This window comes from Arthrobacter sp. AB6, from assembly GCF_031844545.1.
In the GTDB taxonomy this organism is placed as follows: Bacteria; Actinomycetota; Actinomycetes; order Actinomycetales; family Micrococcaceae; genus Arthrobacter.
On sequence record NZ_JAUZVL010000001.1, the window covers coordinates 227,423 to 284,696 of the forward strand.

General features: G+C 66.4%; 48 protein-coding genes (2 of these 48 cut by a window edge). 19 read left to right on the plus strand and 29 right to left on the minus strand.

The features are described from left to right. From Q9R30_RS01055 to Q9R30_RS01065, 3 genes are all read left to right on the plus strand, one after another. A protein-coding gene (locus Q9R30_RS01055; RefSeq protein WP_311216507.1) for a spore photoproduct lyase family protein crosses the window boundary here: on the plus strand, positions 1-680 show its 3' portion. 385 nt of this gene lie to the left of the window's left edge; only the last 680 of its 1,065 coding nucleotides appear in the window; its start codon lies beyond the left edge, outside the window; it ends in the stop codon at positions 678-680. 83 nt (positions 681-763) lie between these two features. After that, positions 764-1,561 carry a hypothetical protein gene (locus Q9R30_RS01060; protein WP_311216508.1) on the plus strand — a complete coding sequence of 266 codons (798 nt, stop codon included), beginning with the start codon at positions 764-766 and terminating at the stop codon, positions 1,559-1,561. Positions 1,562-1,724: 163 nt separating this feature from the next. Then, positions 1,725-2,747, plus strand: coding sequence for a DUF808 domain-containing protein (locus Q9R30_RS01065; protein ID WP_104998975.1), 1,023 nt, complete (start codon positions 1,725-1,727; stop codon positions 2,745-2,747). Here Q9R30_RS01065 and Q9R30_RS01070 read toward each other — a convergent pair whose 3' ends face one another. From Q9R30_RS01070 to Q9R30_RS01095, 6 genes are all read right to left on the minus strand, one after another. Then, a complete protein-coding gene (locus tag Q9R30_RS01070) occupies positions 2,748-3,392 on the minus strand; it encodes a DUF1961 family protein (protein WP_311216509.1) in 645 nt (214 codons plus the stop codon). A gap of 42 nt (positions 3,393-3,434) precedes the next feature. Then, positions 3,435-4,136 (minus strand): rhamnogalacturonan acetylesterase, encoded by a 702-nt coding sequence (locus tag Q9R30_RS01075; protein ID WP_311216510.1) that lies wholly within the window; start codon positions 4,134-4,136, stop codon positions 3,435-3,437. Positions 4,137-4,166: 30 nt separating this feature from the next. Then, positions 4,167-5,039 (minus strand): carbohydrate ABC transporter permease, encoded by an 873-nt coding sequence (locus Q9R30_RS01080; RefSeq protein WP_104998978.1) that lies wholly within the window; start codon positions 5,037-5,039, stop codon positions 4,167-4,169. Then, positions 5,039-6,010, minus strand: a complete 972-nt coding sequence (locus Q9R30_RS01085) for a sugar ABC transporter permease (protein ID WP_104998979.1) — start codon at positions 6,008-6,010, stop codon at positions 5,039-5,041. Before Q9R30_RS01085 ends, Q9R30_RS01080 begins: the two co-directional genes overlap by 1 nt. Then, on the minus strand, positions 6,011-7,540 hold the full coding sequence (locus tag Q9R30_RS01090) for an extracellular solute-binding protein (protein ID WP_104998980.1): 1,530 nt from the start codon (positions 7,538-7,540) through the stop codon (positions 6,011-6,013). A gap of 143 nt (positions 7,541-7,683) precedes the next feature. After that, positions 7,684-8,400, minus strand: coding sequence for a YesL family protein (locus Q9R30_RS01095; RefSeq protein WP_104999847.1), 717 nt, complete (start codon positions 8,398-8,400; stop codon positions 7,684-7,686). Positions 8,401-8,736: 336 nt separating this feature from the next. On the opposite strand from Q9R30_RS01095, the gene Q9R30_RS01100 reads away from it, so the two are divergent. Together Q9R30_RS01100 and Q9R30_RS01105 are read left to right on the plus strand one after the other, a co-directional pair. Then, positions 8,737-9,996, plus strand: a complete 1,260-nt coding sequence (locus Q9R30_RS01100) for a Gfo/Idh/MocA family protein (RefSeq protein WP_104998981.1) — start codon at positions 8,737-8,739, stop codon at positions 9,994-9,996. Next, complete coding sequence (locus Q9R30_RS01105; RefSeq protein ID WP_311216511.1) at positions 9,996-13,427, plus strand: family 78 glycoside hydrolase catalytic domain; 3,432 nt, start codon at positions 9,996-9,998, stop codon at positions 13,425-13,427. Before Q9R30_RS01100 ends, Q9R30_RS01105 begins: the two co-directional genes overlap by 1 nt. A 271-nt stretch (positions 13,428-13,698) precedes the next feature. Here the strand turns inward: Q9R30_RS01105 and Q9R30_RS01110 are convergent, their stop codons facing one another. Genes Q9R30_RS01110 through Q9R30_RS01130 form a run of 5 tightly spaced genes read right to left on the minus strand, consistent with a single transcriptional unit; the run spans position 13,699 to position 18,873 of the window. Further along, the gene (locus Q9R30_RS01110) at positions 13,699-14,982 is read right to left on the minus strand and encodes an MFS transporter (RefSeq protein ID WP_311216512.1); all 1,284 of its coding nucleotides are present in this window, start codon (positions 14,980-14,982) and stop codon (positions 13,699-13,701) included. A gap of 44 nt (positions 14,983-15,026) precedes the next feature. Next, positions 15,027-15,653: a Poxvirus protein I5 gene (locus tag Q9R30_RS01115; RefSeq protein WP_311216513.1), complete on the minus strand. Its 627-nt coding sequence runs from the start codon at positions 15,651-15,653 to the stop codon at positions 15,027-15,029. Positions 15,654-15,676: 23 nt separating this feature from the next. Then, positions 15,677-16,585 (minus strand): carbohydrate ABC transporter permease, encoded by a 909-nt coding sequence (locus Q9R30_RS01120; RefSeq protein WP_311216514.1) that lies wholly within the window; start codon positions 16,583-16,585, stop codon positions 15,677-15,679. Continuing rightward, complete coding sequence (locus Q9R30_RS01125; protein ID WP_104998986.1) at positions 16,582-17,535, minus strand: carbohydrate ABC transporter permease; 954 nt, start codon at positions 17,533-17,535, stop codon at positions 16,582-16,584. The genes Q9R30_RS01120 and Q9R30_RS01125 overlap by 4 nt, the downstream gene beginning before the upstream one ends. 48 nt (positions 17,536-17,583) lie before the next feature. Further along, a complete protein-coding gene (locus Q9R30_RS01130) occupies positions 17,584-18,873 on the minus strand; it encodes an ABC transporter substrate-binding protein (RefSeq protein WP_104998987.1) in 1,290 nt (429 codons plus the stop codon). A gap of 197 nt (positions 18,874-19,070) precedes the next feature. Between Q9R30_RS01130 and Q9R30_RS01135 the strand changes: the two genes are divergently transcribed. Together Q9R30_RS01135 and Q9R30_RS01140 are read left to right on the plus strand one after the other, a co-directional pair. Beyond that, positions 19,071-21,083, plus strand: coding sequence for a beta-galactosidase (locus Q9R30_RS01135; RefSeq protein ID WP_311216515.1), 2,013 nt, complete (start codon positions 19,071-19,073; stop codon positions 21,081-21,083). A gap of 288 nt (positions 21,084-21,371) precedes the next feature. Beyond that, positions 21,372-23,090: an HNH endonuclease gene (locus Q9R30_RS01140; RefSeq protein ID WP_396136681.1), complete on the plus strand. Its 1,719-nt coding sequence runs from the start codon at positions 21,372-21,374 to the stop codon at positions 23,088-23,090. Between the two features lie 123 nt (positions 23,091-23,213). Here the strand turns inward: Q9R30_RS01140 and Q9R30_RS01145 are convergent, their stop codons facing one another. From Q9R30_RS01145 to Q9R30_RS01155, 3 genes are all read right to left on the minus strand, one after another. Next, positions 23,214-24,581, minus strand: a complete 1,368-nt coding sequence (locus Q9R30_RS01145; RefSeq protein ID WP_104998989.1) for an ABC transporter substrate-binding protein — start codon at positions 24,579-24,581, stop codon at positions 23,214-23,216. Between the two features lie 240 nt (positions 24,582-24,821). After that, positions 24,822-25,763 carry a carbohydrate ABC transporter permease gene (locus Q9R30_RS01150; RefSeq protein WP_311216516.1) on the minus strand — a complete coding sequence of 314 codons (942 nt, stop codon included), beginning with the start codon at positions 25,761-25,763 and terminating at the stop codon, positions 24,822-24,824. Beyond that, on the minus strand, positions 25,753-26,697 hold the full coding sequence (locus tag Q9R30_RS01155) for a carbohydrate ABC transporter permease (RefSeq protein WP_104998991.1): 945 nt from the start codon (positions 26,695-26,697) through the stop codon (positions 25,753-25,755). The genes Q9R30_RS01150 and Q9R30_RS01155 overlap by 11 nt, the downstream gene beginning before the upstream one ends. A 509-nt stretch (positions 26,698-27,206) precedes the next feature. Between Q9R30_RS01155 and Q9R30_RS01160 the strand changes: the two genes are divergently transcribed. Genes Q9R30_RS01160 through Q9R30_RS01170 form a run of 3 tightly spaced genes read left to right on the plus strand, consistent with a single transcriptional unit; the run spans position 27,207 to position 31,647 of the window. Continuing rightward, positions 27,207-28,382, plus strand: a complete 1,176-nt coding sequence (locus Q9R30_RS01160) for an acetylxylan esterase (RefSeq protein WP_311216517.1) — start codon at positions 27,207-27,209, stop codon at positions 28,380-28,382. Further along, positions 28,379-30,496, plus strand: coding sequence for a DUF6807 family protein (locus Q9R30_RS01165; protein WP_311216518.1), 2,118 nt, complete (start codon positions 28,379-28,381; stop codon positions 30,494-30,496). Before Q9R30_RS01160 ends, Q9R30_RS01165 begins: the two co-directional genes overlap by 4 nt. Next, positions 30,493-31,647 carry a M24 family metallopeptidase gene (locus tag Q9R30_RS01170; RefSeq protein ID WP_311216519.1) on the plus strand — a complete coding sequence of 385 codons (1,155 nt, stop codon included), beginning with the start codon at positions 30,493-30,495 and terminating at the stop codon, positions 31,645-31,647. Before Q9R30_RS01165 ends, Q9R30_RS01170 begins: the two co-directional genes overlap by 4 nt. Positions 31,648-31,798: 151 nt before the next feature. Here the strand turns inward: Q9R30_RS01170 and Q9R30_RS01175 are convergent, their stop codons facing one another. From Q9R30_RS01175 to Q9R30_RS01195, 5 genes are read right to left on the minus strand one after another with little or no spacing between them, the layout of a single operon-like run. After that, complete coding sequence (locus Q9R30_RS01175) at positions 31,799-33,250, minus strand: aldehyde dehydrogenase (NADP(+)) (RefSeq protein ID WP_311216520.1); 1,452 nt, start codon at positions 33,248-33,250, stop codon at positions 31,799-31,801. Between the two features lie 21 nt (positions 33,251-33,271). Beyond that, positions 33,272-34,381: a mandelate racemase/muconate lactonizing enzyme family protein gene (locus Q9R30_RS01180; RefSeq protein WP_311216521.1), complete on the minus strand. Its 1,110-nt coding sequence runs from the start codon at positions 34,379-34,381 to the stop codon at positions 33,272-33,274. Beyond that, entirely contained in the window at positions 34,381-35,286 is a 906-nt protein-coding gene (locus Q9R30_RS01185) for a 5-dehydro-4-deoxyglucarate dehydratase (RefSeq protein WP_311216522.1), read from the minus strand. The genes Q9R30_RS01180 and Q9R30_RS01185 overlap by 1 nt, the downstream gene beginning before the upstream one ends. Beyond that, positions 35,283-36,248 carry an NAD(P)-dependent oxidoreductase gene (locus Q9R30_RS01190; protein ID WP_311216523.1) on the minus strand — a complete coding sequence of 322 codons (966 nt, stop codon included), beginning with the start codon at positions 36,246-36,248 and terminating at the stop codon, positions 35,283-35,285. Before Q9R30_RS01190 ends, Q9R30_RS01185 begins: the two co-directional genes overlap by 4 nt. 27 nt (positions 36,249-36,275) lie before the next feature. Further along, positions 36,276-37,748 carry a Gfo/Idh/MocA family oxidoreductase gene (locus Q9R30_RS01195; RefSeq protein WP_311216524.1) on the minus strand — a complete coding sequence of 491 codons (1,473 nt, stop codon included), beginning with the start codon at positions 37,746-37,748 and terminating at the stop codon, positions 36,276-36,278. A gap of 376 nt (positions 37,749-38,124) precedes the next feature. Here Q9R30_RS01195 and Q9R30_RS01200 point away from each other — a divergent pair, with 376 nt between their 5' ends. Continuing rightward, entirely contained in the window at positions 38,125-39,159 is a 1,035-nt protein-coding gene (locus Q9R30_RS01200) for a LacI family DNA-binding transcriptional regulator (RefSeq protein WP_311216525.1), read from the plus strand. Between the two features lie 7 nt (positions 39,160-39,166). Here the strand turns inward: Q9R30_RS01200 and Q9R30_RS01205 are convergent, their stop codons facing one another. Continuing rightward, positions 39,167-39,874: a FadR/GntR family transcriptional regulator gene (locus tag Q9R30_RS01205; RefSeq protein ID WP_104999001.1), complete on the minus strand. Its 708-nt coding sequence runs from the start codon at positions 39,872-39,874 to the stop codon at positions 39,167-39,169. A gap of 99 nt (positions 39,875-39,973) precedes the next feature. Between Q9R30_RS01205 and Q9R30_RS01210 the strand changes: the two genes are divergently transcribed. After that, positions 39,974-41,335 carry an alpha-hydroxy acid oxidase gene (locus Q9R30_RS01210; RefSeq protein WP_104999848.1) on the plus strand — a complete coding sequence of 454 codons (1,362 nt, stop codon included), beginning with the start codon at positions 39,974-39,976 and terminating at the stop codon, positions 41,333-41,335. 81 nt (positions 41,336-41,416) lie between these two features. On the opposite strand, the gene Q9R30_RS01215 is transcribed toward Q9R30_RS01210, so the two are convergent. Together Q9R30_RS01215 and Q9R30_RS01220 are read right to left on the minus strand one after the other, a co-directional pair. Then, a complete protein-coding gene (locus tag Q9R30_RS01215) occupies positions 41,417-41,992 on the minus strand; it encodes a helix-turn-helix transcriptional regulator (RefSeq protein WP_104999002.1) in 576 nt (191 codons plus the stop codon). 35 nt (positions 41,993-42,027) lie between these two features. Next, complete coding sequence (locus tag Q9R30_RS01220; protein ID WP_234005438.1) at positions 42,028-42,348, minus strand: hypothetical protein; 321 nt, start codon at positions 42,346-42,348, stop codon at positions 42,028-42,030. Here Q9R30_RS01220 and Q9R30_RS01225 point away from each other — a divergent pair. Beyond that, positions 42,347-42,514 (plus strand): hypothetical protein, encoded by a 168-nt coding sequence (locus Q9R30_RS01225; protein WP_234005439.1) that lies wholly within the window; start codon positions 42,347-42,349, stop codon positions 42,512-42,514. The two genes, Q9R30_RS01220 and Q9R30_RS01225, sit on opposite strands and share 2 nt — an antisense overlap. A gap of 12 nt (positions 42,515-42,526) precedes the next feature. Here the strand turns inward: Q9R30_RS01225 and Q9R30_RS01230 are convergent, their stop codons facing one another. Next, the gene (locus Q9R30_RS01230; protein WP_104999003.1) at positions 42,527-43,738 is read right to left on the minus strand and encodes an acetoin utilization protein AcuC; all 1,212 of its coding nucleotides are present in this window, start codon (positions 43,736-43,738) and stop codon (positions 42,527-42,529) included. A 104-nt stretch (positions 43,739-43,842) separates the two neighbouring features. On the opposite strand from Q9R30_RS01230, the gene Q9R30_RS01235 reads away from it, so the two are divergent. Beyond that, positions 43,843-45,276: a potassium transporter TrkG gene (locus Q9R30_RS01235; RefSeq protein WP_311216526.1), complete on the plus strand. Its 1,434-nt coding sequence runs from the start codon at positions 43,843-43,845 to the stop codon at positions 45,274-45,276. A 40-nt stretch (positions 45,277-45,316) separates the two neighbouring features. Continuing rightward, on the plus strand, positions 45,317-45,955 hold the full coding sequence (locus Q9R30_RS01240) for a TrkA family potassium uptake protein (RefSeq protein WP_171059109.1): 639 nt from the start codon (positions 45,317-45,319) through the stop codon (positions 45,953-45,955). A gap of 64 nt (positions 45,956-46,019) precedes the next feature. Here the strand turns inward: Q9R30_RS01240 and proC are convergent, their stop codons facing one another. From proC to Q9R30_RS01265, 5 genes are all read right to left on the minus strand, one after another. Further along, positions 46,020-46,853, minus strand: a complete 834-nt coding sequence (proC, locus tag Q9R30_RS01245) for a pyrroline-5-carboxylate reductase (RefSeq protein WP_311216527.1) — start codon at positions 46,851-46,853, stop codon at positions 46,020-46,022. Positions 46,854-47,154: 301 nt separating this feature from the next. After that, positions 47,155-48,144 (minus strand): Ppx/GppA phosphatase family protein, encoded by a 990-nt coding sequence (locus Q9R30_RS01250; protein WP_104999007.1) that lies wholly within the window; start codon positions 48,142-48,144, stop codon positions 47,155-47,157. Positions 48,145-48,151: 7 nt separating this feature from the next. Beyond that, a complete protein-coding gene (locus tag Q9R30_RS01255; RefSeq protein ID WP_104999008.1) occupies positions 48,152-48,571 on the minus strand; it encodes an SseB family protein in 420 nt (139 codons plus the stop codon). A gap of 43 nt (positions 48,572-48,614) precedes the next feature. Beyond that, positions 48,615-51,341 (minus strand): type I DNA topoisomerase, encoded by a 2,727-nt coding sequence (gene topA / locus Q9R30_RS01260; RefSeq protein WP_104999009.1) that lies wholly within the window; start codon positions 51,339-51,341, stop codon positions 48,615-48,617. A gap of 124 nt (positions 51,342-51,465) precedes the next feature. Further along, entirely contained in the window at positions 51,466-53,121 is a 1,656-nt protein-coding gene (locus Q9R30_RS01265; protein ID WP_311216528.1) for a methyltransferase, read from the minus strand. A 65-nt stretch (positions 53,122-53,186) separates the two neighbouring features. Here Q9R30_RS01265 and Q9R30_RS01270 point away from each other — a divergent pair, with 65 nt between their 5' ends. Together Q9R30_RS01270 and Q9R30_RS01275 are read left to right on the plus strand one after the other, a co-directional pair. Next, entirely contained in the window at positions 53,187-53,663 is a 477-nt protein-coding gene (locus Q9R30_RS01270; protein ID WP_311216529.1) for a hypothetical protein, read from the plus strand. Between the two features lie 101 nt (positions 53,664-53,764). After that, the gene (locus Q9R30_RS01275) at positions 53,765-54,301 is read left to right on the plus strand and encodes a hypothetical protein (RefSeq protein ID WP_234005440.1); all 537 of its coding nucleotides are present in this window, start codon (positions 53,765-53,767) and stop codon (positions 54,299-54,301) included. 8 nt (positions 54,302-54,309) lie between these two features. On the opposite strand, the gene Q9R30_RS01280 is transcribed toward Q9R30_RS01275, so the two are convergent. Further along, a complete protein-coding gene (locus Q9R30_RS01280) occupies positions 54,310-55,203 on the minus strand; it encodes a rhodanese-related sulfurtransferase (protein ID WP_104999013.1) in 894 nt (297 codons plus the stop codon). 153 nt (positions 55,204-55,356) lie between these two features. Here Q9R30_RS01280 and Q9R30_RS01285 point away from each other — a divergent pair, with 153 nt between their 5' ends. Then, a complete protein-coding gene (locus Q9R30_RS01285) occupies positions 55,357-56,049 on the plus strand; it encodes a GNAT family N-acetyltransferase (RefSeq protein WP_311216530.1) in 693 nt (230 codons plus the stop codon). Positions 56,050-56,130: 81 nt separating this feature from the next. Further along, positions 56,131-57,274 carry the start of a DEAD/DEAH box helicase gene (locus Q9R30_RS01290; protein WP_104999015.1) on the plus strand. It continues 1,232 nt past the right edge of the window, so the window shows 1,144 of its 2,376 coding nt (coding positions 1-1,144); its start codon is at positions 56,131-56,133; its stop codon lies beyond the right edge, outside the window.

A 57,274-nucleotide genomic window follows, 5' to 3' on the forward strand; every position in this document is an offset into this window, starting at 1 on the left:
ACGTTACGCGCCAGGGCATCAAGCTCGAGCCCAACCAGTGCGATCCGGAGCTCTGGGTCTACGACATCGGTGAGAACAGTGACTGCTCCGTGGACGCCCTTGTCAGCGACAACGTGGAGGATCTGGTCACACTCTTCCGCGACCTGCCTACCGCCAAGCTGTCCTTTGCCACCAAGTACGTCAACCCGGCGATGCTGGGCTGGAACCACGGCGGCCACACCCGGATCCGCTTCTCCCTTATGCCCGCGGCTTTGGCGAAATCGATCGACGTCCGCACCTCGCCGGTGGCTGAACGCATGGCAGCCATCAACGACTTCGTCGACGCCGGCTATGAGGTGCACGTGAACTTCTCCCCCGTCATTATCACGGACACCTGGCTCAGCGACTGGGAGGAGCTGCTGCGCCAACTCGACGCGACGCTGAATGACGCTGCGAAGTCCCAGCTGGCTGCGGAAATCATCTTCCTGACGCACAATGAGCGGCTCCATGAGGTTAACCTCGGCTGGCATCCGCAGGCTGAGAGCGTGCTGTGGCGCCCGGACCTCCAGGAGGCGAAGGTCTCATCCAACGGCTTCACCAACGTCCGCTACCGCTCCGGAACCAAGGCCGGCTACGTAAGGCAACTGACCGCCCTGATTGGGAAAATCGCTCCTTACTGCCGCATCCGGTACGCCTTTTGAGGACACGGATTCCCGGGCCGGCGTCGGGCACGAAACCGGCCTCGCGCCAGGGCCTGCCGCGCCGCGCGGCGCTAGACTGAAGCATGGCCGGCGCCCGTCTCCGTCTCTTGGCCTGGCTCCTCGTCCTGGCCGCCTTCCTCGGGGCCTGCACGCCCGCCGTCGGCATTAACGACGCCGTAACCGGGCAAGCGGCCCCGGCTTCCCCGCCGCCGGCAACAGCGGCTCCGACCGCCCCGCCCCCGGCATCAGCCGCTCCGCCCGCCCCGCCGCCGGCACCCCAGCCGTTCGCCCTCAACCTTTACCAGGAGGGCGACTTCGTGCCGCAGTACACCTTTGACTGGTGTGTGGCAGCGAGCATCCAAATGGCCCACAACCTCGTGGACGACACGGGCGGCGGCACGTGGACAGGCTCTACCCAGCAGGGCGAACTGTGGGAGATGGCCCGGGCCAGGTCGTCCAACTCATTCAACGGCGCCAACCCCCTCGGGTGGGCGCAGGTGCTGACGGAAGTTGGCATGGGGCCATACACGGTAGTCAGCATCGCCGACTACGGGACAGCGCTCCAGACGGCGGCACGCGCCATCGCCGCCACGGGCCGGCCAGTGGGGCTGGTCATGTGGCGCGGCCGCCACGCGTGGGTGATGAGCGGCTTCGAGTCGACCGGCGACCCCGCACGGTTCCAGGAGTTCTCCGTCACCGGCGTCCGCGTCCAGGATCCGCTCTACCCGCACGGCAGCGCGCAGTGGGGCCCGTCACCCGCGCCCAACAGCCTGCTCACTCCGGAGGAGCTGGCCACGCAATTCGTGGTCCGCGAGCCGCGGCGCTGGAGCAGCGAACTGCCGGCCGGTTACCTGATGGTGCTCCCGGTCGCCGGGGCCTGACCGGCTGCGGTAGGGGCGAAGTTCGAAGGAATACTGGCCGCCCGGCTGCGGCGCAGCCCGGGCCCGGCTGCCCGCCACCGTATAATCTCAGCATGCCGATCACGCGCCTGCATCCAGGCAGCCACGCCCAGCCGACGGAATGCCAACTCTGCGGGAGCGGTCTGTGAGCGGCGGCCTCGTCGCCCTGCTGGACGACGTCGCAGCCCTGGCCCGCATCGCGGCCGCCTCTGTGGACGACGTCGCAGCCGGAGCCGCCAAGGCAGGAGCCAAGGCCGCCGGCGTGGTCATCGACGACGCCGCTGTCACCCCGCAGTACGTCTCCGGGGCGGACCCGTCCCGCGAACTGCCCATGATCAAGCGGATCTTCTGGGGCTCGCTCCGGAACAAGCTGCTGATCATCCTGCCGGCCCTGCTGCTCATCAGCGCCTTCCTCCCGTGGGCCATCCCGTTCATTCTCATGCTGGGCGGCACGTACCTGTGCTTCGAAGGTGCCGAGAAGGTCTGGCACAAGCTCCGCCGGGACCACGCGGACGAAAAAGCACCGGCCGTCCAGCGGGGTCCGGAGGCGGAGGCGAAGGTGGTCAAGGGCGCCATCACCACAGACTTCATCCTGTCCTGCGAGATCATGGTCATCTCGATGAACGAGGTGGCCGCCGAATCCATCTGGGCCCGGGCTGTCATTCTCGTGGTCGTGGCCCTCGCCATCACGGTGCTTGTGTATGGTGCGGTGGCACTGATCGTCAAGATGGATGACATTGGCCTGCACCTGGCCGCCAAGGAATCTGCGGGCTCGCAGCGCTTCGGCGAGCTGCTCGTCAAGGGGATGCCTGCCGTGCTGTCCGCAATCACCCTGATCGGGACAGTCGCCATGCTGTGGGTTGGCGGCCACATCATGCTGCAGGGGGCCTACGACCTCGGCTGGCATCTGCCGTACGATCTGGTGCATGCACTCGAGGCCCCGGTGGCCGGAATCGCGGGCATTGGCGGCCTCCTGGCCTGGCTCGTGAACACCCTGTGCTCAGCCGTCCTGGGACTCGTGTGGGGCCTCGCCGTGATGGCCGTCCTGCACCCGCTGCTGAAGGCCCTGCCGTTCGGCAAGGAGAAGGGCCAGCATGAGGAGGGTGACGTCCGCGCCGAACTCGCGGGCTACCGGCCGACGAAACACAAGGCGGATCCCGCTCCCTAGCTAGAGTTCCTCCACCACCAGGTGCCGGTAGGCCGCCCGGAGCGGCGCCATGTGCCGGAAACCCAGGTAGCCGGCGCCAAGCACTTTGCCGGACGGATCCTGCCACTCAAGCAGCGGCAACCCGTTGATGGAAAAGGCCACGCGCGGCCCGTCCTTCACCACCTCCAGGCGGTAGAAGTCCACCGCGTCCCCGGCCGCCGGCAACGGATCGGCACCCTGTGCCACGAGCTCAAAGCCCGCGCTCTTGCGCAGGTTGCAGGTCCGAAAGGCCCGCTCTGACTCGTACTTGTGCCGGAAGTAGGAGATGTGCAGGGCATCGATGTCCCCGGAATGGTATTGCGGGTAGTACCCCGTCCGCGGTGCGAGCCCGGGTGAGAACAGGTCCCGCCCGCCGTGCCCCCGGGCAGCGAAGAAGAGCATGGCCAGGCCCGGCTCCTCCAGCGGAAGGAACTCCCAGCTGATCCGGATTCCATCCGGGAACTCCACCGGGCACCAGAACGTCCAGTGCGCGTGGTCGCCGAATTCCGCGTCGTCAAGCGAACCGGAAAGTTCCAGCGCACCGCCGTAGCCGGCCCTGGCAAGCGGTCCTTCCGCCACCCAGTCCGCAGCATCCCCCGGCCCGGTCAGTGCGTTGCTGTAGAGCACCTTCGTCCCCGGGCCAGGCGTTCCCCAGCCAGTCGCGCCCACTTAGCTGCGCCCCGCCGTCGTACTCAATACACCGTCCGCGGCCAGCCCCAGCTCGTGGAGCTGCGCGGCAACATACTCCGCCACCAGGGCGGCTCCCCGCTGGGAAAAGTGGGTGTTGTCCGCCAGCCCGTCCGGCCAGTATGCGTGCGTGCCCGGCGCAAAGTGGCAGAAGAGGGACGCGGATTCCTCCCGGCCCAGGCGAAGGTAAAGCCCGCGCGTCCACGCGTTCAGGTCAACCACCGGAAGTCCCAGCTCCAGGCCGATTTCCCTGACCACCTCCGGGTAGTCCTCCAGGCTCGGCTCCAGGATCCTTTCCGAAGCAGTGTCCGACGGCGGCGCGTCCAGGAAGTGCCGCCGCTCCACCGGGGTGCACAGGACGGGAAGAGCCCCGCGGCTCCGCACGTCCCCGGCCATGGTGCGCAGGTTCGCCGCGTAACCTGTGCGGGCCGCAAGGTGCTGCCTCTTCTTGTCGTTGTGGCCGAACTGGATCAGCACCAGGTCCCCTTCCGCCGCTTCCGAGAGCAGCCGGCCCCACAGCCCCTCCTCCCGGAAGGACTCCGTGCTTGCCCCGCCTTTGGCGAAGTTGTGCACAGCCGCCCGCCTGTGGACGTGCGGCGCAAGCTGCGCTCCCCAGCCGCTCATGGGGTACTCATGCGTGGGGCAGTTGGCCACCGTCGAATCTCCGGCGAGCAGGATTTTCATGCTGTGCTTTCTGGTAGTCCGGCTCCCCCATCAGCCCTTGACGGAGCCGATGAGCATGCCCTTGGCGAAGTGTTTTTGCAGGAACGGGTAGAAGACCAGGATGGGCAGGGTTGCCACCACGATGACCGCGAATTTGATGCCCTGTTCCGGCGGGATGTAGTTGGGGTCCACGTTGCCGGTGCCGAGCAGGTCCGAGGAAGCCGTGACCTGGCGCAGGTACATCTGCAGCGTCCATTTGGTGTTGTCGCTCAGGTAGAGCAGGGGTGACATGAAGTCGTTCCAGATGCCGACGGCGTAGAACAGGGCGAACGTGGCCAGGACGGGTTTGGACAGCGGCAGCAGGATGCGCCAGAGGATCCCGACCTCGGTAGCGCCGTCCATCTTCGCGGACTCCTCGAGTTCAGCGGGAAGTTCCTGGAAGAAGTTCTTGATGATGATGAGGCTGAACGGGTTGATGGCCGCCGGCAGGACCAGGGCCCAGTAGCTGTTCAGCAGGCCGAGGTCCTTGACCAGCAGGAAGGTGGGAATCATGCCGCCGGAGAAGACCATGGCGAAGACCACCAGGGACAGGATGAGCTTGCGGCCGCGGAGGTTCCGTTTGGCCAGCGGGTAGGCCATGGTCACTGTCAGGATCAGCTGGACCCCGGTGCCCACGGCTGTGACCAGGACGGTGGTGACCAATGCGCGGATGAACGCCGGGGTGGAGAAGATGTACTCGTAGGAGCCGAAGGAAAACTGTTCGGGCCAGACGAAGAAGGCCCGCCGGGTGATTTCGGCTTCGGTGGCGAAGGAGCCGGCGAAGACATAAATGAACGGCAGCAGGGTGATGATGCCGACCAGGGTCAGGAAGGCGTAGTTCGCGGCGTCGAAGATCCGGCCGCCGGGGGTGTTGTGAATCTTCATTAGAACAGTCCGCTCTGGTTGAACCGCTTGGCCAGGGCGTTGGTGCCGAAGATCAACACGATGCCCACCAGGGATTTGAACAGGCCCACCGCGGTGGAGTAGGAGTAGGCGCCCTGGGTGATGCCCACGAAGTAGACGTAGGTGTCGAAGACGTCAGCGACGTCGCGGTTCAGGGCGTTGGTCATCAGGTAGATCTGCTCGAAGCCGGTGTTGAGCATCTGCCCGATCGCGAGGATGAGCATCACGATGATGGTGGAGCGGATCCCGGGCAGGGTGATGTGCCAGACCCGGCGGAACCGGCCGGCGCCGTCAATGATGGCGGCCTCGTACTGGTCCTGGTCCACGGTGGCCAGGGCGGCGAGGAAGATGATGGTGCCCCAGCCGGTGTTCTTCCAGATCTCCTGGAGCACGATCAGCGGCCGGAACCAGGCCGGGTCGGAGAGGAAGTCGATGTCCGTGCCCAGCACGTTGTTGACGAACAGGAACAGCGGGCCGAAGTCCAGGGCGAACAGCAGGAAGCTCAGCGACGCCACGATGGTCCACGACAAAAAGTGCGGGATATAGACCAGGGTCTGCACGGTGCGCTTGAGGATGGAGAGGCGGACCTCATTCAGCAGCAGCGCCAGGACGATGGTCAGCGGAAAGGCGATCCCCAGGTTCAGGAACGCCAGGATCAGCGTGTTGCCCAGCAGCCTGGGGAAGTCCGGGTTGGCGAAGAAGTCCTGGAAATGCTGGAACCCCACCCACGGGCTGCCGTTCACGCCGAGGAACGGGACATAGTCCTTGAACGCAATCGACACCCCGTACATCGGGGCGTAGCGGAACACGGCGAAATAGAGCACGCCGGGCAACAGCAGGAGGTACAGCCACTTGTAGTGCGCGAAATGGACGGAAAACCTGCCCCGCGGCCGGGGAGCGGACACGGACTGCGCCCGCTCCCCGGCCTGGGTGTCAATGACAGGGGCTGCCATTTACTTGTTGTCCTGCCAGAGCTTGTTGATCTCTTCCTGGACCTTGTCGCCGCCGCTGGTCTTCCACAGCTTGATGGCATCCTTCAGGCCCTGCTCATCAATCTGGCCGGCCAGGTACTTGATCCGGGCGTCCGCCACGATGTTGTCCAGTTGCGCACCCTTGGCCACGTAGGTGGGTGAGACGAAGGCGGCTGCCGGGTTGTAGACCGCGCTCTTGAGGTCCTCTGCCATGACTTCAACCCGCTTATCGAAGACTTCCTGCTCGTAGTCCGAGGCCTGCTTGACCGGGTAGAAGTTGTTGCCCGTGACGTTCATTCCCAGCTGGGCGTAGCTCTTGATGTCGGTGTTGACCACCTTGCCTTCAGGGGTCTCAGGCTTGATGGTGGCGGCCTTGCCGTCCTCAACCGTGAAGTTCACGCCCTCGATGCCGTTGTTCAGCAGGACGGCCGTTTCTTTGGAGTTCATCTTGTTCAGGAACTCGAGGACGGTCTTCAGCTCTGCCTCGGTGCGGACGCTGGTCTTGGGGATGGCCAGGAAGCCTGAGTACCCGTCCGTGGGATGTGTGTGCAGTTCACCGTCCGGGCCTTCGAGCCCACCGACAAAGCCGACCTTGTTTTCGAAGTCGTTGGGGTTGGCCTGCTTGAACAGGTTGATCAGCACGCTGACGCGGGAGTCGACGTCGACAATGATGCCGCCCTTGCCATTGAAGAAGGGCTCGTTCCACTTGGTGCCGTCGAAGGTGGCGAAGTCCGGGTTGATGAGCTTCTCATCCACCATTTTCTTGACGAAGCGGTTGGCTTCGATGAACTCTTCAGTCTCGAAGCTCGGGATCAGTTTCCCGTCCCGTTCGGTCCAGCGGTTGCCGGCGCCGTACCAGGTTTCGATCATGTCGTAGGGGCTGTTGGACCCCAATGCGCCCCACTTCGGGATGGTGATGCCCCAGGTATCGTTCTGGCCGTTGCCGTCCGGGTCCTTTTCCGTGAAGGCCTTGGCCACCCTGTAGAGGTCCTCGGTGGTTTTGGGCGCCTGCAGCCCCAGTTTGTCCAGCCAGTCCTGGCGGAACATGACAGCCGAGCGGATCGGATTGCGGGCGCGGTAGACGCCGTAAACCTTGCCATTGATGCTGGCGTTCTGCTCCACCGCCGGGGAAGTGGATTTCAGGTTGGGGTAGTCCTTGAGCTTATCCGTGAGGTCCCAGAAGGCACCCGCTTCGGCATTCTTGACGAAGCCCGGCGATTTGCTTTGGACCACCAGGACGTGGGGAATCTCGGATGAGGCAAGGGTGATGTTCATCTTGTCCTCGTAGGAGGCGTTAGGCGTCCAGGTGATATTGACGTCCTTCCCCGTGAGTTCCTCCAGCTTCTGCTGCACGGCGCCGTCAGCAGTGGGCGGCTGCGCCTCGAGGAACGGGGCCATCACGTTGATGGTGGCCATGTCCGCGGACGGGGTTTCACCGCCTCCGCAGGCTGTGAGCGTCAGGGCCGTGGCGGTCACGACGGCGGCGGCCAGGCCGAGTTTTCTGGTAAACATGTTGTTCCTTTTCCACTTCTTCGGGGTTGGATCCGGGGCTTATCCGCCGGGGTCAGTTGGTGCAAGTCATTGAATTGGGGCTACCGGGATTCGGTCAGACTCGTTGATACGTTTCACCGCGGTCCGCGCAGACAGGGAGCGGCTCATCCAACGGGCGCCCCCTGCGGGGTGGAGCGTCCGACGGCGGTGCTGGCGCCGCCCGTGATGGCCACGGCCCCGCTGCATTCCTGGCTCGCCGCGAGGGCGGCGACGGACTCGTCGTTCGCGGCAAAGAACCTGTCGCACAACCAGCCGGTGACGTACAGCCAGGCACCGATGCTGAAGAACGGAATGAGTCCCGGCAGCGCCCGGCTTGCATAGGCAGTTGCGGCCGTGATGAAGAGCAGGATTACGGTCCCCGCAAGGTGGCGGACAGCGAACCGGGAGCAGGTCATCAGGTAGCGCCCCAGGGGCAGTTCGTAGCGGGCGTACATGGGGAAGAGGTAGCAGACCACGCCCGCAAGGAAGATAGCCGCCACGAAGGTGCCGGCCGCGACGAGCTGGGACACCAGGTCCCCTGCGCCGGATGAGTAGTTCCAGTTCATGGCCAGGGCAACACCCACCGCCATGACAGGCAGTGCCAGGGCGTTGGCCCGGATGAAGTTCGCGAAGTATTCCCTGGTAAAGGACCGGAGCAGCGGAGCCGCTTCTCCGCGGGCCCTCCGCCGGACCAGGATCTGCGCCGCGGCTGTTGCAGGACCGGCGCCCAGGACACCAAGGCCGAGCAGGGTGAAAAGGATCCACAGCAAGTTGAGGCAGGCTATCCACAGCAGCGTGTCAAAGAACGAGTAGGCCCGTGCATTGAAATTTCCGGCCAGCATGGCCAAGCTCCCTTCGGTTCTCCGTCGTTGCAGAAACGCTTCCATGAGTGGCGGGCGTCACGTGAGTAATCGGTTTCTCGAAATCTAGACCCCGGATGGCGGGCGGGTCAAGCCAATTTTTGAATCGTTACATTACTGGACGTGCCACCCCGGCGTGCCGCACACTGGACCTTGGAAAGCGCTTGCTGGACAATCTTCCGGCGAGAGCACAGGGCATTTAGCCCCGTCCCGGCCTGCCGCTGCCGGTGTGAAAGGGACGCCGCAATGACTTCTCCGGGGCCGTCCCAACGCTGCCGCGGAGCCTGGTTTGGTGCCTGCGGGCAGAAACGGAGACCAATGGGAACGCCAGCCGGCACCGACGCCGCGTCACAGCCCCGGAATGAAGAGCCTGTCCGGGCCCGGGTTCCAGGCCAGGGCCATCGACAGGGCCCCGGAACTGTGGCCCAGCCAGTCCGTCCGGCCCGCGTGGCGCTCGTCGGCGTCCACGGCTTCGGCGCCCACCACCTGGGCAACCTTGAGCGCCTTCAGGCTGCCGGCGTCGTCCACCTCGTCGCAGTGGCAGATCCGCAGCCTCCGGGACCGGGGTCCGTGCCGGCAACGGCTGCTGTTTTCCCCGGCCTGGGCGAACTGCTGGCAGCGACGGAAGACCTGGAACTGATCATTGTGGCCACCCCCATCCAGACCCATGCCCCGCTGGCGCTCGCCGCCCTCGCCACCAGCGCCGACCTCTACCTGGAGAAGCCGCCGGTGGCGTCGCTTGCCGACTTCAACACGCTGTGCGACGCGGCCCGGGCATCCGGCCGGAGCGTGCAGATCGGCTTCCAGAGCCTGGGCTCACACGCGCTTCAGGCCATCGAGGAACTGCTGGCCAGCGGAGCCATCGGCACGCTGGAGGGCATCTCTGCCACCGGCCGCTGGGTGCGCGACAGGGCGTACTACAAACGTTCGCGTTGGGCGGGGAAGCGAAGCATTGGCGGCGTCGACGTGGTGGACGGTGTCGCCACCAATCCCTTGGCCCATGCGGTGGCCACGGCGCTGCGCATCGCCGGCGCCCGCACGGTCGAGGACGTTGCTTCCGTGGAAACGGACCTCTACCATGCCAACGACATCGAATCCGACGACACCTCCGTTATCCGGATCCGCACCAACACGGGACTGCCCGTCACGTGTGCGCTCACGATCTGCGCCACGGAATCCGTGGAACCGTATGTGACGTTGCAGGGCTCCCGTGGCCAGGCCGTTTTCCACTACACCGAAGACCGCCTCACCGTGCACACCGCGAAAGGGGTGACCAGGCAGGTCTTCGGCCGGGACGACCTCACGGAGAACCTGCTGGCCCACCGGCGCGAAGGCGCGGAACTAATCAGCCCCCTCCCGGACAGCGGTGCCTTCATGCTGGTGCTGGAAGCCATCCGGACAGCACCGCCGCCGGCCGCGATCGGCGCCGACTACGTCCACTGGGAAGGTGACGGCGACGCTGCACACGCGGTGGTCGTCGGGATCGAGGATGCACTGGAGCAAGCCGCAAAGGAGCATGCCACGTTCAGCGAACTGGGCCTTCCCTGGGCGCTCCCGGCACGCGGTACCGCATCATGATGGCAGTCTCCCCCAGTCCCGAAGTCACCCCCGCCCTGGTCCGACGCGGCGAGCTGCAGGCTACCGGTTTGGTGACCGATGGCCTCGCCGGCTCCCTCACGGCGTCGCTGCGCCCGGTGTTCGGATGGAGGCTGACCCGGCCGGACGAAGCGGATCCCGCCGCTGCCCAACAGACCGGCTACGAAATCGCGGTCGAGGATGCGGCCGGAGCGGAGGTCTGGTTTTCAGGCCCCGTTCCGTCAGCCCGCCAATCCGGGATCCCCTATGGCGGTCCGGAGCTGGCCGAGGACGCCGATTACAGCTGGCGGGTCCGGGTGAGCGACGCCGGCGGCCGTCACGGGGCCTGGTCCGAACCCGAGCCGTTCAGCACCGGGCTTTCGGACACCGGGTGGGGCGCCGACTGGATCCACCGTGCCCCGGGCGGCCGGGCGCCGCTGGACATCCTCGACGGCGCCCTCCGGGTTGCCGGCTCGCCGTTCCTGCCCGTCCCCTGCCCTGTTCTGCGCCACTTCACCCTGGAGGCGCGGCTTCGGCCGGTCATGGGGCGGGCCGGCGTGCTTCTCCGCAGCACCGGCGCGGGCACTGGATTGCTGCTGGAACTGGACACTGCAGGCCATGTGGTGCTGCGCCGCGCGCCGGAATGGGAAATCCCTGCCCCCGCCGTGCCGGAGACCGACGTGCTGGCCAGCGCCCGGCTTGAACGCAACGCCGTCGCCGGCCAGGAACGGCTCCCCGGCAACGACCTGGCAAGCGGCGCCTGGCAGGATCTGGCTGTGTCCGACGACGGCACCACCATTACCGTCACCCTCGACGGCGTTGAACTGCTCAGGGTAAATGACCCGCTCCCCGCGGGCTTCGAGGGCCACCTCGCTTTGCACCAGGGTCCGCGCAGCCAGGCCGAGTACGCCTCGCTGCGGATCACCGGCCGGGCGCGCACAGCTGCTGCCGGCGGCACAATCCGCCGCGGCGCGGCTCCTGAAGATGCAGTGCTCCTGGAGCACCGGTTCGACGAAAGTCCGGAGGAGGCGCGGGCGTTCCTGGGGCATTGGGCGGGCACCACGTCGCACCGGCAGCCGGACGAGTGGACGCTCTTCCGCAGCACGGTCCGGCTCACCGGGAATGTTGCCCGGGCGCGGCTTTTCGTCGCGGCAAGCCACCATGCACAGGTGGCCCTGAACGGCACGGCCTGCCTCAGCACGACCTCCTTCGGTTACCCCGGCGAGGGATATTACGACGCCGCCGACGTCACCGGCCTGCTCGCGGCGCACTCACCCAGCCAGCCGGCGGGGCCGGGCCGGAGGGGGAAGTCCGCGCTGCTGGACGAGCCGGTCCAGGTCCCCTTGACCGCCCTGCTGCACTGGTACGGTCCGGGCCAGGGCAGGGCCGCCAGCGTCCCCGGCCTGCTGGTCCGGCTCAGCGTGGACTACACGGACGGGCGCCGGGAGACTTTGGGCTCGGGGCCGGACTGGACTGCCGCCGAGGCCCCGTACCGGCAGGCCGGTTACCGCAACGACGAGGGCGATCCCGTGGAGCACCTCGACGGACAGGCCGCCGCAGCGCTCCACGCGAGCCAGGATATGCCGCCCGCGTTGAGCTACGGTCCCCACCCCGTCGCCGAGTTCCCGGCCCTGCACCCACGAAGGACTGCCCTGTCCGAGACTTTTGCCGCCCCGGAATCCTTCCTGGCCGCCGCGGACGGCACGCTCGTGGCGGACTTTGGCAAGGTCGTCCCGGCCCGCCCGGAAGTGGACTTCCGCACGGGCGTGGCCGGACGGACGCTGGCGATCCGCGCCGGCTACACCCTGGACGCCGACGATCGGGTGGATCGGGGCAAAACGGCCAGCCAGAACACGGACATGTCCTTCCCCTACACGCAGGCGGATGGCCCGCAGCAGTTCCGGGCCACCGTGCACCTGGCTTTCCGATACCTGGAGATCCCCGGGGTGGAGGCGACTGACCTCTCCCGGGTGGGTGCCGTCGTCGTCCACGGCCGCCACCCGGCCGAAGGCAGCTTCAGCAGCTCCGACCCAACCCTGGACGCGGTTTTTGGGCTGCTGCGCGACTCCGCGCTGTACGGGATCCAGGAGCGGTTCGTGGACACGCCCACCAGGGAGAAGGGGCAGTTCCTGGCCGACGCGGTCAACATCTCCTACGCCACCATGGCACTGTTCGGCGAGCACGCCTACACCGCCCAGGCGCTGCGGGAATTCGGCTGGTCAGCGGGGCGGTACTGGACCACCGGCGAGGACCGGGGCCGCTACAACGCGGTCTATCCCAACGGCGACGGCAAACGGGACATCCCCGACTTTTCGCTCATGATGCCGGAGTGGGTCCAGGAATACCACCTCCGCACGGGCGACCTCGCCCTGGTAACCGAACTGTTGCCGCACCTTCGGGACACGGCAGACTACGCGTTGCGGTACCTCGCCACGGACGGCCCGACGGCGGGACTGGTCACCGGGCTCGGCGGCGGCTCCGGGCCCTACCTGCACGGCATTGTCGACTGGCCCGCCCCCGGCCGGTTCGGTTACGACATGGAGTGTGCCGCCAAGACCACCGTCAATGCCCAGGCCTACTCCGCCCTGCTGTCAACGGCCACGCTCAGCAGCCTCGCGGGGCAGGAGGACGCGGCCGTGCGGTACGCCGCCCAAGCCCGCGCCCTGGCCGAGACCATCCGCACACGCCTGCGGGTAGACGGCGTGATGGTGGACGGGTTGCACGCCGACGGCACTCCCAGCACCCACGCGTCCCAGCACGCCACGTCCTTCCCGCTGTCCCTTGGAATCACCGATCCCGCCCACGTGGCAGCCGACGCGCAACGGATCGCGGACCAAGGCATGCGGCAGGGGCCCATGACCGTGCACCGGCTGGTGCGGGCGCTGCTTTCCCAAGGACTGGCGGACGCGGCGCTGGACCTTCTCACGAACAAGGACCAGCCCGGATGGGCACGTCTTTTGGACCGCGGCGCCACGTTCACTTGGGAGGCCTGGGAGCTGGTGGCGGGCACGGACTACAGCCAATCCCATGCCTGGTCCGCATCTGTGCTGAAGGAGATCCTTGAATTCCTGCTCGGCGTGCGGACCGTTGTTCCGGGCGGCAGCGAGTTGCTGATCGAGCCGCCCGTGTGCAGGCTCGAACACGCCTCGGGACGCGTCCCGCTGCCGAACGGGCCTGCCGCGGTCAGCTGGCAGCGGATGACCCAGGGCATCCGGCTGGAGTGCACGGTTCCCGCCGGCGTCACCGCCACGGTCCGGCTGCCGGCCGGTGCCTACGGGGTTGAAGGGCCGACGGCGGCCGGGCCCGCCGTCGAGCGTTCCCGCCAGGACGCGGCGGCTCAGCGCGACGGCGGCGGCACCGGCGTGGCGGGCGCGAAAGCCGTGCGCGACTTCCGGATCCATCCGGGATCCTGGACCTTTACGCCAGCCAACTGATCCCCGCCCTGCCCAACCAGGTAGCGGCCCAACAGGGTGGGCGCGCGGGATCAGGGGAGGGCGCTCTTAGCCTCGTCCAGGGCCTTCTTGGCGGCACCGGCAGGACTTAGTTTGCTGGTGATGGCCGCCCGTACTTCCGAGTTGGAGGGGGATGCCGCGGTCCGCCAGACCGATGTCGCCGGCCTTGGTGCTGTCGACGAGGAAATCGATGAACTTCCGGGCTTCATTGATCCGCACTACACATCAAGAACTCACAGAAAGAAACTTTTACTCAGAGGGATTGTTGCCGTGGCCTCTGTGACCCGTGGTTTCGGGAGTTCAGCCAGAGCAGTAGTCCGATTACGGCGGCCGACAGCATCCCTCCGGCGCCGGTGGCCACCAAGCCGAGCCGCACCCCGAGCTGCTCCGTCAACCAGCCGGCCAGGAGGCCGCCCAGGGCATGACCGCCGAGCAGGAGCGGAAGGTAGAGGGCCATTACGCGGCCGCGGATCTCCGGGCCGGCGTCAAGCTGGACCACGGTGGCGGCGCTGGTCAGGAACAAGAGGGTCATGAGGCCCACCACCACAAGCATCACAGTGAAGAGGATGAGGTTGGGCATCAGGGCAGCCACCAGCTGGGAGAGCCCGAACAGCCCGGCGGCGGCCACGATCCCCTTCCGGCCCAGGCTTCTCAGCCGGGCTGCCAGGAGCGCCCCGGCCAGGGCACCGACGGCACTGACGGTGTTGAAGAGGCCGAACCCTTCAACACCGTTGTGCCACACCCGCTCGGCGAACGCTGCCAAAACCACCGGCCCGTTCATGCCGAACATACCCAACAGCCCGGCCAGGGCAATGACCAGCAGCATCGGGGGCCGTTCCCGGACGTAGCGGAACCCGGCCAGGAGCTGGCCCCGCCCGCGGACCACCGGAACGCTTGGATGCAGCTCGGCAGGACGGATGGCCGCAATCAGGCCGAGGACCAGCAGGCACAGCAGCGAGTTCGCCGCGAACGCCGCAGCCGATCCTGCCTGCGCAATGACAACTCCTGCCAGGGCGGGCCCCGCCATGGCGCCCAGCTGGCCAATGGCGTTGTTGAGGCCGATGGCGGGCCGGAGGTTGGTGTCACCTACTACTTCGTTGACGAACACCTGGATGGCAGGCTGGTTGATCGCGGACGTCACGCCGAGGGCAGCGCAGCTGGCATAAACGGCCCACACGGTGATGGTCCCGCTCGCCGCCCACGCCGCCAGGCCTAGGGCCAGGACAGCAATGACGGCCTGGCAGATCAGCATGATGCGCCGCTTGGGAAACATGTCCACCAGCAGCCCGCTCAGGGGACCAACAACCAGCATGGGAAGGAACTGCAAGGCAACGGCCACACCCACGGCGGCAGGGCTGCCCGTTAGCTGCAGCACCAGCCAGTCCTGGGCGAGCCGCTGCATCCACACACCAACGCTCCCCGTAAACACCATGGCCAGGAAGAGCCGGTAGTTCCGCTGCTTCAGGGGCTGGTACCACCGGGGCTGGTTCTGCGACGAATGGACGGACTGTTCGGAACGCTGGCGGTCGGAAGACACGTCGGACTCAACTCAATAGTGGCGGGCAGGACCGGGAAAAATGTTCAGCGGGCGGAACGCAGTTTGACCGCCGCGGCGGCGAGGATGAGGGTGCCGGGGACCACTACGAAGAGCGCGGCGAGCATCCAGACGAAAACCACCGCCCCGAAGAGTGCGGCAGCCAGCAGGAGCGATCCGGTCCAGTCCCTGACGGACAGCGATTGGGCATTCTCGAGGGCCGAGCGCCAGGCACTTCTTCCATCTGTTGAAGACACTGCGGCGTCGGACCACTCCGCCGCGGTGCGCAGCAGCAGGATGGCCGCGCCGGCGGCCAGGATCAGGGTGGCCGGCAGGACCACTTCGCGGCCGGGCAGCTGCCCCACCCACGCGAGCAGCAGGTTGAGGACAATCACGACGGCGGCTGCCGCCGTTGGGATTCCCAGCTTCCAGCTGCCAGGCAGGGCAGCTTTGAACGTGCCCCAGAGGCCGCGGACGGAATCGTCGCAGCCGGAGAGGTGCCGTTCCAGGTGGGCGATCCCCGCCGCATACGCGGCGGGGATCGTCACCAGCGGGATGGAGAGCACCAGGACCAGGACACCGGCCAGGAGGGTCTCGGAGAACAGCGCGAAGCGGTTCACCGGGACGGGTTCGTGATGGTTGGGTGCTGGTGTGGTGCTGTCCATGACGCTCATTTTTCTGTCTCGGGTTTCCGGCACTAGCCCTTGAGGCCCTGGGTGGAGACGCCTTCGACGATGTAGCGCTGGAAGACCAGGAAGAAGACCAGCACAGGGAGCAGGGCCAGGACGGACATGGCGATCATGGCGCCGTAGTCCGAGGACTGGGTCTGGTCCACGAAGAGGCGCAGCGCCAGGGGCAGCGGGTACTTTTCCGGGGTGTTCAAGTAGAGCAGCGGGCCCAGGAAGTCGTTCCAGCTCCAGATGAAGGAGAAGATCGAGGTGGAGATCAGGGCCGGCTTCATCAGCGGCAGCATGATGGACGTGAAGATCCGGACGTGCCCGGCGCCGTCGATCCTGGCTGCCTCGTCCAGCTCACCGGGCAGGTTGCGCATGAACTGGACCATCAGGAACACGAAGAACGCGTCGGCGGCGAGGAACTTGCCGATCAGCAGCGGCACGTAGGTGTCCACCAGGCCCAGCTGCTGGAACACGATGTACTGCGGGATGATCACCACGTGGAACGGCAGGAGCAGGGTGGCGATCATCATGCCGAAGAACACGCTGCGGCCGGGGAACTTGATCCGGGCGAACGCATACGCCGAGACCGACGCGGAGAGGACGGTTCCCACCACGGCGCCGACGGCCAGGATCAGGGAGTTGGTGAAGAACTGCAGGGTGGACACCCCGCCGATACCGTCCATCGCGGTGACGAAGTTGTCGAAGCTGAAGTTGCTGGACCACAGCGACGTGTTCGCGCCGCCGATTTCTGCGTTCGGCTTGAACGAGGAGGCGATCATCCACAGGCCCGGGTACAGGACCACGGCCGTGAGCGCCAACGCCACGATGTGGAAAATGGTGCTCTTGGCGCGCCTGGCACCCGCTGATTCGGATTTCGGGTTGTAGTGCGGCACCTGTGCGTCCGTGGCGGACTGGGTGGGGGTTGTCATTTTGCATCACCGCTGTAATGGACCCAGGACTTGGACGTGCGGAAGATGATCAGGGTCAGGATGCCAACCACGATCAGGAGCAGCCAGGCCATGGCCGAGGCGTAGCCCATCCGGAAGTCGCTGAAGCCCCGCAGGTAGAGGTAGAGGGTGTAGAAGAGGGTGGACCCGGCCGGGCCGCCTTCACCGTTGGAGATGATGTAGGCCGAGTTGAAGATCTGGAACGCGTGGATGGTTTCCATCAGCAGGTTGAAGAAGATCACCGGGGAAAGCATGGGCCAGGTGATGTTGAAGAACTTCCGCACCGGCCCGGCACCATCCATGGACGCCGCCTCGTAGAGGTCATTAGGGATCTGCTTCAGGCCGGCCAGGAAGATCACCATCGGGGCGCCGAACTGCCAGACGGTCAGCAGGATGAACATGGGCATGGTCATGGCCGGGTTGCCCACCCAGCCGCCCAGGTTGATCCCGAAGAGGGACAGTCCTTGGTCCACCGGGCCGGAATCGCCGAACATGGCCTTCCAGACAATCGCGATGGACACGGACGCGCCGATCAGCGACGGAGCATAGAACGCGGACCGGTAGAACCCCTGGCCGCGGCGCTTGCTGTTCAGGAGCATCGCCACTGCCAGTGCGGCGGCGAGCTTGAGCGGGGTACCGAACACAACGTAGCTGACGGTCACGCCCACCGACTGCAGGAACCGCTCGTCCTGGAAGAGGGTGGTGTAGTTGTCGAAACCGATCCATTTGGGCGGATCAAACAAGTTGTAGTTGGTGAAGGACAGATACAGCGAGGAAATCATCGGCCCAATGGTGAGGACGATGAATCCCAGCAGCCAGGGCAGCAGGAAGGTGTATCCGGCGCGGGCGTCCACCCCCCGCTGCCGCGACTTGCGCGGCAGCGGGGCGGCGGACGACGTCGAACGCCTGCTCAGGGTTGGGCTTTGAGTCACGAGTTCATTCCGTCAGTTGTGGACGTCTTGGCCAGGCAGTCTGCCTGGTCAGGCGTTCTGCTTGATGAGGTCTTCGGCTTCCTTGAACCAGGAATCGGCTGCACCGTCGATGGTCAGCTTGCCGTAGTTCAGGTCCGAGCTGACCCGCTTGAAGGATGTCTCGAGGGTGCCGAAACCGACGATTGGCGGCTCGGGAGCGTCCTTGAGGTACTGCTCTATCGACTTTTCGTAATCGACGACGAGCTTGTCAGTACCTTCGAAGGTGGTGCCGTCCCGCTGGGTCTTCGACGCCGGAACGCCCCGGGAGGTCTTGAAGATGTTGCCCACCTCGGGGTCGTTGACCATGAAGTCGATGAAGCGGGCAGCAGCATCCTTGTACTTGGTCTTGGCGCTGGCCACCATGAGCATGGACGGCTTGAGGAACAGGCCCAGGTTGTCCGGGTCATCCGAGGGCACCGGCACAAGCTTGAGTTCCTTGGCACCGCTGTCCCCGAGGTAGGCAGCCATGAAGTTGTCCCAGGTGACTTCGCTGGCGGTGACATTCGAGCCAAACGGGGACTTGGGGGCGAGCTGGGTGACGCGCTCTTCGGAGACGAGGGCAGGGGTGCCGCGAAGGGCGGCGGTCTGGTTCCACCACTTCTTCAGGTCATCCTTGGTGAAGCCGAGCTTGCCGTCCTCAGTGAACGCCTGGATGTTGTTCTGGCGCAGCCAGATGTTGAACATCCACCAGACGCCGGTGTAGTCGGTTGATCCGAAAAGCGCACCGTTGCTCTTGGTGCCTATTTCGGCGAGGAAGGCGTTGTACTCCTTGTAGGTCCAGGTGCCATTCGGCTCGGCAATGCCCAGGGAGGCCAGCTTGGCGGGATCGTAGTAGACGGCGAAAGCGTTGGTGCTGGTGGGGATGCCGTAGGTCTTGCCCCGGATCTGGCCGGACGGCAGGAGGGACTTGTCGAAGGCGTCCGTATTGATTTTCAGGGTGCCCAGGTCCAGGAGCTGGTTGCGCTGGCCGTAATCGCGCAAGTAGGAGAGGTCCCACTGCATAACGTCGGGCAGGCCGCCGCCGGCGGCCTCGGTGGCACGCTTCTGCCAGTAGCCGGCGAAGTCGGTGAAGTTGCCGTTGACCTTGATATCCGGGTTCTTCGACTCGAACAGGGCAATGGCCTTGCGGGTGCGCTCCGCACGGTCATCGTTGCCCCACCAGGTGTAATTGATGGTCACGGGCTTCTCGGCGGTGCCGGTCTCCCCGGAAGAGCTGGAGCCCGTTCCGCACGCCGCGAGCGCCGCAGCAGATGCGGTGCCGACAGCCACGGTGGTGAGGAAATGCCTTCTGTTGATCATGGGAGCCTCCTTGCTCGATCTGTGCAATGCTGTCGCCCACTGCCACGAGTGTGGTGAGCTGGCTTACACGGCTTCTGAATCGATACAATATCGGCATTACCGGTTCTGGGCAAGCGTTTTCCAAGAATTCGGGCAAGCGTTTTCCAAGAACACGTTTTCTCCCGGTATCGCAGCCACCCATTAGATGAAGGAGTCCCATGGATTCGCAGGACATCCCCCGGCCGGCAAGCGTCTGGAACCATGTCGAAGGCATCGCCTACGGCGGTGACTACAATCCCGAGCAGTGGCCGGTCAGCGTCCGCCTGGAGGACCTGGAGCTGATGCAGGAAGCGGGCGTGAACTTCCTCAGTGTGGGAATTTTCTCCTGGGCACTGCTGGAACCCGCCGAAGGGAAGTACAACTTTGGCTGGCTCGACGAGGTGCTGGACAACCTCCATGGCATCGGCGTCAAGGTGGCCCTGGCCACCGCCACCGCTGCTCCCCCGGCATGGCTGGTACGGAAGCATCCGGAAATCCTGCCGGTCACGGCTGACGGAACCGTGCTGGGACCGGGGTCACGGCGGCACTACACGCCGTCGTCGGCCGTTTACCGCCGCTACGCCAGCGGCATCACCCGTGCACTGGCCGAGCGCTACAAGGACCACCCCGCCCTGGCGCTCTGGCACGTGGACAACGAGCTGGGCTGCCATGTCTCCGAGTTCTACGGCGAGGAGGACGCCGCGGCCTTCCGGGCGTGGCTGGAGCGGCGGTACGGGAACATCGATGCACTCAACGCAGCGTGGGGCACGGCGTTCTGGTCGCAGAACTACGGCTCGTTCGAGGAGATCCTGCCGCCCGCCATTGCGCCTTCCACCCTGAACCCGGGCCAGCAGCTGGACTTCCAGCGGTTCAACTCCCGGGCCCTGATGGACTATTACCGCGAACTCGTTGCGGTCCTGCGGGAGGTCACCCCGGGCGTTCCGTGCACCACCAACCTGATGGCCTCCAGCGCCACCAAGTCCATGGACTACTTCGACTGGGCCAAGGACCTGGACGTCATCGCCAACGACCACTACCTCGTGGCCGCCGACCCCGAACGGCACATCGAACTCGCATTCAGCGCGGACCTCACCCGCGGCATCGCGGGAGGTGACCCGTGGATCCTGATGGAACATTCGACGTCGGCCGTCAACTGGCAGCCGCGCAACCAGCCCAAAATGCCCGGAGAAATGCTGCGCAACTCGCTCGCCCACGTGGCCCGCGGTGCCGACGCCGTCATGTTTTTCCAGTGGCGGCAGAGCTTCGCCGGCTCGGAGAAGTTCCACTCGGCCATGGTGCCGCACGGCGGCCGGGACACCCGGGTGTGGCGCGAGGTGGTGGAGCTGGGGGCGGACCTGAAGCGGTTGGCTCCGGTGCGCGGTTCGCGAGTGGAATCCCGGGTTGCGATCGTGTTCGACTACGAGGCCTGGTGGGCCAGTGAGATCGACTCCAAGCCGAGCATTGACGTGCGGTACCTTGACCTGCAGCGGGCGTTCCACCGCTCGCTGTTCCTCCGGGGCGTGTCCGTGGATTTCGTGCACCCTTCCGCTTCCCTTGATGGATACGGCCTCGTGCTGGTGTGCACCCTGTACACCGTCACTGACGAGGCCGCGGCCAACATTTCCGCTGCAGCCTCCGCCGGCGCCACTGTGCTGGTGAGCTACTTCAGCGGGATCGTGGACGGGAAGGACCATGTCCGGCTGGGCGGCTATCCGGGCGCGTTCCGGGAGCTGCTGGGCGTTCGGGTGGAGGAATTCCATCCGCTGCTGGCCGGGACCCAACTGAAGCTGAGCGACGGGACCGTGTCTTCCATCTGGAGCGAGCACGTCCACCTGGCCGGCGCCGAAGCCATGCAGGCGTTTACCGAGTATCCGCTGGAAGGCGTTCCGTCCCTCACGCGACGGGCCGTGGGTTCGGGTGCGGCCTGGTACCTGGCCACGTTCCCCGGCCCGGACGGCATTGATTTCGTGGTGGACCGGCTCCTGGAAGAGTCCGGCGTAGCCCCCGCTGCGGCCGGTCCCGGTGTGGAGGTGGTGCGGCGGCGCTCTGCCGACGGGCAGGGCTTCCTTTTTGCCATCAATCACACGCGTTCGAATGCCGCCGTGGAGGCATCCGGCCAGGATTTGCTGACCGGCGAAGCGTTTCCGGGGCTGGTCCCGGCGGGCGGCGTGGCGGTAGTTGCGGAGGGCTAGTCACCCGCGCCTCAGAACGTGCGACGGCGGCGCCTCCTTTGGCGTCCCCGTTCCGCTTTGCACAGGGCGGCTTGGAGGCGGGGCGGCTTGGGGCGGAGCGGCTTAGGGCGGAGCGGCACAGGGCGGAGCGGCTTTCCCGTTTTCCACATGGGCTTTTGGGTGGCTGTCGTTGTCACACCCTGGTGGAAGACTTTGGTCATGGAAGCGGTATTGGGGACGGTTGCAGTGCTGGGGGCGGAGCCTCGGGTGCCCCTTGCTGCCAGCGTGCCGCAGCCCTCGCCTGTGATTATGGAAGCGGAAAAGCCGGACTCCTCCCCTGCCGCTCCGACCGTTGCCGATACACCCCACCCAACGCCTGTTGTTCCGGCTTCCGGAGGCGCGCCTGCGTCCTCGCCTGCCGCGCCGACCCTCGCTGATGCATTGGCCGTTCTGGCTGGTGTTCCTGTGGCCCGCGACAGTGCGGGGATGGTTGAGCAGATGCGGCAGTGGGAGGACATGAAATGCCTGGCCGGCGCGCAGCAGGCCCGGCTTGCTGTGGCCTTCGATCTATTGCAGCGGCAGGAGCAGGCTGACGCCGGCGTGCCCGTGGATGAGCAGGGCGCCGGTGTCGCGGCGCAGATCGCACTGGCACGGCGGGAATCCCCGGCCAGGGGGTCCCGGTTACTGGGCTTGGCCAAAGCCCTCACGGGCATGCCCCGCACCTTCGCCGCCTTTCGGAGCGGCCAGCTGAACGAGTGGCGCGCCACCCTGATCGTGAAGGAAACCATCTGCCTCACGGTGGAGGACCGTGCCGGCGTGGATGAGGAACTCGCCGCCGACACCGGCACGCTCGACGGCGCCGGCGACCGCGCCATCGTCACCGCAGTCCGCGCCGCGGCGTACCGTAGGGACCCCCGCTCCATCGCAAAGCGGGCCGCACGAGCGGTTACCGAACGGACCGTGAACCTTCGCCCGGCCCCTGACACCATGACCTACCTGACCGCGCTGCTCCCCGTTGCCCAAGGCGTTGCGGCCTACGCCGCCCTGGCCAGGGCCGCCGATACCGCCCGCTCTGCAGGAGACGAACGGTCCCGGGGGCAAGTTATGGCCGACACCCTCGTCGAGAGGGTTACCGGTACCCCAGCCGGCATCAGCGGGGTGGAGATTCAGCTCGTTATGACCGACCGCGCCCTGCTCCATGCCGACGCAGAGCCCGCCCGGCTTCCCGGGTACGGCACCATTCCCGCATGCTGGGCCAGAAACATCGCCCTCACCAATACATCAGCCGCGGGAATGCCGGCAACAGACCCAAGCACCGGCAGCGCTGGTTCTCCTGCCGCTGACGGAACCGCCGGTGACGGTGCCGGAGGCGAGGGTGCCGCAAGCGACCACGCCGCTGCTGTTCGCCGCGAGCTTGATGTGTGGATCCGGCGGCTTTACACCGCTCCCGGCAACGGGGACCTGCTGGCCATGGATTCCAAAGCCCGGCTCTTTCCGGCTGGGCTGAAACGCTTCCTTCAAGTCCGGGACGACACCTGCCGCACCCCGTACTGCGACGCCCCCATCAGGCATCACGACCACATCGCTTCCTGGCATAACGGCGGAGCCACCAGCGCCGGCAACGGCCAAGGCCTCTGCGAAGCCTGCAACCACCTCAAGGAAACGGGCGGCTGGGCGGCTGAACGCGTCCCAGGCCCGCGGCATACAGTGGCAACCACCACCCCAACCGGCCACACCTACTTTTCCACCGCACCACCCCTCCCCGGAACATTTTCCGTACCTCAAGAGGACCGTAGGGGGCCACACCATGTGGACCAGGGAGCGGAGCCGTTCACTCTTGCGCATCAGGCCCGTCCCACCGTGGCCCCGGCAGTCGCACAGTCACCACCCCACCAGGCCGTCCACGTCCTGGGAAGGGTGATGCCGCCGCGCGTCTATGGGCCGGGAGAACGCGTCTATTCGCAAGGAGCAGGTGTCCGACGGCCAAGGCCCAGGGAAAGCACCCTTCCCTGGCCGCCACAAGCTTAAACAGTTTTGCCCCGGCTGGAACCTGGTGGTTCCCTCCGGGGCGAAGCTGCCACCCGCCGTCGGACGTGGTGGGCGGAGATGCGTCCACCCACGGTGTCCCAAGCCGTGTTGGCGGCGTGAAGACTAGCTGCTGATTGCGGATTTCATTTCGGAGTGGGCCTTCTTGCCGGCTTCCTCAGCGGACAGCCTCTCAAAGAGAACCTCGGAAGTGTAGCGCTTGATGATTTCCTGGATTGCGCCGGCGCCCTTCGGCGGCGGCGCGGGGGCCTCGCCCAGTTCGTCCTTGATCTGGTCGATGAACTTGACCACCTTGACGTCCGCCGGCGTCAGTTTGGACTCGATGGCCGCGCGGACCTCGGAGTTCGGGTAGACACCGCGGTCCGCCAGCAGGGTCTCGCCGGCCTTGACGTCGTTGGCCAGGAAGTTGATGAACTTGGCGGTCTCCTCAGGGTGCTTGGTGCGTGAGGACGCGGACCAGAACTGGGAGGCCTTGTACCAAAGTTTCGCGTCGGCGGATGACCCGGTCTTGCTGGGGAACCGCAGGATCTTCAAGTCGCTGCCGGATGCCTTCTCCAAGGCCGGGGCCTGGTTGGACCACCAGAACGCCAGGGCGTTCTTGCCCGTGGCCAGTCCGGACTGGTCAAGCGGAGCAGCTTCAGCTTCGACGACCTCGGATGCCGTGGGAACGGCTTTGTTCTCGCTGAGCTGCTTCAGGAACGCCCACCACTTGGCGATGTCGCCCGGTTCGAAGCCCAGCTTGCCGTCGGAGGTATACAGGGACTTGCCGTTCTGGCGGAGCCAGACCCCGAGTGACGCCTCATCAGTCCCGTAAGCGGCAGCGCCATAGGTGCCCTTCGGGGACTTGGCGGTGATCTCGGAGGCGATCCGCTCGAAGTCCTCCCAGGTCCACTTTGAATCGTCAGGAAGCGGAACACCGGCAGCCTCAAAAACCTTCGGATTCGCAAGGATGGTGGCGGCATTGATGCCAGCGGGGATGCCAGTCAGGCCGTCCTCGCCTTTGCCTGCGTTAAGTGCCGCTTCGTCGAGCTTGGAGGTGTCGATGTCGTACTTGGACAGGTCAAGAAGGGCCCCGCGGCTGGAGTACTCGGTGATGTACTTTTCGTCCATCTGGATAATGTCCGGAGCATCATTCGCCGCCACCTGGGTGGCGAGCTTGTCCCAGTAACCGCTCCAGTCACCAAACTCGGGCTTGATCTTGATGTTGGGGTTTTCAGCCTCAAACTTCTTGATGGCTTCCTGGGTCAGCTGGGCCCGCTTGTCGCCGCCCCACCAGGAGAACCGGAGTTCGACGGGGCCATCAGCGCTTTGCTGGCCGGAGCCCCCGCCGCAGGCACTGAGGCTCAAGGCCATGACGACGGCGGCAGCAACTGCTGCAACGCCAGTCTTACGAAGGGGGCGTCGTCCGCCCGTGGAGGATGTTGCTGCCGGCTGCTTGGCTTTAGCAGAGGCAGAGCGGGAAAAAAGCGGCACTGGTTCTCCGATCTTCTTTGATCTTGGTGCTGGGGATGGAGTTCGGGGATGGAATCAAACTGGGTGGAACCGAAACGGGAAACCGTTTTCTACATCCGATGTTACAAGTAGCAAACTTGTAATACAAGACGGTGTCGGGAATGTTTTGGACTTCAGAAGCGGCCCGTCGGCGGACGGGCAGCTCCGTGCAGCGGAGGTCATGCCGTGGCCAACAGGGCGGGGCGGAATAGTCGGAACCCGCTATTTGATGCCCGTGGTGGCGATGCCCTTGATGAGGAACCGCTGGCCAAAGAGGAAGACCAGGAAGACCGGCAGGAGGGACACGATGGACATCGCGAACAGCGATCCCCAGCTCGTAGCCGACTGCGAATCCACGAAGGCGCGCAGTGCGACAGGAACCGTGAACATGTCGGGGTCCGTCAGGTAGATCAGGGCGCCGAAAAAGTCGTTCCACGTCCAGATGAACGTGAAGATTGTGGTGGTGGCCAGGGCCGGGACCATCAGCGGGAGAATGACCCGCAGGAAGATGCGGGGGTGGCCTGCGCCGTCGATCCTCGCAGCCTCATCAAGCTCCCGTGGAATGCCGCGGATGAACTGGACCATCAGGAAGACGAAGAACGCTTCGGTGGCCAGCAGCTTGGGCACAATCAGCGGCCAGAAGGTATTCACCCAGCCGATCTGCGAGAAAAGGATGTACTGGGGAACGATCACCACATGGAACGGCAGCATGATGGTCAGGAGCATAATGCCGAACAACAATTTCTTGGCGGTGAACTGCAGCCGGGCGAAGGCGTACGCGGCCATGGAGCAGGAGATCAGGTTGCCGAGGATGGAACCGATCACCACAATCGCGGAGTTGATCATGTAGTGGCCGAAGGGGTGCGTCAGGGCCGACCAGCCTGAGGTGTAGTTGCTCATTTCCAGGCTGTTGAGCCAGAGTCCGGGCTCGCGGAAGATCAGCTCGTTGGGCCGAAGCGATGAAATCACCATCCACAGCAGGGGGTAGATCATCAACGCGCCGGCAAGGATCAGGACAGCGTGCTTCATGAAGGCCTTGCCGCGCTGGGCCTTGCTGAAGGCCAGTGTTCCGCGGGACTCACGGGGCTTGCGATGGTTCGTAGGCTTACCGGCACCTCCGGACTTCTTGTCCGAGGCGGGCAGCGTCTCCAGCTTAGTCGTCATAGAAAACCCAATACTTAGAAGCGATGAAGTTGATGGCAGTGAACACGCCGATGATCACCAGCAGGATCCATGCCATGGCGGAGGCATAGCCCATGTCGAACTGGCCGAAACCCTTTTGGTAGAGGTACAGGGTGAAGAACATCGTGGAGTCCGACGGGCCGCCGTTGCCGCCCGAGACGATGAACGCCTGGGTGAACGACTGGAAGGACCCGATGATCTGCAACACGAGGTTGAAGAAGATGATCGGACTCAGCATGGGGAGGGTAATCCGCCAGAACTGCTGGAGGGTGGTGGCGCCGTCAACCTTGGCTGCCTCGTAGTACATGTTCGGTATTTGCCGCAGGCCGGCCAGGAAGATGATCATGGGGGCGCCAAAGGTCCAGACGTGCAGCAGGATGATCGACCCCAGTGCCGTGCTCGGGTCAGATATCCAGCCGGGCCCCTGGATGCCGAACATGGCGAGGACCTGGTTCACCAGGCCGGTGGTGCCGAAAATCTGCTTCCAGAGGATAGCGACGGCAACAGAGCCGCCCAGGAGGGACGGCAGGTAAAACACCGAGCGGTAGAACGGCAGGCCACGCAAGCCTTTGTCCAGGACGAGGGCAATCAGCAGCGCCACCGCGAGCTGGAGCGGGACCCCGATAAACACGTATGCGAAGGTCACGCCAAGCGAGTTGTGCAGCCGTGCGTCCGTGAGCATGCGGGTGAAGTTGTCCAGGCCCACCCATTCCGGAGGCTGGAGCAGGTTGTAGTCCGTGAAGGACAGATACAGGGACATCAGCATGGGGCCGATGGTGATTGCCACCAGGCCCACCAGCCAGGGCAGCAGGAAGATATAGGCGGCCTTGTTGTCCCGGCCGTTGGCCTTCTTTTCCGCGGCGGTGGGCTTGCCCTTCCGCCGGGTAATGGAGCTGAGTTCGCTGATGGCGCTCACTGGTGCCGCCCCGTTCCTGTCAATAGGCCCCCTGCGGCCGGCATTCCTGCCGGGCGCAGTGCCCTGGGTATGTGCTTAGCGGCCATGTGGTCTCCTTTGGTCATCGTGGCCTCCACGTTTCCGGTGTCCGCGCGAGGCGGTTGTGCGCTCCCCTGCGGCCCGGCTTCCCCGTCGAGGCACTGGCAGTCGGCGGCCTTGCGCCGCCGGGAAATGGGGGGTTGCAAAAGCGGTTCCGTACCAAAGTAAACGTTTTCTTGACTTGTGTATAGCCCTTTGTTAGTTTTTGAGAAAACGCTTTCCGCTTGACCCGCCACTACGAAGAAGCACAAGGTCTTAGGGGGCAGCACAGTGCGGTTACGCCTCAAGAAACCCTTTCAGCCCGGATGTACTGTTCGGGAAGATGCCGGCCCATGACGGCGCCAACGGGCCCCATCCCAGGGTCGACCCCAACCGGGCCTGGGCCACTGTCGATCCCGCCATCAGAAAACGTCCGAACAGGAGGCATGCCCATGACTGATACGGGCCAGCCGACCCGGCCCAGCGCCATCGCCGGCTACGGAGACTGGCCTGCCTATGTTCAGCAGCACGCCCGTTACCACGCTGCCACCGCTGCAGCCCAGGAACTTGCGGACGCCCTCGGCGTGCCGGGGGCGCTTCCCTCACCTGACGTGACCGTCCATGGGGAGGAGACGCACGACGGCGTCACCACCTCCCAGCTCGGCTGGCAGCTGGGCTTCGGCCCCCGCAGTACGGGCTGGCTGATCCGCCCGGCGGGCGCGTCCGGGCCGGTGCCCGGCATCCTGGCGCTGCACTGCCACGGCGGCAACAAGTTCGGCGGCGCGGACCGGCTGGTGGAACTCCCCGAGTCCCATCCCTCCGCAGAAAACGCCCGGGCCAGCCACTACGACGGCCGCGCCCTGGCCACGGACCTGGCCCGCGCCGGTTTCGCCGTCCTGGCCCACGACACGTTCGGCTGGGGCAGCCGCCGTTTTGACTTATCGGTTCCGCCCTGGCGGACGGCCGCCGCGCTGGAGGCGCGGCAGGCACAGTGGCGGCAGGACGGCGTCGTACCTTCCGGGGCCGACGTGTACAACGCCGCCGCCGGATTCCACGAGGAAACGCTGGCCAGGACCGCCGGCCTGCTGGGCACCAGCCTCGCCGGGATGGTGGCCCACGACGACCTCGCAGCCCTGGAGATCCTCGCCGCGCTGCCGGACGTAGACCAGGAAAGGCTCGGCTGCATCGGTTTCTCCGGCGGCGGGGGCCGTTCCCTTGCCCTCGCCGTGCTGAGCCACCGCATCAAGAGCTACGTGGTGACGTGCATGATGACCACCTTCCAGGCGCTTCTGCCCGCCTACCTCGACGCCCATTCATGGCTGCTGCAGACTCCGGGGCTCTGGAGGCTGGGTGACTGGCCGGAACTCACCGCGAGGGCCGGGGCCAGCCGCCTGCTGGTGCAGTACGCGCTTGCGGACCAGCTCTTCCCCGAAGACGGCATGCGCGGCGCACACCGCATACTGGAGTCCCTGCACAGCCCCGAAAGCTACACCGGGAGCTTCTGGCCGGGGGGCCACATCTTCACCGCCGGCATGCAGCGGGAAGCGATCGATTTCCTGTCTGCCTCGCTCGGCGCCAATGATCTTAATACCCTTCCTCCCTTCAGCTACCAAGGACCCTGCTCATGATCGATCAATCCGCAACAGCGGAACCCGGCCGCATCGCCAAGGGAGGTGCCGTCCCCGCAAGCGTCCAGCGCATCGCCCTGGTGGGCGTGCACGGCTTCGGCGAACAACACCTTGCCAATCTCGCCAGGCTCGAACAGGCCGGCACCGTGGAACTCGTCGCCGTCGCGGATCCCAACCCGCCCGCCCCTGGACGGCTTGCGGAATCCGTAGCTGTCTTCGACGACCTGGCCCAGCTGCTGGCAGCAGACCCGGGCATCGACGTCGTTATCCTCGCCACCCCCATCCAGACCCATGCTCCCCTGGCCCTGGCAGCCCTGTCAGCGGGCAAGGACGTCTATGTGGAAAAGCCGCCGGTGGCCTCGCTGGCCCAGTTCCGGGAAGTGTTGGCAGCAGCCGAAACTGCGGGACGACTGGTCCAGGTGGGGTTCCAGAGCCTCGGCTCCCACGCGCTTCCCGCCATCCGGGCGCACGTCGAATCAGGGGGCATCGGTGACGTCCTCGGCGTGAGCGCAAGGGGCGAATGGGTGCGCAGCAAGGCGTACTTCAAGCGCTCCCGCTGGGCCGGAAAGCGCAGCCTGGACGGCATCGACGTGGTGGACGGGGTGGCAACCAACGCCCTGGCCCACGCCGTGGCCACTGCGCTCCACATGGCCGGGGCGCACACCCTGGCGGACGTGAAATCGGTGGAGACGGACCTGTACCGGGCACACGATACCGAGAGCGATGACACCTCCGTCCTCCGCGTGCGAACGGCCACCGGAACCACCCTCATCTGCGGATTGACGCTGTGTGCGCCGGAGCAGCGGAACCCGTCCGTGACGGTGCACGGCACCCGGGGCGAGATCACCTTCTTCTACACCGAGGACGAGGTGGTCACCAGCACCGCGGACGGCGAGCGCCGGGAGACGTTCGGCCGCACGGACCTGCTGGAGAACCTGTTGGCTGCGCGCTCCACGGGTACTCCCCTGCTGTGTTCGCTGGCGGACACCGGCGCCTTCACCACAGTGCTGGAAGCCATCCGGACAGCCCCCTTGCCACAGCCCATCCCGCCGGAACATGTCACCTGGGAGGGCGAAGGCGACGACGCCCACCCCGTGGTTCACCGCATCGCGGCCGTCATCGAACGGGCGCTCGCGGCGCAGGCCACCTTTGCCGAGCTGGGTGTTCCCTGGGCCCGGGACCTGCCGCCGGCCCGCACACTCACTGTGGACCACCAGGCCGTTGCCGGGTACCAGGACGGGAGCCGGATCCGGGCGGTGTCCTCGCCGCGCCCCTACCTGCATCCCGTCCGGACCCTGGCGGGCACGGTGGTGACGGACCACCAGCCGCTGGACCACGTGTGGCATCTCGGCGTCGGGGTGGCGCTGCAGGACGTGGACGGCATCAACTTCTGGGGCGGCCGCACCTACACCCGTGAAGCCGGCCAGTACGTCTGGCGCCCGGACCACGGCAGCATCACGGTCCGGGACACCCTCGTTGAAGAAACAGCTGCCCTCACGGGAGCCCGGGGCGGCAGGCTGCAGGAAATCCTGGCCTGGAACGGTCCCGACGGCGCGCCGGTGCTTGTCGAAGACCGCACCTGGACCTGGTCCGGCGTCAGCCCGTCCATCTGGCAGATATCCCTGGACTTCGCCCTCTCCCCTGCGGGCGGCCAGCCCGTCAGCCTCGGCAGCCCCGGCTCCAACGGCCGCCCCGAAGGCGGTTACGGCGGGTTCTTCTGGCGGCTGCCCGCCTGCGAAGGCGCCACCGTATGGACATCCGGCGGCTCCGGCGAGTCCGGGGCGCACGGTTCAGTCACGCCGTGGCTCGCCTGGGCCGGAAAGTTCGACGGCGGCACACCAGTTGGCGGAGGACCAGCCGCCGGAGGCCCGGCCGCCGGGGCGCCCGCCGGCAGCGCCACGCTCGTCTTCGTGGCCGCTGAGGGCTCCACCGACCCGTGGTTCGTCCGCGTGGACGGCTACCCGGGCGTTGGCCGGTCCCTCGCCTGGGACACCCCGGTCATCGCCGAACCGGGCCGTCCGGTCCAGCGCAGCATCACCGTTTTCGTAGCAGACGGGATCCTGGACACCACCGACATCGAAGCACTCATCAACCAGCAGGGGAACCGTCCATGAGCCAGACCACAGCCGACAGGACGCTGCATCCGGGCAGGACGGCCCCGGCCTCCGCGACTGACCGCGCCATTAAACGCCGGCGCGTGCTGGACATCCTTGAAGCCAAGGGACAGGAGTCACTGCTTCTGACCACCAACACCGCGCTGACGTGGTACCTGGACGGCAGCCGGGTGCACATCAGCCTGGCCGGCGATCCGATCGCCGCCCTCCTGGTGGACCGCGGAGGCGACCACCTCGTCACCTTCAACAATGAGGCCGGCCGGATCGCCGCCGAGGAGCTGCCTGCCGGCGTCGCCCTGCACTCCGTGCCCTGGTACGGCAACCTGCACGAGGCCGCCGCCGCCGTCGGACGTACTGGCTCGGCTGGAACTGCCGCCCAAGGCGGCCCAGCCGGGCGTGGCACAGCACCGCTGGCCGAAGCGGAGGTGGCGGCGGAGCTGCGCGCGGCCCGCCAGCAGCTGCTCCCGGCCGAGAGCGCACGTTACGCACGGCTTAGCGCCGAGGTTGCGGTGATCATGACGGACGTCCTCTCCACGGCCCGGCCGGAGACCACGGAGTTCGAGCTGGTGTCCGCCCTGGCCGGCCGGGTTGTCGCCGCCGGCGCGGAGCCCCTGGTCCTGCTGTGCAACGGTAGCAGCCGCAGCGGGTTCCGGCACCCGCTGGCCACGCACTCACCGCTGGGCCGGCGCGCAATGGCCGTCGTGTGCGCCCGTCGGGACGGCCTGGTTGCCAACATCACCCGCTGGGTAAGGTTCGACGCCGGCACGGCGGAAGAGCGCGACGCCGAGGCGCGCATCGCCGCAGTGGAAGCAGACATCTTCGACGCCACGGTCCCCGGGGCCCGGCTGGACCGGATTTTCACCGAGATCCAGGCCGCCTACGCCCGGCACGGCTTCGGCGCCGACCAATGGGAGCAGCACCACCAGGGCGGTCCCGCCGGCTACGCGGGCCGCGACCCGCGGGTTACTGCCGCCGCAACGGACACAGTGGTCCTGGACCAGGCTTTTACCTGGAACCCGTCCGGGCCCGGCGTCAAGATCGAGGACACGGTCCAGCTCACCGGAACGGGCTTGCAGGTCCTGACGGTCGACCCCCGCTGGCCCTCGACGGCGGTCAACGGACTAGGGCGGCCGGCCACCCTCCAGCTCTAGCCACAACGCTCGATCAGTTCCTGCAGCAAAACCCAAAACGCTCTATCAGTTGAAGCCGTAGTACCGGCAACAACTGATAGAGCGTTTTGGTTAAACCGACATCAAGTGGAAGAGCGTGTTGGATAAGCCCACATTAAGTGAGAGAGGGTTGTCAGGGTAGTACGAGTTCGCCGTCCACCCGGCGCGGGATGCCCAGCGGGTTACTCTCGAGCAGCGCCGGGTGCAGGACCGCTTCAGGCGCATCCTGGTAGGCAACCGGACGCTGGAACCGGCGGACCGCCGTCGCGCCCACCGAGGTGAACAGCGAGGTGGTGGCCGGGTAGGGGCCGCCGTGCTGCTGCGCCCAGTTGACGGCCACTCCGGTAGGCCAGCCGTCGAAGAGGACGCGGCCTGCGAGTCCGGACAGCTGCTCCACAAGCGCGGAGATGTCCTCCTTCGGTTGGGCGTGCACCGTGGCGGTCAGGCTGCCCGGCACTTTGGCCAGGGCTGCGGACAGCTCCTCCTGGTCCGCGAATTCGATCAGCATGGTGGTGGGGCCGAAGCACTCCTCCAGCAGTTCCCCGGGACTCTCCAGGACCCTGGCAGCGGTGGTGGAAAAGACCACCGGCGCTGCCCCGTTGGCCACAGCATCCTGGTCCACGCTGCCGCTGACCACCTCAACGCCCTCCACGGACGCGAAGCCGCGCAGGCCGTCCGGATAAGCCTCGGCGATCCTGCTGGTGAGCATGCCCAGGGCCGGCTTGTCCTCGCTGGCCTCCGCCACCCTGGCTGCGAAATCCGTGCCGGCCGGTATGAACACCAGTCCGGGCTTGGTGCAGAACTGTCCGGCGCCCAGAGTGAAGGAGCCTGCAAGCCCGGCAGCGAGCTGGTCCGGGCGTTCGGCCAGCGCCCCCTCCGTGACCACTACAGGGTTGAGGCTGCCCAGTTCGCCGTAGAACGGGATGGGTTCGGGACGGGACGTGGCAAGGTCGAACAGCGCCCGGCCGCCGGGGATGGAGCCCGTGAAGCCGACGGCCTTGATGGCAGGATCCTGGACCAGGGCTGTTCCCACTTCACGGCCGCTGACCAGGGCGAACAGGCCGTCCGGGGCGCCCGCGCCGCGAAGCGCGTCCGCCACGATCTCCGCCGTCCGCTCGGACAGACGCAGGTGGCCTGAGTGCGCCTTGACGATCACAGGGCAGCCGACCGCGAGGGCGGATGCGGTGTCGCCGCCGGCCACCGAAAAGGCGAACGGGAAGTTCGACGCCGAGAAGACCGCCACGGGGCCGATGGGTTTGAGGATCCTGCGCAGGTCCGGCCTGGGCGGGGTGGCAGCCGGATCCGCGTGGTCGATGACCGCTTCGAGGTAGGAGCCCTCGGTGACCACGCGGGCGAAGAGGCGCAGCTGCCCGGTGGTGCGTGCCACTTCGCCGGTGAGGCGGGCTGCGCCCAGGCTGGTCTCGGAATCAGCGATCGCAACGAGCTCGGCCGCGTTGGCGTCCAAAGCATCGGCCACAGCGTTGAGCCAGCCAGCGCGCCGGGCGTCGGAGGCAGCCGCCGAGATCCTGGCCGCATCCGTGGCCGCGGCTGTCAGCTCGTTAAGGGAAAGGGTTGCAGTAGTCACTGGGATCCTGTTCGTCGTGATTTAGGTCTGCGGGTTGTCAGTGAACCTGAAGCCGAGCCCCGGCTGGCCTGTGAGCGTCACCCTGCTGCTGCTGAACCGGACCGGCGACGGGCCGGCCAGGATCCCCAGCTGTTCGAAGGATGCCTCTTCGACGTCCTCCACCATGGTGGGCTCCGCGAGCGTCAGGGCCAGCTGCCCGGACAACTCCGGAAGCAGGTGCGGCATGACCTTGATGCTGTTGGTCCGTGCAAGCACAACGATCCGCCGGAACGGGGTGATGCCTCCCACCCGGATGATGTTGGGCTGGATGATGTCCACCGCTTCCGCCTCAATGAAATCGCGGAACCGGTAGATGGTGTGCAGGTTTTCGCCAAGGGCAATCGGCACCGGTGAATGCTTGCGGAGCCGCCGGTAAGCCCAGAGATCGTCCGCCCGGAGGGGTTCCTCGAGCCACTCCAGCCCGAATTCGGACAGGACGTCGAGGGCGCGGAAAGTGGCGGGCAGGTCCCAGCGCTGGTTCGCGTCGATCATGAGCTTCCGGTCCGGCCCCAGCACCGAGCGGACCGCGGCAACACGTTCGGCGTCCTCGCGGAGATCAGGCTTGCCAACCTTGATCTTCACCGCCCGGTGCCCTGCCGCGACCCACCGTTCGGTCTGGGCTACGAGCTCCTCAAGGGTGTAGTGCAGGTTCACCCCGGAGCCGTAAACCTCGGCAGACTCCTGCCGCTGGCCAAGGTGTCCGGTGACGGACGTTCCGGCGCGGGAGGCCTGCAGGTCCCAGAGGGCAAGGTCCACTCCGGCCATCGCGATGGTGGTCAGTCCCCCGCCGCCGGCCTCGTGCAGCCTTTTCCACAGCGCGTCCCAAACCACCTCCGGATTAGCCGGCAACCCTGCGACGAAAGGCGCGATGTCGTAGTCCAGCAGTGCCTTAACCGCCTGGGGTCCGATGGTGGGCGTCCAGGAAAAACCATGCCCCGCACCGCCGTCGTCCGTATGGATCTCCGTAACGATTACGTGGTTCTCCGGCGCCTCCACGCCCCAGCTGCGACGCAGCGGAACTGTGATGAGCCGGGTGGAGATGCCCGTGATGCGCGGTGCGGTACGCACTGCCGCGGCGGCCGGGGCGCCCATCAGCGGCCGGCCAGCTCGTAGCCCTTGGCGAGGATGGCCTTGAGCTGGACCAACTGTTCCTCGGTGGGGTCAACCAGCGGCGGGCGGACGGAACCCACCGCCAGGCCGCCCAGGCGCAGGCCTGCCTTGATCAGCGAAACGCCGAAGCCCGGAGTCTGGTCGCGGAGCCGGACCAGCGGCGCATAGAAGCCTTCCAGCAGGGCGTTACGGCGGTCCTCGTCGCCAGAGATGTATGCGTCGTAATAGGCCGTGGCGATCTCCGGCGCCATGGCGAAGACGGCCGAGGAGTACAGCGGGATCCCCATCCCGCGGTAGGCGCCCTGGGTCAGTTCGGCGGTCAGCAGGCCGTTGAAGAACGCAAAGTCCTGGCGTCCCGCGGCACGGACCGCGGACACGATTTCCTGGGCCAGGCCAACGTCGCCGAGCCCGTCCTTGAAGCCGATGACCTTGGGGTTGGCGGCCAGCCGAGCCATGGAAGCTGCCGTGAACCTGGCGTTGCCGCGGTGGTACACGATCACCGGCAGGCTGCTGGCGTTGGCCACGGCCTCGATATAGGCAACCAGACCGTCGGTGGGTCCGGTGACCAGGTACGGCGGCAGCACCAGGAGGGCGTCCGCACCGGCTTCTTCGGCAGCGCGGGCGGCGGCGAGGGCATGGCCCAGCGGACCGCCGGCTCCTGAGACTACGGGCACCTTTCCGGCAACAACCTCGACGGCGGCTGCCACCACGGTGCGGACCTCGTCGATGCTGAGGGCGTGGAATTCGCCGGTGCCGCAGGCGGGGAAGACGCCGCCCGGCCCGAACGGAAGCCGCGAGCTGATGTGTTCCTTGAGCAGTTCCACGTCGACGGCACCAACGGCTGTGAACGGGGTGACGGGGAAGAACAGTACGCCGTCGAATTTCATGGTGTCTCCTTGGCTCCGCCGCCGGTGCTGACCAGCGCGGAGTTCTCGTCGTTGAGGGTGGAACGGGACTTGAGTTCCGTGCGCCAACTGCGCGCGGGGTGCCAGCCCAGGAGTTCCTGTGCTTTGGCGATGGAGAAGGCCGGGCTGGTGCCGGTGAGCCCAGCGCTGAGGACTTCGCTTCCGGGCAGGAATTTTGGCATCAGTTCGGCCAGGGGCGCGGTGGCGAGGGCGTCAGCGGCTCCGACGAAGAAGGTTTCCCCGTTGGGGATGGACGGCATCTTTTCCAGCAGCAGGTCGAGGAAGTCCGCCACGTCCCGGGCGTCCACGTAGTTGAACAGGGCGGGGGCGGAGAGGGCGGGGTCGGCCAGCCGTTCTGCAAGGGTGTGGCCCTGCTGGGTGGGTGCGCCGTTCCACTCCTCCGGGGAGATCACGTAGCAGGGGCGGAACGCCGCATAGCGGATCTTTCCGCCCTGGGCTGCCGCGAAGGCCTGGACGGTTTGCTCCGCGATGAGCTTGGACAGCGCGTACGCGTTCCAAGGCTTCGGCGGCGTCCGCTCATCCAGCGGGAATGACGGCGGCAGCCAGCCCGCAGGTGAGCCGTAGCCCAGCACGGTGGGGCTGCTGGCGGTGACGATCTTCGGTACGCCCACTTCCGTCGCGGCGCTGACCACGGCGAAGGCGAGGCGTGTGTTCGTAGCGAAGATGACGTCCTCGGGCGCGCTGAAAGGCACCGCGATCGCCGCAAGGTGGATGACGGCGTCGGGCGTGGTTTCCCGGAGGAGGCGCAGAGCCTCCCCCGGCGCAAGAAGGTCGGCGGTTTCCTGTACCACCCCGGCGGGAAGCTGGTCCGCGTGGACGGCGTCGCGGTCCACGGAGATGACGTGGTGGCCTTTCCCGGCGAGCCCGGCCACCACGCTGCGTCCCAGCCGGCCGGAGCCGCCGGTGACAAAGATCCTGCTCATGGTTGTTCCTTCAGGTTCTCAGGCCGGTCACTTGCCGCGGCGAAGGTCGACGCCGAGGTCCAGGTCCTCGATGCGCACGGGTAAAGAGGTCTCGAGGGAGCGGTTGCCGGCGATGCCGACTGACACAGACCTCAGCCCGTCCAGGTAGCCGGAGGGGCGTCCCAGCGGGTCCTCGCCCGGGCCGTTGAACAGGTCCGAGAGGAGAAGCTCGTCCCCGCCGCCGTGGCCGCCCTCGCCGTTGACGATGGGCACCTCGTAGGCTGCTTCCCAGTGGCGCTGGACCACCAGGCGTTCCCCGTTGCGGCGGATGGCGTCTTCTTCCTCCACCGGGGTGGCGCTGGGATCCACGACGGTCTTTTTGTCCGTGCTGTGAAGCACGGCGGCGCGTTCCACGACCTCAAGCTCGGCTCGGCCTTCCGTGCCGTTGACAGCGACGCGGTAGCCCTCCCACGGGCTGTGGGCGTTCAGCGAGTAGCTCAGGCGGGGGCCGCCCTGGTACTCCACCACCAGCGCGAGGTTGTCCTCGATGGTGATGCCGCCGGTGAAGACGTCCTGGTCGCGGCGGTAGCCGTCGTAGTGCTCGTTGTCCAGGAACAGCGCCTTGAGCCGCTCGTCCTCCCGCAGGTCCAGCGCGAAGGGGTCCTTTGCGCCGGTGCTTGTTCGGGCGGCGGAAGCATCGGCGTCGGGCGTTCCACGCTCCGGACGGGGGCCCAGGCCGCGCTCGGCGGCGTTCCTGTCACCGTAGAACTTCAGCCCGCCGGACGCGAAGACCCGCTCCGGGACGTCGTCGATCCACCAGTTGACCAGGTCGAAGTGGTGGGACGCCTTGTGGATCAGCAGGCCGCCGGAGTTCTTCTTTTCGCGGTGCCAGCGGCGGAAGTAGTCCGCACCGTGGACCGTGTCCAGGACCCAGCTGAAGTCGATGGACGTTACCTTGCCGATCACGCCGCTCTGGATGACCTCCTTCAACGCGCTGTTGCGCGGCGAGTAGCGGTAGTTGAACGTGACCACAACGTTCCGGCCGGTCTCATGCACGGCCTGGGTGATGCGGCGGCAGCCCTCAGCGTCAATGGTGAGGGGTTTTTCGACGACGACGTCCGCCCCGGCGCGCAGGCCCTCCACGATGTAATCCGCGTGCGTGTAGTCCGGCGTGGTGACAATGACGCGGTCAATGTTGTTGGCCTGGATGAAGGCCGTGAGGTCCGCCGGGTCAAAGGACGCAACGGGTCCCGGAGCTCCCAGTTCCTGGATGAGCTTCTGGTAGAACTCCACCCTGCCCGGGTTGACGTCGGAGAACGCCACGAGCTCCGCAGTGCCCGCATGCTTGCCGAAGATCGCGCGGATGTACATCTCGGAGCGGCCCCCGGTGCCGATCAGGGCGATGCGGGCCTTGCCGCCCTGGCGGGCGGGAGCGGCCGGGGCGCCGGGAACAGCGTGCAGGCCGTCCGTGGACTCGGGCCGGGCCTCTGAAGCAGAAGTCGACTCGGCTGTGTTGACCATGAGGGTCCCTTTCGAAGGCTTAGGTCCGGCCCGCTGGGCCGTTGTTGCGTGTAGATCCGGTTCATGCTGAAGGGCGTGTGAGAAAACGCTTTCCCGGTTTGCTATAAGATTTGTATCAACCGGACCGTCCATCCGTCAACCACTGACAGCACTGGCAGAAAACGCTTTCCGCCAGAGTGCAGCCCCAGCACTGGAAAACCCGGGAAAACCGGGTGGGAAATTTCGGGAAACCAAGAGAAATCGTTTTCCCCCTCCCGTTATATGCTTTCACTCACGATGTGCTTTGACCAGGACGTCGACAAGGAGTTGGCCGGGTCCCCCTGCCAGCGGACTGCGCCCGGCCCTGCCGGCTCCGGCGCGAAGGAAGGGGCCACTTATGGTCAGGAAATCGGCTTCCGGCCGGATCGGCATCGCGGATGTTGCCCTCAAGGCGGGCGTCTCGCACGCCACGGTTTCGCGCGTCATGAACGGCAATTTCACTGTTGACCCTGAGATCGCCGCCCGGGTGAGGGCCGCTGCTGCTGAACTGAAGTACCAGCCCAACCCGGTGGGACGAAGCCTGGCGCTCGGCAAGACCGACACCATCGGCATCGTGGTGCCGGACCTGGCCAACCCCACCTTCCAGGCCATCCTCCGCGGCCTGAGCCGGGCGGCCGCCCAGGACGGCTACCGCGTCCTCATCGCCGACTCCTTTGAAGTCTCCAGCGAGGAGTCCATCCTTGCGGGTGAGGCTCGCCGGCGCTGCGATGGCCTGGTCCTGTGCGCTCCACGCATGAGCGACGCCGAGCTGGAAGAGCTTGCCCCGTCGCTGCGCCCGCTGGTGCTGATAAACCGCACCACAGCAGCGGCGGATGTTCCCAGCCTGGTGGTGGACTACAGCCAGGGCGTGCAGGACATCGCCGACCATCTGGTGGAGCTCGGGCATACGCGCCTAGCTTTCCTGTCAGGGCCTCCCCGCAGTGCCTCCAACGACCTCAGGCTCCAGGGCCTGGAGGCGTTCAAGACCGCCCATCCGCACGTCGAGGTCACCATGCTTGAAGGCGGCTCCGACTTCGACACCGGCCATGGGGCAGTGGACGCAGTGCTGGAGAGCGGTGCCACCGGGATCCTGGCCTTCAACGACCTGGTGGCCATGGGCCTGATGAGCGGGCTGCACGAGCGCGGCCTTGACGTTCCCGGCGACATCTCCGTCACCGGGTTCGATGACATACCCTTCGCCAAATACACGACGCCGACACTCACCACGGCAGCGGTTCCCATCACCGAGCTGGGGGCGGAGGCATGGCACCAGCTGCGGGCCCTCATCCGGAACGAACAGAGCCAGGCTCCCGGCAGCCACTACCAGCCGAGGCTCGAAGTGCGGGCCAGTACCGGCCCGGCCAAGGCCGCCCGCACCGCGGTGCACGGCTGACATCCGTTCAGGGGGCCGGCCGGGCCCCCGCCGGATCCAGTCCCGCTTCCTTGTAGTAGCCCTCGATGTGGGCCGCAACGAGCCTTGCCGCGCGTTCGCCGTCGTCATTCCTGATGGCCGCGAGGATGCCGCGGTGCTCCGACTTCAGCCGCGACGCCGTGTCCTCCCAGTCGGGAAGGTTGGAGGTGATTTGGGCGGCATAGCTCTGGATGGATTCGCGCAACGATCCCATCATGGCGCTCACTACGGCATTGCCGGCGGCATCGGCCAGGGCCAGGTGGAACCGGACGTCCAGCGCAAGGAACTCGTCAACGGTAAGCCCTTCCGCGGCCATCTGCTCCAGTAAGGCAGCGGCCGCCTCCAGCTCCGGCGCGTCCGGCCTGGCTTTCGACGCCGCCCAGGACTCCAGGAGCACCCGGGTTTCCACGATGTCCGCCACCGGAAGGTGCTGGGTTGCAACGTGCAGCCGCAGGGCAGAGCCGAGGGCCGCCGTCGGATCCGAAATGACCACCGTGCCGGCCTCCGGACCCGAGCCCACCCCGGCCCGGACCACGCCCATCGCCTCAAGGATCCGGATGGCCTCCCGCACGGACGTTCGGGACACCTTCAGCTGTTCCGCAAGCGTGCGCTCGGCCGGAAGGCGGCCGCCCACGGTCAGCCTGCCCTCCGAAAGCTCATTTTCGATCCACGACAAAACAAGCTGGTGCGTCCGCATAGGGCAATGGTACTTGATGTGGTTGGACCACATGGCCTACAGTGTGGTTAGACCACAGGAGGTCCCGGACGCGGACCTGCCGGCCCAATGGAGGACGCCATGACCCACACCATCCAGCCCAACAATCCGGAAGCAACTCCCGCACCGGACGCGACTGACATTCCGGCCTCAGCCGCGCCGGCCCCGTCCACTGCACAGGAATCGGCTGCAGCACCGGCTGCAGCTGCCGTGCCGGCCGCGCTGAAGCGCCGCATCCCGAAGTACTCGGACCTCGCTCCGCTGATGCAGTTCAAGAAGCCCGAATTCAGCAAGGAGGCCCGGCTCAAGCGGGCCAGCACAATCTGGGAGCTGCGGGACATCGCAAAGCGCCGGACCCCGCAGGCGCCCTTTGACTACACGGACGGCGCCGCCGAAGGGGAAATCACCCTTCGGCGTGCACGCCAGGCCTTCCTGGACATCGAATTCCGGCCCGGCATCCTGCGGAACGTCTCCGCAATCGACCTCAGCACCGACATCCTGGGCAAGCCGTCCCGCCTTCCGGTGGGGATCGCACCCACCGGCTTCACGCGGATGATGCAGTCCGAGGGCGAGTACGCCGGTTCGCAGGCAGCCGAGGCGGCCGGCATCCCCTACACGCTGTCTACCATGGGCACCGCGTCCATCGAGGACGTTGCCGCCGCCGCACCGAACGGCCGCAACTGGTTCCAGCTTTACCTGTGGACGGACCGCGACCGCTCCCTGGAACTGATCGAGCGCGCCGCCAAGGCGGGCAACGACACCCTGATGGTCACCGTGGACACCGCCGTCGCCGGTGCCCGCCTCCGCGACGTCCGCAACGGCATGACCATCCCGCCGGCGCTGACCATCAAGACTGTCCTGGATGCGTCCTACCGGCCCGCCTGGTGGTTCAACTTCCTCACGCATGAGCCGCTGACTTTCGCTTCCCTGTCCCGCTACACCGGCACCGTGGCGGACCTGATCAACTCCATGTTCGACCCCACCCTCACCTTCGAGGACCTGGACTGGCTGCGGGAAACCTGGAAGGGCAACCTGGTGGTCAAGGGCATCCAGACCGTGGAGGACGCCCGCCGGGTTGTTGACCATGGAGCGGACGGCATCATCCTGTCCAACCACGGCGGCCGCCAGCTGGACCGGGCTCCCATCCCGTTCCACCTGCTCCCTGAGGTCAAGGAAGCCTTCACCAAGGACCACACGGATGCGGCGATCATGCTGGACACCGGCATCATGAGCGGCGCCGACATTGTGGCGGCCCTCGCCCTTGGCGCCGACTTCACGCTGATCGGCCGCGCTTACCTGTACGGCCTGATGGCCGGTGGCCGGGCGGGCGTTGACCGCACCCTGCAGATCCTCGAAAAGGACATGGCCCGCACCATGGCCCTGCTGGGCGTCAGTAAGATCTCCGAGCTGACCCCGGACCACGTCCGGCTGCTCAGCAACTAAGCGGCCACCCAACTAGGTAGCGCCAAGTGTCGTTTTGAGGGGTCAAAACGACACTTGGCGCTACCTAGTTGGGGTGAGGAGCTATTTCTTGCGGCCGAACTTCGGCAGGTTGGGGAGGTTGGCGAGGAGGTCCGCGGCCTTGGTGGCGGCGCGGCCCACGGTCCTGCCGATCTGCTGGGGCACGCTGTCATCACTCAGCGGCGCTGTGGTTCCGCCGGGAATCACGACGGCGGGGCTCAGGTCTGCACCGTCCCTCGCCAGGACTCCGGCGGACACGGCCTCGGCCGCTACTGCGCCGGCGGTCGCGGCCTCCTTGTGTGCAGCTGCCGCCTTCCTGGCTTGCGCAGGCGCAGGTTCGGCCTGTCCGGCATCAGCGGCTGCGGCCGGTACCGCGCAACCGACGTCGAGCGTTTCCAGCCAGCTGGCAATCCCCTCCAGCGGCTTACGGTTCAGCGCGTAGTAACGCTTCTGGCCCTGCGCCCTCATGCTCACCAGCTGCGCTTCGCGAAGGACTTTGAGGTGCTTGGAAATGGTGGGCTGGCTTGCCGCCAGTTCCTCCACCAGTTCGCCCACGGCCTTGTCTCCGGAACGGAGGGAGAGCAGGATGTCCCGCCGGGTCGATTCCGCTATGACGGCAAATACGTCGTCTGTCACCATGCCTCCCACCCTAGCGACATATACGCCGAAAGGCATCAACTATTTCGGCCTGCAGACGTCACCATTGCCCAGGTTTCCCGGCAGTGCTGGAACGGTGTCACTTCTGCCCGGATTCCCGCGCGGCGGCCGCCGCGGCTTGAGGGTGGACGGTGATGGAGTTCCTTCGCCAGCAACTGTTCAATGTCATCGCGTTCGTGTTCCTGGGCCTTTTCGCGGCAGTCTGGGGCGCGGTGCTGCTGCGCGTCGGCCCTGGGATCCATCGCCGAGGTCCGTCGGGACGAGCTCCAGCGGGAGCCGGGCAGGCCCGCGGCCTTCAATCCTGCCGAGGTCACGGCCAGGCTGTCCGGGCGGATCATGGCAACAATCCTGGTCTACCTCGCCGCGGGCCTGGCTGTCCTGCTGCTCTGGCTGGCCAAGGGGACGGCTTCAACGGACGTGATCGGCGCGTTCGCTTTGTCCCTCCTGGACTGGCTCATCGGCGCCGCCGGGGTGGTGTTCCAGACGGAGAAGCCCAGCAGCTGACTGACCCGGCAGTCAGTCGAACCAAGGGTCCAGCCCGTGGAGCGGGAAGACTGCCTTCCGCGTGGCCATGACGGTCCTGTCCACGGCATCGTTGGGGTCAAAGCCCACTTCCCAGGACCGCCACCACAGTTCCACGTCGTCGCCCATCAGGAGGGGGGCGTCCCTGCCGAACTTGGCCAGGACATAGGCACGCCAGTTCTCCGGGACGGGCGTACGCAGCGGCACGGGCCGCCCGGACGCGATGGCAATCAGGTGACTCCAGGACCGCGGGACCACGTCAGTAACGTTGTACCCGCCGCCACCGGTGGCGATCCAGCGGTTGCCGCAGTGGCGGGCGGCGAGGCTGCCGACGGCGGATGCGGCCTCCCGCTGCCCGTCAACGCTGAGGTTGAGGTGCGTCAGCGGGTCCGTGCGGTGGGAGTCGCACCCGTGCTGGCTGACGATAACCTCCGGCTGGAAAGCGGCCACCAGCTGCGGCACCACCGCGTGGAAGGCGCGAAGCCAGCCGGCATCCCCCGTCCCTGACGGCAGGGCGACATTCACCGCCGTCCCCTCGGCCTGCGGACCGCCGATCTCATTGGCGAATCCCGTCCCGGGGAAGAGCGTAAGGCCGCTCTCGTGGAGCGAAATGGTGAGCACACGGGGATCATTCCAGAAGATGCTCTCCGTCCCGTCCCCGTGGTGGGCGTCGACGTCGATATACGCCACCTTGCTGATGCCGCCGTCGAGCAGCCTCTGCACGGCGAGTGCAGCGTCGTTATAGATACAGAACCCGCTGGCCCGCTCGCGGGCGGCATGGTGCATGCCGCCGCCGAAGTTAACCGCGTGCAGCGCGGAGCCGTCCAGGATTCGCGAAGCAGACAGCAGCGAACCGCCGGCCAGCCGGGCTGCCGCCTCATGCATGCCCGCGAAGGCGGGATCGTCCTCCGTGCCCAACCCGCGGGCCTCATCGGGCTCGCCGGGATTGGCGCTGACCCTGCGGACTGCCGCAACAAAGTCTGCGGAATGCACCGACTCCAGCGCTGCGTCGTCCGCCACTTCGGGCGCTTCCACCACCACGTGGTCCAGGCCGAACAAACCCAGGCTGCCGGCCAGGCGGGCGGTCAGGTCCATCCGCTCAGGTGCCATCGGATGGCCCGGACCGAAATTGTAGGCAGTCATGTCAGAACTCCACGCCACCACCGTTGGGGGCGCGGGCTGGCTGAGACCCGGGAGGTATGTCATCAATCACAGGCTACCCGAGCCGGCGGCGCCTCCTGCCCGGCCATAACGCCGGCATTAGTGGTTTACTACTGAGGGAAGCAGTTTCTACCGAGGAAAAGCCACACATGACGCAAAGCCAGTCGAGGCCCCGGAACCCGGCCAGCTGGCATCCCGCAGCGCAGGAGCGGGAAGGCCTCTGGATTCTTACGCGGCTGCGCGACTTCATTGACGACATCGCAAACACTTCCCCGGCCCGGCTTGCCCTGACGGTGTTCGCGGCCGTATGCCTGGTCTTCACACTCATCCTCTCGCTGCCGGTCTCCTCCGCCGCCGGCACCCCCACCCCGATCCATCAGGCGCTGTTTACGGCCGTTTCAGCCGTGTGCGTCACCGGCCTGACGGTCGTCTCGACGGCGGTTCATTGGTCCTTCTTCGGGCAGCTGGTGATCCTGGTGGGCGTCTTCATTGGAGGCTTGGGTACGCTGACCCTGGCCTCGCTGCTTGCCCTGATGGTCAGCAAGCGGCTGGGCGTGCGGGGGAAAATCATCGCGGCGGAATCCATGAACAATGCAGGCCGCCTGGGCGAAGTGGGCACCCTGCTGCGGATTGTCATCACAACATCAGTGGTGATCGAAGGAATCCTGGCGCTGGCCCTGGTCCCGCGGTTCCTGACCCTCGGCGAGCCGTTCTGGCAGTCCGTATGGCACGGGATCTTCTACTCCATCTCGTCCTTCAACAACGCCGGTTTTACCCCGCATTCAGATGGCATCGTGCCTTACGAAACGGACCTTTGGATCCTGGTCCCGCTGATGCTCGGCGTCTTCCTGGGCAGCCTCGGTTTTCCCGTGGTAATGGTTCTCCACCAGAACGGGCTGAACTGGAAGAAGTGGAACCTGCACACCAAGCTCACCATCCAGGTGTCCTTCATCCTCCTGTTTGCCGGCACATTCCTGTGGGCCTTGATGGAGTGGGACAACCTGCGGACCATCGGGACCATGGATTTTGACGACAAGGTGACGCATGCCCTGTTCGCCTCCGTGATGATGCGGTCCGGCGGCTTCAACCTGGTGGACCAGAACCAGATGGAGTCCACCACCATGCTGTTGACCGACGCGCTGATGTTTGCCGGCGGCGGCTCGGCCTCCACGGCCGGCGGCATCAAGGTCACCACCATCGCCGTGATGTTCCTGGCGATCGTGGCGGAGGCCAGGGGCGACGCCGATGTGCAGGTCTATGGCAGGACCATCCCGCAGGGCACCATGCGCGTTGCCATCTCCGTGATCGTTGCGGGCGCCACCCTGGTGTCCGTCTCCGCCTTCCTGCTGCTGCACATCAGCGGGGCGTCCCTGGACCGGGTGCTGTTCGAGACCATTTCGGCTTTCGCCACCGTGGGGCTCAGCACCAACCTCAGCGCAGAGGTGCCGCCGGAGGGCGTTTACGTCCTCGCGGCCCTGATGTTCGCCGGCCGCGTCGGCACCGTGACCCTTGCGGCCGCCCTTGCCCTCCGCCAGCGCAGCCAGTTGTACCACTATCCCGAAGAGAGGCCGATCATTGGCTAGTTCCCCAGACGCCCCCCGGCGCCCCGCCCACAACGCTCCAGTGCTGGTGATCGGATTGGGCCGCTTCGGTTCATCCACGGCAGAACAGCTGGTCAAGCAGGGCCGGGAAGTCCTGGCCATTGAACGGGACCGGTCCCTGGTGCAGAAGTGGGCACCGCTGCTGACCCACGTGGTGGAGGCCGACGCCACCAACATCGATGCGCTCCGCCAGCTCGGCGCGCAGGAGTTCAGCTCCGCCGTCGTGGGCGTGGGCACGTCCATCGAGTCCTCCGTGCTGATCACGGTCAACCTGGTGGACCTTGGCATCGAGCACCTGTGGGTGAAGGCGATTACGCCGTCCCACGGCAAGATCCTCACCCGGATCGGCGCCAACCACGTGATCTACCCGGAGGCCGACGCCGGCGTCCGCGCGGCCCACCTGGTGTCCGGACGGATGCTGGACTTCATCGAGTTCGACGACGACTTCGCGATCGTGAAAATGTACCCGCCGCGGGAAACGGTGGGGTTCACCCTGGACGAGTCAAAGGTCCGCTCCAAGTACGGCGTGACGATCGTGGGCGTGAAGTCGCCCGGCGAGGATTTCACCTATGCCCGCCCGGAGACCAAGGTGTCCTCCCGGGACATGCTGATCGTGTCCGGACATGTAGACCTGCTGGAACGGTTCGCGGCGCGGCCGTAATTGCACGGGTGCCTGGGCCCACGCCCGCCGGGTTCCCTGGCCGAGCTTAGGGAGCGGGTGGGGACTAGCCGAGCTGCCTGGTGATTTCGGCTGCCCGCTCCGTTGCCGCGCGGGCACCGGCCACAATGATGGCAGGAAGGCCCCGCTGGTCGAAGGTGGCGATGGCCCGTTCAGTGGTGCCGTTCGGGCTGGTCACCGCCTTGCGCAGCGTTGTTGGATCCGCACCGGGCTCGGCCAGCATGAAGCCGGCGCCGGCAACGGTTTCCCGGGCCAGGAGAACGGACAGTTCCGGATCCAGGCCCAGTTCCCGGCCCGCTGCTGCCATTGCTTCCGCCAGGTAGAAGGCGTAGGCGGGTCCGGAGCCGCTGATGGCCGAGACCGCATCCACTTGTTCCTCGGGGACCTCCACCACCGTTCCCGCACCCTGCAGGACGTCCTTGACCTCTTGAAGCTGCTCCGGGGTGCAGTGCGTCCCCGGCGACACCGACACCACGCCGCGGCCCAGCTTTGCCGGCGTATTGGGCATGGCGCGGATTACCGGCTGTCCCGCCGGCAGTGCGGCCTCCAGTTGGGCGATGGACACCGCGGCAGCCACGCTGACCACCACGGCGGTTGGTGAGAGGGAGGGGCTGATCTCCCGGGCAAGGTCAAGGATGCCAACAGGCTTGACGCCAAGAATGACAACGCCGGAGCCCTTGGTTGCCTGTTTGTTGTTGTCCGGCTCCTCCTCACCGGCAATCGCGGTCACGCCGTGGTGCCGCTCGGCCAGTTCCGCGGCACGCCCGGCACGCCGGACCGTTGCGACGACGTCCGCCGGGTCCGTCCCCGCTTCCAGCAGGCCACTCAGAATTGCTTCGTTCATGGATCCACAGCCCAGGAAGGCGATTCGGTTGCTCATGGCTCCATCATTACAGTTAGGCCCGGCCGGCGCCGAAATTGATGACCAGGGGTGGACACCCAATCACCAGGGAACTCGCTGAAATGCACTCACAGGTTGCTCACATGTAAGCCGCAGGTGCCTCACAACTTTGGGTTCTAACGTAGTTATTACCTCATTGAGGGTGCGAGTGATGCGGCAGGGATGGGGATTCCTGCCAGGGCACCGGCAGTCGGCAACAGGTTTTCCCCCATTTTCCTGTTGCGGACGCCGGTGCTTCCGCTTTTAACCGCCGCTTTGCTCCGGGGCGGTCCCCAGGGCCTTAGGCCGGGGCTTCGACAACCTGCGGCGCCACCACATGGGGCGCAGGGTCCAGCGGCCCCGAAAACACCAGCTGGTCCAGGCGGCGCAGGATCAGGCCTTCACGCAGGGCCCAAGGGCAGATCCGGAGTTTCTTGAACCTGAAGAGCTCCAGCGCGGCCTCGGCAACGAGTGCTCCGGCCAGCAGCTGGTGTGCCCGCGCCTCGGAAACCCCCGGCAGGTGCAGGCGGTCCTCGACCTTCATCGCCGAGATGCGCTGCGCCCACACTCCAAGGTCCGTGGCATGGAGCTCCCGCTTGACGTACGGGCCGGCCGCGCTCGGCGCCGCACCGGCAATCCGTGCAAGCGAGCGGAAGGTCTTGGATGTGCCCGCCACAACGTTGGCACGGCCCAGACCGTCGAATTCCCGCACGGCCGGCTTGAGGGTGGCCTGGATGTACCGCCGCAGTTCCTTGACGCTCTTGGCCGACGGGGGGTCTTCGGAAAGCCAGTCCCTGGTGAGCCGGCTGGCTCCCAGCGGCACGGAGGTGGCAACTTCCGGAAGTTCGTCCTGGCCGAAAGCCATCTCAAAAGAGCCGCCGCCGATGTCCAGGTTGAGGATTGGCCCCGCGCCCCAGCCGTGCCAGCGCCTGACCGCGAAAAAGGTCATCGACGCCTCTTCGCTGCCGGTGAGCTCCTGCAGCGTGACGGTGGTTTCGTGTTTGACGCGCGCCAGGACTTCAGGGCCGTTGGTGGCCTCGCGGATGGCCGACGTACAGAAGGCCAGGAGGTCCTCGGCCTTGTGCCTGGCGGCAAACTCCCAGGCTTCCAGCACGAATTCGGTGAGCTCGTGCTGGCCGGCGTCGTTGATGCTGCCGTCCGGTTCCAGGTACTGGACCAGGGACAGCGGCCGCTTGTGCGAGGCGAAGGGCACAGGGCGCGCGCCGGGGTGGGCATCCACCAGGAGGAGATGGACAGTATTGGACCCGATATCGAGGACGCCTAGCCGCATGGTGACATTATTGCTCGTCGGCCCGTTTGAAGTCGCGCTTGATGTTGGCAACGCCCTCGGGGTTGATCTCGAACCCATAGGCGGCGCCCGGGTTGATGACCATGCCCAGCTCCTCGCCGATGTTCGCGATGATGGCTGCGCCCTGGGTCCCAAGCACGTTGGGCGCGGCTTCGAGGTACTGCTGGTCCACACGGCTGGGGTGCGAGAAGACGGCAAGCACGGGATCGCCGTCGGCATTGCCCAGGACCAGCGGCTCCACCTGCGAGTCCTCGCCCTCGATGCCATCCGAACTGATGATGTAGACCTCGCTGTTCAGGAAGGACAGGATGACGTCCACGGGGCTCGCGTCGGGCTGCCCGCCTTTTGCGAGCTTCTCCTCGAGGTCGTTCAAGGGCGTGGTGTCTGCAATTCCTGGCTGTTCAGTCATCCCTATACCCGATCACGATCCCGTGCCGCATGCAAACGCCTGGCTATTTCTTTGCGGTGGCCTTTTTCTTGGCCGGCGCCTTGCGGGTGGCAGTGCGCTTTACCGGGCCCTTGGCACGCTTCTCGGCCAGGAGCTCCACGGCCTGCTCGCGCGTCAGTTCCTCCAAGGACGTGGCCCGCGGCACGGTGATGTTGGTGATCCCGTCCGTGATGTAGGGGCCGAACCGGCCTTCCTTCACCACGATGTTCTTCTCCGACACGGGGTCCGGGCCGAACTCAGCAAGCGGCGGGACGGCAGCGCGGGCTCCACGCTGCTTCGGCTGGGAGTAGATCTCCAGCGCCTGGTCCAGCGTGATGGTGAAGATCTCCTCCTCCGAGCCGATGGACCGGGAGTCGGTTCCCTTCTTCAGGTACGGACCGAACCGTCCGTTCTGTACCGTAATGAGGTTGCCTTCGGCGTCCTCGCCCAGGACGCGGGGGAGGCTCATGAGCTGGAGCGCCTCGTCAAGGGTCACCGACTCAACGGTCATGGACTTGAACAGCGAGCCCGTGCGAGGCTTGGCCTTGACGGGCTTCTTGGGCGGTTTGGGCTTGCCGTTCTTGTAGTACTCCACCGGCTGTGCAGCGATTTGTTCCTCGGTCATTTCCGGGATGATCTCGGTGACATAGGCGCCGTAGCGGCCATTCTTGGCGACAACGGTGTGGCCTGTGTGAGGATCCGTGCCCAGCACGCGTTCCTCGGGGGCAGCCGTCTCCATCAGCTCAATGGCCTTCGCGGCGGTCAGCTCGTCCGGAGCCAGGTCCTCCGGCACGTTGGCGCGGGGCGACTCCACGATCTCCCCCGTCTTCGGGTCAACCGTGGCAGCGGAACTTTCCAGGTACGGGCCGAATTTGCCCACCCGCAGCGTGATCTGGTCCGTGATGGGAATGGAGTTGATTTCCCGCGCGTCGATTTCGCCGAGGTTGTTCACGATGCTCAGCAGGCCCGGATCCGAGTCCTCGCCGAAGTAGAAGTGCCGCAGCCAGGAGGCACCCACGGCCTGGCCGTTGGCGATCTTGTCCAGGTCGCCTTCCATGTCTGCGGTGAACTCGTAGTCCACGTAGTCGCTGAAGTGCTGTTCCAGCAACCTGATGACAGAGAAGGCGATCCAGCTGGGGACCAGGGCCGAACCCTGTTTCCGGACGTAGCCGCGGTCCTGGATGGTGGAGATGGTGGAGGCGTAGGTGGACGGACGGCCGATGCCCTTCTTCTCCAGCTCCGCCGTCAGCGATGCTTCCGTGTAGCGCGGCGGCGGCGAGGTCTCGTGGCCCACGGCGATGATGTCGGACGCCTTCAGGGCGTCGCCCTTGGCCACATTGGGGAGGCGGCGGGCTTCGTCGGAGTCGTCGTCGCCGCGGGTCTCGTCCTTGCCTTCCTCGTAGGCGGCAAGGAAGCCGGGGAAGGTAATCACTGTTCCGGACGCGGAGAACTCCGCGTCCCGCCCGTCAGCGGACACGGCGCCCAGGCGGATGGTGGCCGTAGAGCCCTTGGCGTCAGCCATCTGGGAGGCGACGGTTCGCTTCCAGATCAGCTCGTAAAGCCGGAATTCGTCGCCGGAGAGCTGCTTGGCCACCTGGGCCGGCGTGCGGAACGAGTCACCGGCGGGGCGGATGGCCTCGTGCGCTTCCTGGGCGTTGGCTGCCTTGCCGGTGTACACACGCGGCGACTGGGGGATGTACTCCGGGCCGTAGAGCTCCGAAGCCTGGCGGCGGGCGGCCGTGACAGCTTCATCACTCAGCGCGGAGGAGTCCGTACGCATGTAGGTGATGTAGCCGTTTTCGTACAGCCGCTGGGCTACCTGCATGGTGCTCTTGGAGGAGAAGCGGAGCTTGCGGCCCGCTTCCTGCTGCAGCGTGGAGGTGGTGAACGGCGCAGCGGGACGGCGGGTGTACGGCTTGGTGTCAACGGAGCGGACACGGAACTCCGCATCCTGCAGCCCGGCCGCCAGGGACGCAGCCAGCTCCTCATTGAGGTGGGCGACGTTCTTGGAGGTGAGGACGCCGTCGTCGTTGAAGTCCCGGCCGCTGGCCACCTTGGCGCCGTCCACGGCGGCGAGCTTCGCTTTGAAGGAGCCGGCATCTGCACCGAACTGGCCCGTGAGGTCCCAGTACGAGGCGGCCTTGAAGGCCATCCGCTCGCGTTCGCGGTCCACCACCATGCGGGTAACCACGGACTGCACGCGGCCGGCGGACAGGCCGCGTGCCACCTTGCGCCACAGCACCGGGGAAATCTCGTAACCGTACAGCCGGTCCAGGACGCGGCGGGTCTCCTGCGCATCCACCAGCGCGGTGTCCACATCGCGCAGGTTGCCCATGGCGCGCTGGATGGCTTCCTTGGTGATTTCGCCGAACGTCATCCGGTAGACCGGGACCTTGGGCTTGAGCACTTCGAGCAGGTGCCACGCGATGGCTTCGCCCTCGCGGTCCCCATCGGTTGCGAGGTAAAGTTCGTCGGCATCCTTGAGCGCGGCCTTGAGCTCAGTCACCTTTTTCTTTTTGTCCGGGGAGACCACGTAGTACGGCTTGAAGTCGTGCTCAATGTCGACCGCGAACTTGCCCACCGAGGTCTTCTTCAGTTCGGCGGGGAGTTCGGACGGCTGGGGAAGGTCGCGGATGTGACCAATGGAGGCCTCTACGATGAAGCCCTCGCCCAGGTACTTGGCGATGGTCTTGCTCTTGGCCGGAGACTCCACAATCACGAGTTTCTTGCCGGTTTTGGCCTTGCTTGGCACGGTGCTCCTACAGAAAAAGGTTGCTCGGGCAGATGCGCCCATACTGGCCTAGTTCACCATATTTTGCAGAAATGTGCGCATCCATGTGGAAAAGTAGGGGGTTCCCCGGCAGGCCTTCGGCGCCCTATTCCGCGGCGGGGATCAGGAAACCGTCGCGGACCAAATTGGCCACGTCGGTGAGCAGCCCGGTCCGGAACGAGCCGGCGTCGAACCCCTCCTCCCCCGCCATTCCGCCGCCCAGCAGCGCCTCCAGCGCCCCGGCGATCTGGCCGGCAGTCAGGTCGCCGTCGCACGTTGAAACGAAGCCGGCCAGCTCGGTGCTGAGCAGGTTGGTCCGACGCAGGCCGGCGCCCTGGCGCAGCAGGATGACCCCCGGATGCTGGGCGCCCGGCCGCTGGTGGCGCTCCTCCGTGACGTCGTCCGCCACCAGCAGGTGCGCATCCTCCAGGCCGTGCGCGGCCAGCCAGTCGATGCGTTCGACGGCGGCCCCCAGGTGGGGTCCGATGGGCTGTTCAATGGGGTGCGTGATTTCCTCGAACCGGCTGATGGCGGCCTGCCCCGGTTCAACGGGCCGGCGCAGCCAGACCATGCCGAAACCGATGCCCTCCACCTCCCTGGATTCGAAGTCTGCGAGGTAGGCGGCGTAGGCCTCCCGGTAGTGCTGCCGGTCCCGGCCCTCGGAGGCGTCCCGGAGCCATGTTTCCGCGTATTCCTCGGGCCCCACCTGCTCGCGCTGGATGAACCAGGCATCGATGCCCGGACCGGCCCAGCTTTGCGGCCGTTCCTGCCACGACGTTCCCGCTATGACCTCCCAGTTGCCCAAAAGCTGGGCTGTTCCGGCAGGCGCGAGGACGGACGGCAGTGCCCTGACGAGCGAAGAGACGATCTCGTCGCCCGGCAGGCCGCCGTCGCGGTACGTGAACTGCCCTGCGGCGTCCTCCCCTGCGCTGCGCGGCGTGATCACGAACGGAGGATTGGACACCACCAGCCCGAACTCCTCGCCCTCCACGGGGTCCAGGAGTGAGCCCAGGCGCAGGCTGACCCGGTCCGCGAGCCGCGCGGGATCAACGGAGAGGGCCTGCGCATTGAGGAGGATGTTGAAGCGGGTGAAGGCGAGGGCGCGTTCGGAGATGTCCGTGGCGGTGACGTGCCGGCAGTGGTGGAGCAGGTGGAACGCCTGGATGCCGCAGCCCGTGCCCAGGTCCAGGGCGCGTTCGGTGGGGCGGCGGACGGTGGTCTGCACCAGCGTGGTGGAGGCATGGCCGATCCCCAGGACGTGGTTGTGCCGGAGCACCCCTTCCTGCTGGTGCGCCGCCAGGTCGCTGGCCACCCAGAGTTCCGTGCCGCCGGCTGCGCTGTCTCCTGCGGCGCCGTCCCAGCCGTAGGGCCGCAGGTCCACCTTCGCTGCCAGCAGCCGGGAGCCGGGAACGGGTTCAACCAGCCCCAGCGTGAGCAGGCCTTCCGCACGGATGCCGGGAAGGACGGCGTCGAGCGTCTCCGCCGCCTGCGGCTCGGCGAGAAGCCAGAGGCGGACGACGGCGGCGAGCGCCTTGCTTCCTTCGTCCTGCCGCACGGCGCGGTCCGCGGCCAGCAGGGCCGGGATGGTCTGGTCCCGGTCCAGCGCTGCGGAGGCGGCGGGGCCCAGGAACCGGGCGACGCCGTCGGGTGTGTAGTCGAGCCGGCGCAGGTCCGCGGCGAGGGCGGCGAGCAGTTCCGGCCGGTCGCTGCGGGGCGCGTCCGGGGTGTTGCCGGCAGTGAACTCGTATGGGGATTCAGGCACCGCTCAAGTTTAGTCCGGCGGGCTGCAAGGCTTTGCAGGCGGCGTTGACGCGGTAGCGTGGAGCCATGCCTTCCAGTTTTGCCGTCCTTTTGCGCGCCCGGCTCCGGCCGGCGGGGCGTGCCCGCCGGTTGCCGTGGTCCGTAGTCTTCGCAGGCGCGGCCATCCTTGCCCTGGCCAGCTGCTCACCCGTGGTTTCCGTCGAGAACGCGGACGTCCCCCAGTGGCAGGCCACCGCGCTGCCCCCGGCGCCGGGCGCCGTCATCGAGGACGCCGGTAAGATCCTCAACCGGAACCGCATTATTAAGGAAGCCGCAGATGTTCCCGCAGGGCGCTACATCCTGACTGCAACGTGCGATGGCGGCGGCAAGGCGTTCTTCGCCGTGTCACTCGATGGAACGATGCTGGCGGACGCAGGAGCGGCGTGCAACGGCAGCCGGGAGACAACCAAAATCACCCTGCCCGAGGCCGGCACCCTGGAGATCAGCGCTTCCAGCGTGGACGCGCCCCTCCTCTACGCGTACCGGCTGGCACCCGCCGGATAACGGTCCCTTCAGCTCTGGCCCGCCGGCGGCGGCGGGCATACAGTCTGACTATGCCCAGTGTGCGGATCGCCTCCGCGCCTTGTACCGTGCGGACGCCCCACGTGCGCACAGCGCCGGTGCCGCTGGCCCGGAAGCCGCGCGCCGCCGTCGTCATTGCTGCGCTGGCTGCCGCGATGGTGCTGGGCGGCTGCGAGTATACGTACGACGACGGCCGGAGCGTGCCGGGGCCCGTCGAGGCAGAGCCAACGCGGCTTCCCGGGCCGGTGTTCACCCGCGACCCGTTGCAGAACGACCCCGTCAGTGAGGCTGAACTTGGCGCTTGGGTAACCCGGACGCTGCCGGACACTGGGCAACCGGTGGCCCACGCCAGCGCAGGGCTCATGGCAGCCGGGGAAATACGGGCCGAGTCGACGCCCGTCCTGGGGACCGGCACCTACGCGCTGGCCTTGGCGTGCCGCAGCCAGCGCCGTGTGACCTTCACTGTCCGCAGCGAGTCCCTCACGCTGGTGGACCTGGGGCTTCGGTGCGGGATCAACCGGGAAAACGTTATTTACCTTTCCTCGGAAACAGCCCTCACCATCCGGGTGGAAGCCCGGACCGGGGCGAACTACGCCTACCGGCTGCGGCTTCTCTCATAGCCTGTTCCCTAGGCTGCGCACCCTTCGGGGCAGCGCAGGGTTTCCGGGCTGGACGCACAGTCGGCGCAGTACAGGGTGAGGGTGCGGCAGCTGGGGTTTGAGCAATTCTCGAACTTGCTGGTGGGCGCCGCGCAGCGGGTGCATTGGCCGATGGTCTTGGCGTCCTCGCTGAACTCGAGGTGCATTCGCTTGTCAAAGACGTAGAGCGAGCCTTCCCAGAGCCCCTGGTCCTTGAATGCCTCGCCGTAGCGGACAATGCCGCCGTCCAGCTGGTAGACCTCCTTGAAGCCCCGGTTCACCATGAGGCTGGACAGCACCTCGCAGCGGATCCCGCCGGTGCAGTAGGTGACCACCGGCTTGTCCTTGAGGTCGTCATACTTGCCGGACTCCAGCTCCTGGATGAAGTCGTGGGTGGTGGCGACGTCGGGGACGATCGCGTCCTTGAAGCGGCCGATCCGGGCTTCGAAGGCGTTCCGGCCGTCGAAGAAGACCACGTCCTGACCGGCTTCCTTCTTGCTGTCCACCAGTTCGTGCAGTTCCTCCGGCTTCAAGTGCGTACCGCCGCCCACCACGCCGTTCTCATCCACCCTGAGTTCCCCGGGCGCGCCGAAGGAGACAATCTCGTCCCGGACCTTGACGCTGAGCCGGGGGAAGTCCTCGGCTCCGCCGTCGGACCATTTCACGTCGATGCCGCGGAAGCCCTTGTACTCGCGGGTGGTCTTCACGTACTGCTTGACTGCGCCGATCTCCCCGCCCACGGTCGCGTTGATGCCGTCCTTGGAGATCAGGATGCGCCCGGTCAGGCCGAGCTTCTCGCACAGCGCGCGCTGCCAGAGCCGTACCGCTTCGGGGTCCGCGATCGGTGTAAAGCCGTAAAAAAGCACAATTCGGTTCAAAGCCACGTATTTAAGGGTACCGGCACGTTCCGCAGCGAAGGGTGCTGGGCGGTCTGCTCCGGCTTCCGCGATGGTCCCGGGCGTTTTCGGCTCATCACGATTGCATAAGCTCTCTGCCACCCCCTGTTGCTTAAGTTCGGGCTGGAATATTCTCATCCCATGACCCCGGAAACCATGGTTGAAGACATCACTGGCCTTCTTGAGGTGTGGGTGGCGGGCTGGGCCGGTTGCCGCGGCTACAGGACATCCACAGAGGGACGCTTTCCCGCCGTGCTGCGGGCCGACACCAGCGGCGAGTGGGAATTCTTCGCGTCCGAGCCCACGGACGATGAGTTCGCGGTACTGGCCGCCAAAACGGCCGAAGTTCCGGCCAGGGTCCTCACCATCCTGACCAATGACACGGCCCGCTACTCTGCCCTGGCCGCAAGGCACGGGCTGAATGTCACATCTGACTCGCAGGCGATGATGATTGTGGACATGGAGACCCAGGACGCCGAGGATCCCTGGCTTTCCGACGACGAACTGACCTGGACCACGTCCCTGCAGAACGGCGTCCATTACGCAGAGGTCCGTTCCAGCGACGCGCTGGCCGCCAGCGGACGGGTTTACGTGGTGGGCGATACCGCGGTGTTCGACAAGATCATCACGGAGCCGGCCTTCCAGCGCCGGGGCCTGGGCAGTTTCATCATGCGGGCCCTTGCAGCCAAGGCCTTCGAGCACGACGTGCAGGAGGGGCTCCTGCTGGCCTCCGCGGACGGCCAGAAACTTTACTCCCACCTTGGCTGGACCACGGTTTCCCGGGTACTCATGCTGTCCGCTTCCCACGACGGTTTGGACCTTTCCCTGAGCTGAGTCTTACTGTTACCCCCCCACGCTGTTACCCCGACGGCGAACCGGGGCCCGCAGGCCGCTGCCGGGTGAAACAATGTTCGGGTGAACCCCCATGACTCCCTGATTTCCTTGCTGGGCCGCGGCCCGGAACCGGAGCAGCTGCGTCATGTCCGCACTATCCCGGCCCGTGAGGCCGAGCACGAGCCCTGGCCCGCGTGGGTGCATCCGGACCTGGTTGCGGCGTACGGGTCCCTGGGCATCCAGGAGCCCTACCGGCACCAGGTGGAAGCAGCCGGAATCGCCCACGCCGGCGAACACGTTGTGGTGGCCACCGGCACGGCGTCGGGAAAGTCGCTCGCCTACCAGCTGCCGGCCCTGGACGCCATCCACCGTTCCGAACTGCGGGTCATGGCCGAGCCCGGGAAAATCCATGACGACGGCGCCGTGACGCTCTACCTGTCCCCCACGAAGGCCCTCGCGGCGGACCAGCTCAATGCCATCAGGGCCCTGCAACTGCCCACCGTGCGGGCGGAAACCTACGACGGCGACACCGACCCCGCCTCGCGCCGCTGGATCAGGGACCATGCCAACTTCATCCTTGCCAACCCGGACATGCTGCACTTCGGGATTCTTCCCAACCACGCCTGGTGGGCCGGGTTCTTCCGCCGTCTGCGCTACGTGGTCATTGACGAGGCCCACAGCTACCGGGGCGTCTTCGGTTCCCACGTGGCCAACCTGATGCGCCGGCTGCGCCGGATCTGCGCGTACTACGGTGCGGGCACGGCCTATCCGGGGCCGGTATTCATCGCGGCCTCCGCCACAGCTTCGGAGCCCGAAGTCTCCTTCGCCCGGCTGATCGGGGCCCCGGTGAAGGCAGTTTCCCGGGACGGCTCGCCGCACGGCGCCACCACGGTGGCTTTCTGGGAACCCGCCCTGACCGAGGTTCGGGGCGAAAACGGCGCCAAGGAGCGGCGGACGGCTGTGGCCGAAACCGCAGACCTGCTGGCGAACCTGGTATCGGCCCAAGTCCGCACCATAGCCTTCATCAAATCCCGGCGCGGGGCGGAGACTATTTCCTCCATCACCAAGCGCCTCCTGGACGAGGTGGACCCCAGCCTGCCGCAGCGGGTGGCTGCCTACCGTTCCGGGTACCTTCCCGAGGAACGCCGCGCAGTGGAAAAGGCGCTCCGCTCAGGGCGGCTCCTGGGTGTTTCGAGCACTTCCGCCCTGGAGCTGGGGATCGACA

Excerpts from the sequence above, each read along its gene's own strand:
- Q9R30_RS01060 (WP_311216508.1), top strand. The coding sequence starts at position 764 with ATGGCCGGCGCCCGTCTCCGTCTCTTGGCCTGGCTCCTCGTCCTGGCC.
- Q9R30_RS01075 (WP_311216510.1), bottom strand. The coding sequence starts at position 4,136 with ATGAAAATCCTGCTCGCCGGAGATTCGACGGTGGCCAACTGCCCCACG.
- Q9R30_RS01080 (WP_104998978.1), bottom strand. The coding sequence starts at position 5,039 with ATGAAGATTCACAACACCCCCGGCGGCCGGATCTTCGACGCCGCGAAC.
- Q9R30_RS01085 (WP_104998979.1), bottom strand. The coding sequence starts at position 6,010 with ATGGCAGCCCCTGTCATTGACACCCAGGCCGGGGAGCGGGCGCAGTCC.
- Q9R30_RS01090 (WP_104998980.1), bottom strand. The coding sequence starts at position 7,540 with ATGTTTACCAGAAAACTCGGCCTGGCCGCCGCCGTCGTGACCGCCACG.
- Q9R30_RS01095 (WP_104999847.1), bottom strand. The coding sequence starts at position 8,400 with ATGCTGGCCGGAAATTTCAATGCACGGGCCTACTCGTTCTTTGACACG.
- Q9R30_RS01100 (WP_104998981.1), top strand. The coding sequence starts at position 8,737 with ATGGGAACGCCAGCCGGCACCGACGCCGCGTCACAGCCCCGGAATGAA.
- Q9R30_RS01105 (WP_311216511.1), top strand. The coding sequence starts at position 9,996 with ATGGCAGTCTCCCCCAGTCCCGAAGTCACCCCCGCCCTGGTCCGACGC.
- Q9R30_RS01115 (WP_311216513.1), bottom strand. The coding sequence starts at position 15,653 with ATGAGCGTCATGGACAGCACCACACCAGCACCCAACCATCACGAACCC.
- Q9R30_RS01120 (WP_311216514.1), bottom strand. The coding sequence starts at position 16,585 with ATGACAACCCCCACCCAGTCCGCCACGGACGCACAGGTGCCGCACTAC.
- Q9R30_RS01130 (WP_104998987.1), bottom strand. The coding sequence starts at position 18,873 with ATGATCAACAGAAGGCATTTCCTCACCACCGTGGCTGTCGGCACCGCA.
- Q9R30_RS01135 (WP_311216515.1), top strand. The coding sequence starts at position 19,071 with ATGGATTCGCAGGACATCCCCCGGCCGGCAAGCGTCTGGAACCATGTC.
- Q9R30_RS01140 (WP_396136681.1), top strand. The coding sequence starts at position 21,372 with ATGGAAGCGGAAAAGCCGGACTCCTCCCCTGCCGCTCCGACCGTTGCC.
- Q9R30_RS01150 (WP_311216516.1), bottom strand. The coding sequence starts at position 25,763 with ATGACGACTAAGCTGGAGACGCTGCCCGCCTCGGACAAGAAGTCCGGA.
- Q9R30_RS01160 (WP_311216517.1), top strand. The coding sequence starts at position 27,207 with ATGACTGATACGGGCCAGCCGACCCGGCCCAGCGCCATCGCCGGCTAC.
- Q9R30_RS01165 (WP_311216518.1), top strand. The coding sequence starts at position 28,379 with ATGATCGATCAATCCGCAACAGCGGAACCCGGCCGCATCGCCAAGGGA.
- Q9R30_RS01170 (WP_311216519.1), top strand. The coding sequence starts at position 30,493 with ATGAGCCAGACCACAGCCGACAGGACGCTGCATCCGGGCAGGACGGCC.
- Q9R30_RS01180 (WP_311216521.1), bottom strand. The coding sequence starts at position 34,381 with ATGGGCGCCCCGGCCGCCGCGGCAGTGCGTACCGCACCGCGCATCACG.
- Q9R30_RS01185 (WP_311216522.1), bottom strand. The coding sequence starts at position 35,286 with ATGAAATTCGACGGCGTACTGTTCTTCCCCGTCACCCCGTTCACAGCC.
- Q9R30_RS01190 (WP_311216523.1), bottom strand. The coding sequence starts at position 36,248 with ATGAGCAGGATCTTTGTCACCGGCGGCTCCGGCCGGCTGGGACGCAGC.
- Q9R30_RS01195 (WP_311216524.1), bottom strand. The coding sequence starts at position 37,748 with ATGGTCAACACAGCCGAGTCGACTTCTGCTTCAGAGGCCCGGCCCGAG.
- Q9R30_RS01200 (WP_311216525.1), top strand. The coding sequence starts at position 38,125 with ATGGTCAGGAAATCGGCTTCCGGCCGGATCGGCATCGCGGATGTTGCC.
- Q9R30_RS01205 (WP_104999001.1), bottom strand. The coding sequence starts at position 39,874 with ATGCGGACGCACCAGCTTGTTTTGTCGTGGATCGAAAATGAGCTTTCG.
- Q9R30_RS01210 (WP_104999848.1), top strand. The coding sequence starts at position 39,974 with ATGACCCACACCATCCAGCCCAACAATCCGGAAGCAACTCCCGCACCG.
- Q9R30_RS01215 (WP_104999002.1), bottom strand. The coding sequence starts at position 41,992 with ATGGTGACAGACGACGTATTTGCCGTCATAGCGGAATCGACCCGGCGG.
- Q9R30_RS01225 (WP_234005439.1), top strand. The coding sequence starts at position 42,347 with ATGGCAACAATCCTGGTCTACCTCGCCGCGGGCCTGGCTGTCCTGCTG.
- Q9R30_RS01220 (WP_234005438.1), bottom strand. The coding sequence starts at position 42,348 with ATGATCCGCCCGGACAGCCTGGCCGTGACCTCGGCAGGATTGAAGGCC.
- Q9R30_RS01230 (WP_104999003.1), bottom strand. The coding sequence starts at position 43,738 with ATGACATACCTCCCGGGTCTCAGCCAGCCCGCGCCCCCAACGGTGGTG.
- Q9R30_RS01235 (WP_311216526.1), top strand. The coding sequence starts at position 43,843 with ATGACGCAAAGCCAGTCGAGGCCCCGGAACCCGGCCAGCTGGCATCCC.
- proC (WP_311216527.1), bottom strand. The coding sequence starts at position 46,853 with ATGAGCAACCGAATCGCCTTCCTGGGCTGTGGATCCATGAACGAAGCA.
- Q9R30_RS01250 (WP_104999007.1), bottom strand. The coding sequence starts at position 48,144 with ATGCGGCTAGGCGTCCTCGATATCGGGTCCAATACTGTCCATCTCCTC.
- Q9R30_RS01255 (WP_104999008.1), bottom strand. The coding sequence starts at position 48,571 with ATGACTGAACAGCCAGGAATTGCAGACACCACGCCCTTGAACGACCTC.
- Q9R30_RS01270 (WP_311216529.1), top strand. The coding sequence starts at position 53,187 with ATGCCTTCCAGTTTTGCCGTCCTTTTGCGCGCCCGGCTCCGGCCGGCG.
- Q9R30_RS01285 (WP_311216530.1), top strand. The coding sequence starts at position 55,357 with ATGACCCCGGAAACCATGGTTGAAGACATCACTGGCCTTCTTGAGGTG.